The following is a 42,912-nucleotide window of genomic DNA, read 5'->3' as shown; positions in this document are numbered from 1 at the left end:
TTGCTATCGATATTTACCTAGAACCCTTTCTGCAGTACACGCGACGCAGCGAAAACGGCCGGCTGTACGCAAAGTTTCTAGCACATTTTCTACGCACCCCAGAACGCGTTGAAAAGGTGCTTAACCCTGACATTCCAATGAGCACACCGCCATCGTCTCTTGCTGAGGTACTGATCAGTATCAGCCCTGCCCTCACACCAGAAGAGCGCGACCAGCTGCTTTTCGTGTCAAACGCCATGATGATTTACTCGGTAGATAATTTAGTTCGTGCCGAGGAGCAGAATATTTTGGCGCTGGATAGCCCAATGGGACGCCATATTTTGCGGACTTTACACACATCACTTGTCTCCTTGTGGACGCTATAAAACAGTTGCTTATTAGCCACTAGCGTTTAGACTTCGGACAAACCCCAATTACGCGAGGCCTCATGTCCGTCACGACTCATACCCCGGTACAGCTTGATGTCTTAATTGTCGGCGCCGGCCTTTCTGGAATCAGCGCTGCAGTTCATTTACAACGAGAGCACCCGAACTACACATTTCACATCACAGAAAGCCGAGCGAGCATAGGTGGAACATGGGATTTGTTTAAGTACCCGGGCATTCGCTCCGATTCCGATATGCATACCCTAGGCTTTGACTTTAAGCCCTGGATCGCCAAAAAATCGATTGCAGATGGCCCATCAATCAAGGCCTATATTGAAGAGACCGTGCAAGAGTACGGCCTTGGCTCCAAGATTACTTTGAATCAAAAAGTCATTTCTGCGGCTTGGGACAGCGCAAGCGCGCTGTGGAGCGTGCAACTGCAGGCTGGTGATCATACACAAAAAATCCAGTGCCGCTTCTTGCAACTCTGCTGCGGGTACTACAACTACGACAGCGCCTACAAACCAGAATATCCCGGGGAAGCTCGCTTTGACGGGCCCGTCATTCACCCTCAGTTTTGGGACCCTAACTTCGATTATAGCGACAAGCGTATTGTCGTAATTGGCAGTGGCGCGACAGCGGTTACATTGGTACCGTCGCTTGCAGCCAAGGCGGCAAAAGTCACAATGCTTCAGCGCTCACCGACCTACATGGTATCGCGCCCATCACAAGACGGTATTGCAAATGCGCTACGTTCGTTCCTGCCTAACAGCTGGGCCTACAACCTAACGCGCATTAAAAACATTGGCTTACAACAGTTCATCTATCAACGCTGTCGCAAGTTTCCCGAGCAAGCTAAGCACCGTATCATCGACATGCTGCGTCCATTGCTCCCGGCCGGCTACGACGTCGACAAACACTTTACTCCCTCGTACACACCATGGGAACAGCGTTTATGCTTAGTCCCAGATGCCGATATGTTTGATGCGATCAAGGCAGGTAAAGCCGATATCGTTACCGATACTATCGCTCACTTTGATGAGTCAGGCATTGCCCTAAGTTCGGGTGCGCATTTAGAGGCAGACGTCATCGTGTCGGCTACCGGCTTAGAGTTGCTGTTCCTGGGTGGCATTGAAATCAGTGTCGATGGCATCGCGCTAGACGCCCCGAACCGCTTTGTCTACAAGGGCTGCATGTTATCCGGCGTACCCAATATGACGTACGCCATGGGGTACACCAATGCCAGCTGGACGCTCAAATGTGATCTCACGCATCGCTACTTTAATCGTTTAGTGACCTACATGGACGCACAAGGGTTTAAATATTTCATACCCCAAGAGCCCGCAAATAAAGACAATACCGAAGGCTTCCTCGACCTGAATTCAGGCTACATCAAGCGCCACGAACACGAACTACCCAAACAGGCTTCTGAGTCGCCTTGGAAACTGCACCAAAACTACTTCAAAGATTGGTGGATGTTTAAGCGCGATCCACGCAAAGAGCGGGGTTTGAATTTCCAGTAAGCTTAATGCCACTTAGTCATCGTAGCCGTCATCGGCTGCAACGACGGCCGATATGACGCTGGTCGGGTAGCCTCTGTAGCTCAAAAACCGCATGCGTTTTTGTAGCTCTTTACGTCTGCCCGCGTAATCAAGTGAGGCATCAATCGGCTTTGCGAACTTCTTGTTGAGCGTTTCTTGAGCACAGTCAAACCAATCGGGTGCCAAGGCCTCCAGTGCATCACTGAGCCCTTCTTTCGTAATGCCTTTTTCACGAGCCAACTGCTGCAAAGTGTTGGGACCATATCCCTTGTTGATACGATGCCGACACAAACCCTCGATAAATCGCTCGTCAGATTGCAGACCTTCGTCTGCCAAATCCACTAGCGCTTCTTCAATGTCGACTTCGGCTTGCGCACCTAGGCGTCTCAGAGCCTTGGTGCGCAACTCGTGCTGGCTGTGCTCGCGCCGTGCTAAATAGTCCATTAAGACAGCGCGAGCCGACAGCTTAGTTATAGACCCTTCTTGCATGGTTAAACGATATTACTCACCAGCTTCCTGAGCCTCTTCCACAGGTACTTCGACAGGCTTTGAAGCCGTTAGCGTTTGGGCACGAATAGCCGATTCGATTTCGTCAGCAATGTCTTTATTCTCGCTTAAAAACTTCGCCGCGTTGGCTTTGCCTTGCCCAATTTTGTCACCTTTATAGGCGTACCAAGCGCCCGATTTATCGATCAGACCGAGCTTGACACCCCAGTCGATCAACTCACCGTTGTGGTAAATACCCGATCCGTACATGATCTGAAACTCGGCCTGTTTAAAGGGTGGAGACACCTTGTTCTTGACCACCTTAACTCGGGTTTCGTTACCCACAATTTCGTCGCCCTCTTTCACCGCGCCAATACGGCGGATGTCGAGACGAACCGATGAGTAGAACTTAAGTGCGTTACCCCCAGTGGTGGTTTCTGGGCTACCGAACATCACGCCAATCTTCATGCGGATTTGGTTAATAAAAATCACCAAACAATTGGTTTGTTTAATCGAACCCGTTAACTTACGCATTGCCTGGCTTAATAGACGCGCCTGCAAACCAACGTGGGAATCACCCATGTCACCCTCAATTTCGGCTTTGGGGGTTAGCGCAGCCACTGAGTCCACAACTAACACATCGACAGCACCAGAGCGCACCAGCATTTCGGTGACTTCTAGCGCTTGCTCCCCAGTGTCGGGCTGAGACAAGATCAAGTCATCCACGTTAACGCCCAGACGCTCGGCATAAATGGGATCTAAGGCGTGTTCAGCATCAATAAACGCCGCGGTACCACCCAACTTTTGAGCCTCTGCGATCACTTGTAGCGTAAGTGTCGTTTTACCGGAGGACTCAGGTCCATAAATTTCGCAAATACGCCCCTTAGGCAAGCCACCAATACCCAAGGCAATATCCAATCCAAGCGAACCGGTAGAAATTGATGGGATTGCGACACGCTCGCTGTCACCCATGCGCATTACGGTGCCTTTACCAAACTGACGCTCGATTTGTGCTAATGCCGCCTCTAATGCTTTTTGCTTATTTGGATCCATAGCCATACATCCTTGAATAATGAATTAAACGAACCTTACCACGCCTAGATAGTACTGTACATATCCTCAGTGTTCTAAATTTCTTTTTCAACATCAGCGGCGACCAGTAATCATCGCATCAACGCATGACTCGTCCACAGTGCCCACGAAACCGATGGGGTGCCAAAGCGGCTCGCATGGCATACAATACGACCACGATAATTTCTCCAAAGGTTAGGTCAATGCGCGACCCCGCGGCCAACAACACTGGCTGGCAAACCTACAAGCGCCTGTTGAGCTATGTAAAGCACTTTTGGCCCGCCCTTATTCTGGCGATTAGCGGCTTTATTCTTTACGCGCTCACGCAGTCTGCATTTGCGAGCTTAATGCAATACGTACCCAGCGCCTTTGAGCCCGAGGCTTCAACCAATGAGTTAAGCGGCTGGGAACAACAGCTGGGATTGGCCACCCGAGAAGGTATACGCTTGTTTCTACCCATTGCGATCATCTCGGTCGTTTCAGTAAGGGGTATTGGAAGTTATTTGGGTGGCTATTACATTAGCTTTGTCGCACGCAACGTCGTAAATCGTATTCGCCGCGATGTATTCGAGCACTTAACGGCTTTGCCCTCGGGGTTTTTTGGTCGCAACAACTCGGGGCAGCTCATATCGACGCTTACATTTAATGTCGAGCAAGTCGCAGCGGCATCCTCCAACGCAATCAAAACATTGATACGCGAAGGGCTGACCGTAATGGCCTTGCTGGCTTACTTGCTGTACTTGGATTGGAAGCTGTCGCTCTTGTTTTTTCTTGCGGCACCGCTCATCGGACTGATTATTCGGATTGCGAGCAGCCGGTTCAAACGGTACAGCAAGCGTATACAGCAATCGATGGGCGGCGTAACTCATGTCGCCTCAGAAGCAATACGCGGGCAAGCTATTGTCCGGGCTTTCGGAGGTGAAGCCTACGAAAACAAGCGCTTTGAAGAACGCTGCCGTGCCAGCCTTAAGAACGAATTAAAACTCGCCCGCGTGAACGAGATAAGCACACCGATTATTCAGATCCTAACCTTCAGCGCTATCGCCTTGCTGTTTTGGTTTGGCTTAGATCCGACGCTGTTTGGAGACCTCACTGCTGGAGAATTTTTAGCCTACATCACCGCCGCCAGTTTAGTCGCCAAACCCTTGCGGCAACTGACCAACGTTAATGCGTCGATTCAGAGGGGCATTGCCGCGGCAGAAAGCATTTTCGAGATTCTAGACCAATCCTTGGAGCACGATGAGTCGGGGCGTCCCTTGACGAGTTTTACCGGTGGCTTACGCCTGAACAAATTATCGTATCAGTACCCGACCTCCGACCGCCAAGCGCTGAATGGTGTCAGCTTCGATGCTGCACCGGGGCAATTGATCGCTCTCGTGGGTCGAAGCGGCGCGGGCAAAACCACACTCATCGATATTATCGCAGGCTTTATACAAGCCCCCGGCAACTCGGTTTGGTTTGACGATAACGACGCCTCCGAGCTCACCCAGCAGTCTATTCGCCGCCACGTTGCAATTGTGACCCAAGACACAGTGCTATTTGAAGACACGATACGCGCCAACATCGCCTATGGCGAGCTCGCAAACGCATGCGAACAAGACATCATCTCCGCCGCTAAAAGTGCGCATGCTTGGGAATTTATTCAATCCCTGCCGGAAGGCTTAGATACTCAAGTCGGCGAAGGTGGCGCCTCACTGTCTGGAGGGCAAAAACAGCGAATTGCTCTCGCGCGAGCCTTTCTCAAAAATGCGCCGCTACTCATTCTCGATGAAGCCACATCGGCCCTCGACAATGAATCGGAACGTGCGATCAACGCCGCTATGCCTACCATCACTAAAAATCGTACAACCCTCGTGATCGCGCATCGTTTGGTGACCGTCGAACGAGCCGACCTGATCATCGTTATGGACCAAGGGGCAGTGGTCGAGCAAGGAACTCATCTGGAGCTCCTAGCCAAAAACGGCTTGTATGCTCATCTACACCGCTCTCAGTTTGATGACTAACTTTACGAAACATTGGCTGTATTTACATGATGGCAAACCCGGGCACTTGAATCAGCTGCGCGGACTGAGTGAGGCTATTGCCGCTAAGAGGCCGACTCACACGAGCTCCTGGCTAGATGTGACAACCCTTTCACTCCCAGAAAAGCTAGTCGCACGAGGCGACACCTTCAGATCACTCAAAACCGCAGATGTCATTGTTGCCGCAGGCCACAGCACCCATTGGCTTGCGCTGTTTCTCGGCAAGCAATTGCGAGCTCATACAGCGGTGGTCATGCGGCCATCGTGGCCTCTTACCGGGTTTGACTCAATTATTATGCCAAAGCATGATGCGCTTAAAACTGCAGTTGCCGCCAGGGTCCACCTCACTGAAGGTGCCATAAACCCCCTAGGCCAACAAAATCACGAACCCAGCAATAAAGGATTAGTGCTTTTGGGTGGTCAGTCCAAGCACTTTGAGTGGCCCAGCGCGCAGGTCACCCGCCAAGTTTGCGCCATTGTGGACTCACAACCCGAGCTGAAGTGGATCGTTGCCGATTCACGTCGCAGCCCTGAGCGACAACTTTCAGACATATACACCGCGCGTCCAAGCGTCACAATTCAACGCCATGACACCTGCCCCAAGGGCTGGCTAGTAGAACACATGCGCGAAGCAAACAGCGTGTGGGTTACTCCCGACAGTGTATCAATGGTTTACGAAGCTCTCAGCTGTGGCGCCGATGTCGGCTTAATCGAATTGCCACCAAAAGCTAAAAATAGAATCAACCGTAGCATGCAGGCGATGATCGCCGAGGGCAAAGTAAGCTCAGTAACTCAGGCTTGTACCCTGAGGCTTGCGACCGATCCGCTACCCCGATTAAACGAGGCAGAAACTGCAGCGACGTGGCTTCTGTCACGTGTGTAGAAACGATCCTAAACTCGAATATCTTGGCAAGGCCATGCTATTCTTGCGCAACCTTAACTGCAGAAACAGCCGTGTATAAACAAATTCACATTGTCGGATGCTCGCCGCGCAGTGGCACAACCTTACTGTACGAGATGATGAGTGCCTGTTGTCATTTTGACAAACTGTACGGCCACGAGACACGCTTCAATCGAACCCAAGCCAGCGACGGCCAAACTCTGCTGACGAAACGCCCAAAGGACACTCAATTTATGCCACGAGTGTTGGCCAGTGTTCCCGATTTCTGGGTGATTTATTGCCTGCGCGACCCGCGCGATGTCGTGGTGAGCAAACACCGCATTGCAGGAGACAAATACTACTCAAACTTGCGTCTGTGGCGAGAGCAGCATGGCTTTGCGCAACGAATGCAAGCACACGAGCGCTGCATTACCGTGCGCTACGAAGATCTCGTCAGAGATCCAGACGCCGTTCAAAGTATGTTGCAGAAACAAATTCCATGGTTGACCTGTACGCATCCGTTTTCGAAGTATCACCAGCATGCCAAGCTGTCGGCGCAATCTGAGCGCGCTATGCATGGATTGCGTTCGATAAATACTGATAGCATCGGACGATGGCGGGACAATCTGCCCCGCATTGTGAGCCAAATACAGCGCCACGGTGATATCAGCGCGCTGCTCATAGAATGTGGCTACGAAGCCGATACGACCTGGATAGACGAATTAGAGGGCATCCAACCTGACCACAGTCCCAGCCGTTATCCTGATCGCAAGGGTCTGTGGAACAAGATCCGTCAAGGCGGCAACATCGCTCTAAAAGTAGCGGCCTACCGCTTTAATCGATGGCGCCGAGGCCAACTCTAGGACGCACCATGATCATTAGCCATAAATACCGTTTTATTTTTATCAAAACCCATAAAACTGCTGGGAGCTCGGTCGAAACCATGCTGTCCCAACTGTGCGCCCCTAATGACATTGTGTCGACTATGGACCCGCCAGCGCAGGATCATGAGCCTCGCAATTGGATTGGCAGTTCCCCCCTCGACAAGCTTTACGCCAAATACGAGCGCATGCGCAAACTCATTCACAAGGACAGCGTGTTTTTAAACAAACACTACTACCAACACATGGGCGGCGCTCGCATTAAACAACTGTGCGGCGACGAAATTTGGAACTCGTATTACAAATTTTGTTTCGACCGCAATCCTTGGGACAAGGTCGTGTCATTCTACTGGTGGAAAATGCGTGGCAAAGCGGAGAAGACGCCTTTCAGCGAGTGGTTACGTATCAAAAAATTGCCGCTCGACCACCAGCTCTATTGCTTTGGCGATGAGGTCGCAGTGGACTTTGTGGGTTGTTATGAGACGCTCAGTCAAGATCTACAAAAGGTACTCGAGCACATTGGAATCGAAAACCCGCCCGAACTACCGCAAGTAAAAACGGGCATTCGCAAAGACAAAGCGCATTTCTCTAGCGCCTACGATGAAGCCGACCGAGAATTTGTCGCCCAGTTGTTCGCCAGAGAAATCGAGCTATTGGGCTACGATTTTGAAGGTAAAAGCCAACCAACAGCCTGGATCAAAGAACCTTAAGGTCCACCAGCACGGCACGGATCTGCCCGTGCCAAAAACGATCGAGCTCAGAGTCGGCGCATTCATTCCCATTTATGCTGACTTCGTCACCGGCAAGCCACTTGATCATCCCCTTAGACTCAAGACGGGAAATCAGTGACGCAACGCGCGACGGCAATTCGGCACGCTGAGGGCAGAATATCCATGGGGTAAAACCGGCCGAGCACACTTCTGCCATCATAGAAACCGAATCAACACTAACTAGGACCGCATCGGACGCCGCCAAATAATCCGCCATACAGCGCTCTTCGCGATGATTGAACCACACCGCTTGCCGCAAACAATGAGGGGGGATGAGCTTTTGTAGGCTCTTCTCAGTCTCTAACCCTGTGCGTCGTGACGTCGATAGTAACACCGCGTGAGACTCATCTTCGGCAAAGCCCCGAATTAACTGCGCGAGATGCTGCCAATCGGCTAAGGTGTACTCGCAACCCGCGCCGTCACCACCGATTAGGACCGCCAGCACTTTTTGGTGTTCCGCCAAACCCAAGCGCGTCCTCACCTCGCCTTTAACAACCCGACTGACCGCACCATGAGCCGAAGGCGGCAGAGGAACTTGTACACAGCGACCCCAAGACTCATCCGCATCGGCAGCAAACACCCATCCTAGTCGGTCGGGCCTGAGTCGGCGAGCCGAGCCCAAAAGAACCCCAGTGATGTTTTCTGTCGCCTGACAGGCCGCCAGAGCAAACGACGATTTCCCGCCCGCAGCCAAGACGAGATCGGGCCTAAAATCATCCAGCGACAAGCCATACAAAGACAACACCGCGCGGCGCCACAGTAAGGTCGGCAAATAATTAATAACGAGCGTCAATAGTGGGCGCATCAAAGCGGCAAGAGGAAGACGAACATTCGCCTCTGTTACCTGAATGTCAGCCTGCTGACGCAAATAACGTACGAAGCCATCGGGCTTAGTTTCATGCCCGGGCTTACCGTCTCGCAGTATTAACACACGGAGTTCTTTTTGATCCAGTTCGGCCATTGCGTTATGTTCTTAAACCCGAGGCTGGCATAGTCTTGCCAAGCTGTGAGCCATATGTTCTGATCTAGGCAGTATAAACCAGAACAGAAGCAAACCCAGCATGAGTGTCAATCTAGAACAACTTTCCCAACTGCTCGGCCCTAAGGGCATCCTGTTAGACGACGACGTCAAAGCGCGCCCAAATTACGCTTGGGGACAGGGCTCGTGCCCCGCTCGGGCTATTATACGCCCCAGCAGTACCGAAGCCTTGGCCGACGCAATGGCAATGTGTTACGACGCTCACCAAACCATGGTCCCTTGGGGCGGGTTAACAGGCCTAGTTAATGGCATGACATGCTCTGAGCAGGATATTGCGATTTCCTTAGAGCGCATGAACGGTATCGACTCGTTTGATACCGATGCCGGGATTATGGTGGTCAACGCCGGCACGCCTCTGCAAGTCGTGCAGGACGCTGCGCGCGAACAAGGCTGGCTCTTTCCCGTCGACCTGGGCGCACGGGGGACAGCTACCATCGGTGGCATGATTTCAACCAACGCTGGAGGCAATAGCGTCATACGTTACGGCATGATGCGAAATCAAGTTCTCGGGATCGAAGCGGTGCTGCCCGATGGCCGCATTATCGACGCCATGAATGAAATGCTGAAGAACAATACTGGCTATGACTTGAAACAACTACTCATTGGCGCCGAGGGCACACTAGGCATTGTGACCAAAGCGGTTTTAAAACTGCAACCGGCACCGCTTCGAACATTCACCGCGATGGTGGTGTGTGACAATTTCGATGGCGTAAAAAGCTTATTAAAGAGCGCCTCTACGCAACTGGCCAGCAGCCTGACAGCCTTTGAAGCCATGTGGGGTAACTACTACGATTTAAATGTCGCCGAAACTGGGCGTCACCAAGCGGTGCTACCCCCGCATCAAGCGTTTTACATATTGCTAGAAAGTAGTCACAGCCAAGTCACTGAAACCAATCCGCTTGAGACGTTTTTAGAAGCGCAATTGGAAAGCGCTGTCATTAGCGATGCAGTCATAGCAAACTCGGATCAACAGGCCGACCAACTTTGGGCCATTCGCGATGATGTCGAAGCTAAGATGATCTTCAGAAGTCCCGCCATCGCCTATGATATCAGTCTGCCGTTGCGCCATATGCAGGCATACACCGAGCAGCTTGAGCAGGCCTTGACCAACTTTGATCCCGATGTAAAGTGCGTGACGTTCGGTCATTTGGGTGACGGTAATATCCACCTCGGTATAGGCCCATTGTCGGATAAAAAAGCGGTGAACGATATTGTCTACAACCTACTGACCCAATTTAAAGGCTCAGTATCGGCAGAGCATGGCATTGGTCTTGACAAAAAATCCTATCTAAACTTATGCCGCACCGAAGCGGAAATACACGTCATGAAAAGCATTAAAACTGCCATTGATCCTCGCGGGCTCATGAATCCCGGCAAAATATTTGCCTAATGAAAGCGATCACTACTCTAATCCTATTGCTGGGGTTTGCTGCCGCGCAAACAGCCTCAAGCCAAGTGGTCGGACCCGAGGAAATCGGCCCAGCGCTCGTCTGGACTGTGCAAGGCGACTTTAGAGATATTAAGCAGGACATCGTTACAACGATAGAAGCCAAAGGCTTGGTCGTGTCCTATACTGCCTACGCAGCCAACATGCTAGCGCGAACATCAGAGGCGGTAGAAGATGCAAAGCCCGTATATGACCAGGGTGAATCGATACTGTTTTGCAAGGCCGATCTCAGCCACGAACTGGCACAGCAAGATCCGCATAACATCGTCTTATGCCCCTACTCCATCAGTTTATACACCCTGATTGACGCGCCTACGATCACTTACGTGAGCGTGCGTCTACCGGCCTTACAAGTACCCGCTTATATCGCCGTCCACGATCTACTCGAGCAAATCGTGGAACAGGCGCTGGAGTGGTATCGCTGAACGTCTAGGCGAACTTGCCTAGGTAACTTTCGATACCTGGATTATCGGCTTTAACGCCCTTAAGGACGGGCGTGTTAATTTTATCAACTTTCACAGTTTTGGCATCGCGCAGGTAATCGGCGACCACATCCCAAATGGGCGCGCCCGGAGATTGTGAGCCCACGGTCGCCCAACCTGCCACTTTATAATTCTTGCCAGCCTCGATTTTCTCACCGTTATCCAGTGTCATGTCGGTAATGCGCGCGCCAAACTGACCTTGGGGCTCAATCACGTAATTCAAACCACCGCAACGCACCATGTCACCGCCCTGCTGATAGTAAGGATCGCTGTTGAACAAGTTATCCGCGACATCCTCTAAAATCGCTTTTAAATTTTCGCCCGACATCTCGCGTGCGTAGGTCTCGGGGTAGGTCATACAGGTTTGATCCATCACACGATCCATGGTGATGGTTTCACCAGGCAACACCGTTGTGCCCCAGCGAAAACCCGGTGACAGCGAAATTTGCGCATCAAGTTGCGTACGCAGAGCATCGCAAATGACCTGATCGAACGTGCCATTAAAATTACCGCGGCGATACAACAAAGAGTCAGCGACTGCGAGCTCTTCATTAAGAATATCCAAATAGGGTGCCCGAACGGCGTCAATGAAGCTGGCCATTTCACGGTCTGGGGTCAACAATTCGGAAAATACTGGCAGCAATCGGTACCGGTAGTCTTTGACTCTCCCGTTACCCAAATCTAAGTCCAATACGCCAACGAACTTACCGTTGGAACCCGCATTGGTCACCACAGTGACACCGCCTGAATTTTTCACCTCGACCGGCATGGGCACACCATCGTGCGTGTGACCGCCTAAAATCACGTCAATACCCGAGACCTGACTTGCCAATTTAAGATCGACATCCATACCGTTGTGCGACAGCAAAATAACTGCATCGACCTCTTCGTTAGCACGAATCTCGTCAACCAAGTCAGCTAAATCGTTTTCTCGGATACCAAAGGTCCAGTTTGGAATAAACCGTTTTGGATTGGCAATCGGGGTATACGGGAACGCCTGACCAATAACAGCGACTCGATGTTCGCCCATCGTTTTAATATCGTAGGGCTTGAACACATGCCCGGTCATATCATCATAAACCGGCACACCATCAAACAAAGCTTCGTCGCTGGCGTAGGTGTTTTGCGCCACAAAGGTACCGTTGAATTTTTCGACGTTAGCTAAAATTTCGTCTTCTAGGTAAGTGAACTCCCAGTGACCGGTCATAATGTCCACGCCAAGCTTATTGGTCGCTTCCACCATATCCTGACCGCGAGTCCAGTAGGCGGTACCGGAACCTTGCCAGGTGTCGCCGCCATCAAGCAGCAGACTTCGACCATCTGGCACCGAGGCGCGGAGCTGATCAATCAAGGTTTTGAGGTGAGCGAACCCCCCCACTTTGCCGAAGCGGTTTGCCGCTTCTTCAAAATTTAAATAGGTTAAGGCATGCGCCTGAATCGCCGAAGCATCGCTAAGCTCAGACAGCAAGCTTTTGCCGACTTTATGCGGCCAGCGGCCATAAGTCGTTCCAAAACCTAAATTGACGTTCGGCTCGCGAAAATAAATAGGATTTAACTGAGCGTGGGTATCCGTGATGTGCAGCAAGCGAGCCGAGCCGAAGACAGGCACATCATACAAAGATGAAGCCGAGTTAGACCATGTTTTGGCACTGGCCGACAAACCTACACCGGCCATAGAGAATGCAGCGCTCGAGCGCATTAACAAATCCAAAAATTCGCGACGATTCATACCGACCTCTGCTACTTGAGCACGCGGCTTTGCCAAGCCGTCGCTTCGTTTTCGGCTTGCGCCATGGCCGCTTTTGCGGTGTCTAGGGCCCGTTGCGCATGCACCATCGCCTGCTCACAAGCACCAGATGCGTGCTCTGCTTTGGCATCTGCTAAGTAGGTCGCGGTGGGCACCCAGGCAAAACCGCGTGCATCGACCGCGTTATACGCATCTTGCGCTTTTTGTATCAGAGCACTCGCCTCAGTGCAGTCGTCCGCCAATACGGAACCACTGAACAGCGCCAAACTCAGTGCCGCCATACCCATAAATTTAGGAGTCATTGAATTCACCGTTGTCTTATTTACGAGTGGTAGGGCCATTGAGGGGCAAACCATTGCTCATGTACGTCAAAAAGTATTCGAGATTGCGATATTCTTCGCTTTGAAGTTCAAACCCTTTAGCCTTGACTTGATCGTTACACTCCTTGAAACGGCGCTGAAGCGGGCCTACTTCATCCCACTTGCCACGGTACGACGGCCAATGAGTCACATGCCCCAAAGCGGCGCTTAAACGCTCTGAGCGCAGATTATTACCGGCCATTTCTAAGTGGCAAGAGCTACAGGCGAAGTTCAATTGGCCTCGGCGCTGATAATAGAAGGCCTTACCATCCTCGTAAGCGGCCAAGGCTTGTTCGTTAGGCACATCAATATTGATCGACTCTTCACGCGACTCAAATGCCATGTAGGCTGATAGCGCTACCATATCGTAATCGAGGTAGTCCCAAACCTCCTCCCCATTTGCCTCACGACAATTGTTGATCGCAAGCTCCAAGGTCACTACGCCTTGCTTAGCGTCCCACATGGGGTAGTTTTGTTTCACGGCTGGCGTACCACCAAAGCAATCTGCGTAGGGGCCGTCTTCCCAGAGTGCCTCACCATCGAAAACAGCGTCTTCGTAGGGTGGAAAACCCGCTTCAAGGGCCTCCCACTGTTTACGTTTATCCTCGTCTAGGGCATAAGCGCCATTGATGTGCTCTGCAACCTCAATACTTGGAAACCGCTTTTCAAAGAATTGAACAAAGGCTGCACGATCTTCCTCTGGCCCTGCGGCTGCCGACAAGCTCAAGCTTGCAAGCAGCGCAACCGTAACTGGATACTTCATAGGCTACCTCTAGTACTCAGTCGCTATCGACTTATTATTTTTTCTTGCGGCTTTTAACTACCTGTTCTTCGGTATCACTGTACCCTTGGTTATCGGTCCAAGACAGTGTAAAGGTATCTCCCCCCTCAACGCCACGGATAGCGAAGTTGATAATGGGGTCTTTAGACACCGAACCACTCAAGTCAGCGGCCAAAACAACCTCACCGTTGATTTTGCACTCCCAATCAATTAGGTGGTGCGTCTTATGCGCCAGGATCGATACCTTACCGTCTTTAAGGACAGGGTTATCCTCTGCGTCGCGCTCAATACCCGGGGTCATAGGGTGCACAACCATGGTCATCACTGACAGCACATTATCGGCAGCGGTATCTCCCTCTTTCAAACGCAAACGAGTGCGAGTGCGAGGCTGATAGTTTTCAATTTCTTCTGAACGAGCGTGATCTGACATATTTCTCTCCTAATCCTGTTTAGCCGCCGCAACCGCCAAGCGTTGCCTTCACTTCTTTGCTGGCGGAATAAAGCCCCTTATCGGTCTCGACAATGGCATGCACCATGGTTGTACCGGCCAGCTTGATAAACGTTTCTAATTCTGGCTCTACTCGGGGACTAAAATAGAATTTCGCTGAAATCGGCGTTGGATTCACTTCGGCCATAAAAGTAATGCTTTTAAGGGCGCCCAATTTCGCCTCATCAACTTTAACTTTAACGTTTGTTTTTGCTGGGCTCTCGGCGATATCGGGCAATTCCAGGGTAATGCCATCCGAACCGTCGGCGATGTCTTGACCGCCAAACATCGTGCTGCGTGCTTTGGCAAAATCACCTAGGCCAAAGGCCTCAGAATTTCTAGCGAATGCGGTCAATGGCATGGCGACTAACGCGGCTGCGGCCATTAAGCCCTGTACAATACGACGTCTTGAAAATAACTTAGACATACTTTTCTCCGTTGCTGTTATAAAGAATGGACGTAGTCGACCATCCACTCCAGTTCCTGATCAGTCAAAATATGATGAGCGCCATAGGGCGGCATGTTGGTATTGGGGTTTCGAACTCTGGGATCGGCAATCTGCGCTTTGAGCTGTTCCCGATCAGGGTAGCGTAACTGCATCATAATCAAAGCAGGTCCACTATTACCCGGTTGCTCTGCTCCCTCAGCCATATGGCAGGAAAAGCAGTTGCCAGCGTTACGATCAGCGGCCAAGCCGTAGCCTTTAGCGATGCGTTCTTCTAGCGACAAATCAGATGCACTCAAGTTTGCGCATCCAAGCAATAGTGCCGCAGTAACCATTAATTTTAGCTTTGGCATTACAGGCTCTCCTGTACCATATAGTCTACGGCCGCCTTGACGTCGTCGTCAGTCAGGTTCATGAAACCACCTTTCGCTGGCATGACTCCGGCCTCGCCTTGGTAACCTTCTATGGCATGCTTGTACAGGGTGGCACTACCCGCTGCGATTCGCCCCCGCCACCCTTCGACGTCACCCACTTTGGGGGCGCCCGCTAATCCCGAGCCGTGACAAAGCATGCAGCTTTGATCGTACACACTCTTACCGACAGTCGCTACTGCAGGCTGAGATTCAGTAGCTGCCTCAGAGGCATCACCCTGCGCAGCCGCCAGCTCCTCTGCCAAAGAGGGCGATGCCTGCGACTTGATTTCGATAGCGGCAGGATCTCGGCAATCCGACATACAGCGTGTGTTCGCCGTATCGGGACGTTCGTCAGGAATAAAATTGGGCTCATTCGGCAAGCGCACGGTAGCCAAAGTGTCTTGATTAAGCTCGAAGGCCTCGTCGTCAATGATGTAATTCATAAACAACAAGTAGGCCGTCAGAGAATAGACCTCATCGGGCTCTAAAGATCTGGGCGCCGTGTAGGGCATGGCTCGGTTGATATAGTCGAATACCGTGCTCGTGTAATTCCAGTACGAGCCGATCGTTTTATGCGGACGCCCATCACCGCTCAAAGTGCCTTCACCGCCTGCGAGCGAGGGATAACCGTCAACACCCTCACCGAAACTACCATGGCAAGAGGCGCATTTTTCTTCGTAGATCCACTCGCCCTCTTCCGCAGTGCCGCGGCCCTCTGGCAATCCCAATCCGTCCGGGCGCACATCAATATCCCAACCCGCTATTTGCTCGGGGGTCGCGACTTGACCATAACCGTAGTAGCCCGAGTCCTTTTCGGCCTGGGCAGCACCTGCTCCGAGCGTCATGGCGACCGCCAGAAACCCACTCGATAATAAGCTCGTTTTTACTTGATTAGGAGATTTGAACATTGACGACACTCCCATCTGCGTTAACTTTCCATGTGTGAATGGCATTTTTGTGATAAATCGAGTTCTCACCCCTAGCGGCACGTAGCTGACCGTAGGTAGGCTGCACAAACCCGGTGTCATCTATCGCTCGACTCTGAATCATTGCAGGCTGGCCTTGCCAGTCCCATTCTAAACCGAAGCGGGTCAGTGCACGGGGGAATACCTCGCTGGTGAATTTAGCTTCACGCCAGGTCACACCGCCATCAAAGGACACGTCTACATGCTTGATTTTGCCTCGTCCAGACCAAGCCAAACCCTCGACCCAAACTTTGCCAGGCTTCATCATGGGCTTCTCTGGACACGGATTCGTTACGACCGAGTTACACTCTTGTACAAATGTAAATTCGCGTGAGCGACCGTCGGGCATCAAATCGGTATATTTCGAAGTTTCTTCGCGGTGGTACCAAGGCTGGTCGCCTATCTCTAAACGACGCAACCATTTGATACTGGTATTGCCTTCCCAGCCTGGATTCACCAGCCGCACAGGGTAACCCTGCTCGGGCCGCAGCATCTCGCCGTTTTGGGCATATACAACTAAGGTATCATCTAAAGCTTTTTCGAGCGGGATACTGCGACTCATGTGCGAGCCATCTGCTCCCTCCGCCAGAACCCATTTACCCTCGGGTTTGACGCCGACTTCTTCCAAGAGTGTGGACAGTAAAACCCCTGTCCACTCGGCACAGCCGATCATACCGTGGGAGAACTGCAGACGGTTCATCTGCGCACCACGCCATTCCATGCCACCGTTAGCGGGACATTCCACAAAATGAATTTTGCTCACCGATGGAAAGCGCATCAAGTCATCCATCGATAGGATAATTGGACGCTCGACCATGCCGTGAATCATCAGATGATGTTCCTGCGGCTTTATGTCCGGGAGACCAGCGTGGTAACGCTCAAACATAACACCACTGGGCGTAATGATCCCTTTAAGATCAGCCAAAGGAGTAAAACTGATGGACGAAATGCGGTCGGGCGTGAGCCATTCGACGGTTCGACGCTGCACATGGGATTCGTATTTGGAGGGCGAGCCATAGGGTGCAAACAACACTGGCTTGCCCAAGGTTTTGCCGTAAGCGGGCTCCTCCGGAGGAAAAGCTGCCTTAACGGAGGGCATGTGTGCCGCAGCGGCCGTGGCGGATGCAGCCCCTAGAAATGTGAGACCCTTACGTAAAAAGCCGCGGCGATCGGTACCCGTTAAATTTTCGCCCGAAACTGCGACTTGTTGTAGTAAACTATCGAGTTCTGCTTGTTTATTCATGCGCTAACCTTGATTATTTTATGAGCGACACGTAAGTTGAAGTTACAGCATATTATAAAATTCTTAACTAACGCAACCACCCTGAGGAAAAGCTGACAGTGGAACTCGACAAAATGCAAGCATCGGCGAAGAACGCGACCGATATGCTAAAGCTACTTGGGCACCCTGACCGCCTTATGGTTTTGTGCCAACTCAAAAACGGTGAAGCATCGGTGGGTGAGCTTTCCCGTATGCTTAATATTAAGCAATCTCCCTTGTCTCAGCATCTCGCGCGCATGCGCCACGAGGGCGTTGTAGAAAGTCGACGGGAGGCGCAAACCATCTACTATCGCCTATCCGGAGATAAGGTCGCGCAGATTGTGACCGTACTCTACGAGCTCTACTGCGCGACTGACGACGAGGACAGTGCGTGCGCTGCATCCGATCAGTAATCGTCAAAAAGAAAACAAATCACAGTATTTGCATATTAGAAAGTTTGAAGGTAACTTAGTTGCCAATAACGATAAAACAGAAATAAGGGATACCCTATGAAGACGAACCTCGCATTCCGCATGAGCGCCATGGCACTCGCATTTGCCACTCCAATGGCCTTTGCGACCAATGGCTACTTCACTCACGGCGTTGGCAGCCACAATAAAGCACAAGCTGGAGCCGGCTTAGCATCACCTTCGCAGGCGATTGACGCAGCGAACAATCCGGCCTCGGCCATTTTGGTAGACGATCAGACCAACGCAAGCTTGAGCATTTTCTCGCCTAGACGCAGCTACACTGCGTCTGCAAGCATGGCACAGGGAAATGGCGGTGCCTTTAGCATCATGACTCAGGGCGAGCTCGATTCAGGCAGCGAATACTTTCCTCTGCCCGCCATCTCCAAGAAATGGATGTGGGGCGATGACAGCGCCCTAGCATTTAGCTTTTACGGACGCGGTGGCATGAACACCGATTGGAAGGGTGGCGCAGCCGCCTTTGATCCAGACGGTCCAGGTCCCGCTCCTGTCATGACCATGCCCGGCACGTTCGGCATGGGTGATGCTGGCGTCGACTTAATGCAAGCATTTGTAGAGCTCGCATGGGCGAAGAAGGTGTCTGATACTTTTGCAATCGGCGTAGCACCCGTTGTGGTAATTCAAGCCTTTGAGGCGAAGGGGCTTGAAGCCTTCACTGGCTATACCAAGACATTCGCCGCCAACGCAGCACAAGGCGGTGCACCGGCTAATAGCTTGACCGGAAACGGCCACGACATGTCCACCGGCATTGGATTCAAATTCGGTGCCAACTGGCAAGTAAGCGACTCGGTCTCATTGGCGTTTGCTCATCAAACTGAGATAGGCATGTCGGAATTCGACGACTACTCTGACTTATTCGCAGAAGGTGGTGCTTTCGATATTCCGTCAAGTACGCGCGTTGGCGTAAGCTTTCAGGCAACACCCGCGCTTACCATACACCTTGATGGCGAGAGCATTGGCTACAGTGACATCGGCTCTGTTGGTAATAGCGGCCTAAACATCTACGCCTGCCCCACCGCAGCAATCCCGGTTCCGAAAGATCTAGAATCGTGTCTGGGTGGCAACAACGGCGCGGGTTTTGGCTGGGATGATATGAGCGTCGTCAAGCTAGGTTTTACCTACAACGCGGGCGACACCACCTACCGCGCGGGCTTCTCCAAGGGCGACCAGCCAATCCAGCCTTCCGAGGTTCTGTTCAATATTATGGCGCCCGGCGTCATGGAACAGCACATCTCGTTCGGCATGGGCAAAAAGTTAAGCAACGATCGCGAATGGGGCTTCAGCTTGATGTACGCGCCAGAAAAGAGCGTGAAAGGCGGATCCATGTTTGACCCAACTCAGACAATCGAGCTGAAAATGCATCAGTTTGAGCTTGAGTTTTACTACACTTGGTAAACAAATAAACGGGGTGCTTAGCACCCCTTTTTTAGGCGCTTAATATCAGAACATCATAATATTGTTAGGAAAGGAGCATGTATGAAAGATGGTATCATCTCTTGGAAAGCTGCAGGTGTTGCACTCGGTTTGCTGCTCATCGTAGCAACTTATCTCGTAAAACCGTTGGGCGTATCCACACAGTTCGTTGTTTCCGATGCAGCAATCGCGCATAAGGTTAACCCCGAATTTGCTGAGAACAACGTCTATCTCAATAAGTATGGTGAAAAGGAAGATTGGGGCGTTGGTTACGGCTGGATGCTGGTATTCGGGATGCTTGTCGGTGGCGGCATTACTGCGCGACTGTTTGCCAACAAACAGCCCGAGGTTGATAAAGGCTCAATGCCCAGCCTCTGGAAAGAACAGTTTGGCCCCTCTAAATTGAAACGCAACCTCGCCAGTTTTGGCGGCGGCATTTTATTACTTTTCGGTGCGCGACTCGCGGGAGGGTGTACGAGCGGCCACATGATCAGCGGCATTTCGCAAATGGCCATCAGCTCATTCATATTCGGCGCTGTGACTTTCGCAGTCGCAATCGCCACTGCTAAATTTTTGTACCGTAAACGAGGAGTCTAATCATGACACTAGTCATCGGATTTTTAATCGGCTGTGCCTTTGGCGCCATTCTTTACTTAGGCGGGGCCTCGAGTTACCGCCGCATCCTTGGCACCCTACTCTTAAAAGACATGTGGATCATCAAACTCATGATGACTGCGATGGGGGTAGGCACTTTGGGCATCTATCTGCTCGATTTGGGCAACCTCGCAAACTTAAGCATTAAACCTGCATACATATGGGGCGTTGTTGCTGGTGGGGCAATTTTCGGGATTGGCTGGGCCTTGTCAGGCTACTGCCCCGGGACCTGCGTGGTAGGCAGCTCTGAAGGTAAAACAGATGCGATATTTACATTAGTGGGCGCATTAGTGGGCGCTTTCCTGTTTGCCCTCGCCTATCCAGTCCTAGAGGAAACCGTATTGGCCCCTGCAAATTTAGGGTCCATTTCTTTAGAGAGCGTACTCGGAGTTCAGGGTATTTGGATCGCAGCGCCTTTTAGTGCCCTGCTGATTTTCCTGGCTTTCTTCGTACTCAAAGATCGATACGAGTAAACGGACTGAACGGCGCCTTTGGCGCCGTTTCTTTTTCTGCGGTGGACATAGCTATTCACAGCCGGCTTTGTTAAATTTCAGGTTCTCTTCACAGCCATATTAAGCCCTTTAATGTCAGCCTCATCACAAGCAGCAGCCGCTTCCATTGATCAACACACTCCCATGATGCAGCAGTTTTTACGCATCAAAGCGGAACACCCAAAACACCTGTTGTTTTATCGGATGGGCGATTTCTACGAGTTATTTTTTGATGACGCCGTCAGGGCTGCATCGCTGCTCGACATCACCCTAACAGCACGGGGAAAATCGGGCGGTGAAGACATTCCCATGTGCGGCGTCCCCTATCACGCTGCGGAGAGCTACCTAGCTCGCCTCATTCGCAAAGGCGAATCGGTCGCCATCTGCGAGCAAGTGGGCGACCCTGCCACCAGCAAAGGGCCGGTAAAACGCGAGGTGGTGCGAATTATCACCCCGGGCACGCTGAGTGATGAAGCACTTCTAGACCAGTCGCGAGATAACCTAATCCTAGCCATTCATCAAGGGAAAGACTCGATCGGAGTGGCGTATATCGAACTTAGCGCGGGCATTTTTAAAGTACTTGAGGTCGCCGATCGAGAATTGTTAGCCGCTGAGCTGTCGCGACTACAGCCGGCAGAAGTACTTTACGCCCAAAGCTCAGGCATCAGCGACTTGGTGACCAGTAAATCGGTCCGCGAGCTCCCGCCTTGGGATTTTGAACCTGAGTCCGCTGAACGAGAACTCAACCGGCACTTTGGCACGCAAGATCTCGCGGGGTTTGGATGCTCCGAACTGACCCAAGCCGTATGTGCCGCTGGCGCCCTCCTGCGCTACGTTAAAGACACACAGCGAGACGAGCTCACGCATCTCACCAGCTTAAGCCACGAACAAAACAGCGACGCCGTGCTGATGGACCCATCGACGCGGCGCAACCTAGAAATCGATATTAACTTGCAGGGTGGCGAAGACAACACCCTATATAGCGTATTAAACACCTGCAAAACGCCAATGGGAGCCCGTTTACTGCGTCGAGAGCTACTGCGCCCCATGGCGAAGCGACCCGCGATCGAGAGGAGACTCGATGCCCTCAGCGCCATAATCGACAACATGAGAGACGGCGATCTTCGCCTTGCTCTGGCTGGCGTCGGCGACATGGATCGCATTTTGACTCGCGTTGCTCTGCGTTCGGCTCGCCCCAGAGATTTAACCCGACTTCGGCAATCATTGCATTGCGTACCACCCCTACAGCAAATTCTTGAGCATATAAACGACAGCGTACTGACAGACATTTGCCTCAACTTAGGAGACTTCCAGGCACTGCGCGACTTGCTCGACCACGCCATAATCGACAACCCGCCAGTAGTGATACGCGAAGGCGGTGTCATCGCACCGGGATTTAACCCAGACCTCGATGAACTTCGCGGGCTCAGTACTCAGGCCGGAGACTACCTGCTCGAGCTTGAAACACGAGAGCGTGAACGCACCGGCATCAGTACATTAAAAGTGGCTTACAATCGCGTTCATGGTTACTACATCGAAATGTCAAAGGCACAAGCTGAACAGGCGCCTGTAGACTATCAACGTCGGCAAACACTAAAGAACGTCGAGCGTTTCATCACTCCTGAACTCAAGGCTTTTGAAGACAAGGCTTTGTCTGCCAAGAGTCGAGCGCTAGCGCTCGAAAAAGAACTGTATGAAGAAGTACTGACTACGCTGAATACTGAGCTCTTGCCCTTGCGCGCCTGCGCCGAGGCCTTAGCGCTGCTTGATCTGCTGGCTTGCCTAGCAGAGCGCGCGCAGGCGCTTCGATTAGCACGACCGACCTTCGGCGACGAGAGAATCTTTGAAGTCAATCAGGGGCGCCACCTCGTCGTCGAGCAGGTCTCCGAATCGCCTTTTATTGCGAACGATCTGTTATTGAACAATCAGCGTGAGATGCTTCTGATCACCGGCCCTAATATGGGCGGTAAATCGACCTATATGCGGCAAATTGCCTTGATTGCGTTAATGGCGCACGTGGGCAGCTATGTGCCTGCTGAGGCAGCGCATTTAAGTACGATCGACCGCATCTTTACACGCATTGGGTCATCCGATGATCTCGCGGGAGGGCGCTCAACCTTTATGGTCGAAATGACCGACACCGCAAATATCCTGAACAATGCGACATCAAACAGTTTGGTATTAATGGATGAGATTGGGCGAGGCACCTCTACGTTTGATGGGTTGAGCTTGGCATGGGCAACCGCACGACGCCTCGCCGATCACATCCATTGCTTCACCTTGTTTTCAACTCACTACTTCGAATTAACCGAGCTACCCAGCCTTTGCCCTAACATGATCAATGTGCACTTAGGAGCGCAGGAGCATAATGATGGTATCGTCTTCATGCATACCGTCAGAGAGGGTGCGGCAAGCCAAAGCTTTGGCTTGCAAGTCGCTAAATTGGCAGGTCTGCCTGCAAACGTCATCCAAGCAGCGAAAACTAAGTTGACCGAGTTAGAGCAAGGTAGCAAGCAGGCTAAAGCGGCCACACCAACGGTCTATCAAGCGGCGCTATTTGCTGATGAAGCGAGCGATGCGGTGAAAGAAGCGCTGCAACAACTCAATCCAGACCAAATGACACCCATTGAGGCCTTGGTTGCGTTAAGTCAGCTTAAGTCTAAGCTTGTTCCATAAAAGCACTTCTAAAGCGTGTGGCAAGCGGTTAGAATTGCGGCCGTTGAATTAGGGCGCTAGGAGATTACCATGACCTTTGTTGTTGGCGAAGATTGTATTAATTGTAAACACACCGACTGTGTCGAAGTGTGCCCAGTAGATTGCTTTTACGAAGGCCCCAATTTCTTAGTGATCCATCCTGACGAGTGTATTGACTGCGCTCTTTGTGAGCCTGAATGCCCGGTTGACGCAATTTTCAGTGAGGATGAGCTACCCCAAGACCAGCAAGTGTTTTTAGAGTTGAACGCCGAGCTTGCAGAGATCTGGCCCAACATCACCGAAATGAAAGACGCCCTACCCGATGCTGAAGAGTGGAAGGGCAAACCCAATAAACTCGCATTATTGCAGCGCTAAGCTCTAGCGTTTACCCAACACAGAATGGGGGTCAACTGGCTTCCCATTCTTACGAAGTTCGAAGTGCAGCTTGACAATGTCCGTACCCGAGTCTCCTTTGCGGGCGATCAACTGTCCAGCTTTAACGTCCTGCCCTTCTGCGACCTCGATACTGTCGTTGTGACCATAGGCACTTAAAAACGTATCGTCGTGCTTAACAATTAACAACAAACCGTACCCAGCGATACCGGTTCCAGCATAGACCACTCGTCCCGATGCGACCGCGACAATCGGGTCACCACGCTGACCGCCAATATCAATACCCTTGTGAACAGAACCCGAGTAATTTCTTACAACACTACCTTCAGAGGGCCAGCGCCAACGACCATTAAAGGTGGGTAAGGGCTTTTCTGGCACCGAGACACGTGGTGTTTTAACCGTATTCGTCGCGCCCGCACTACTCTGGACCACCGCTGCCTTCGGTGTACTTACCTTAGCAGAAGCCACAGAAGATGAGGGTTGGCTCGGGCGCTGATATGGGGCTTTGAACACCAGCTTCTGACCTGGGTAGATTGTGTAAGGTGCTGCAATATTGTTAATTTTGGCAAGCTCTTGGTAGTCCATACCGTAGCGCCACGCAATTTTAAACAAAGTATCGCCCGCCACCACATGATAACGTGCAGGCGGTTGGGAGTTGGGTATAACGCGATACTCGACCGGCGCACGCGATGTCGCACACGCGGTTAAAATTAAGACCAACAACAGCAACGCGCCTCGCCATCGAAGGGCACGCCAACCAATAGCGGCCTTATGACAAGCCGTGCTCATGACCCCAACGCGATTGCAGCAACGTAACCAACGCGATTCCCAATGCGGCGCAACACAGGCACAGCAAAATATTCGGTTCTCCCGCCGTATAACTCCACGGAGATACCGGGCCACCCTCAGATTCGCGCCAGGGCCATACCATCACCAACGAACCCCATAAAAAGCCGGTTAAGACCGCAACCGTAGAGGGTCGTTTGTGCTCGAGCAAATAAGTAAGCACTCGACTAAAACTGGTAATTCCCGCCGCCGCTCCTAGCATGAACAGGGCTATCGACACGAATTCGAGTTGCTTTAAAGCGCCAAGCACGGGTTGATACATACCAATCAGTAACAATAATAAGGACCCCGACACACCCGGTAATATCATGGCACAAATTGCCACAAAACCGGCGCCAAAGAACATCCAAGGAGCGGCCGCAATATCGGCTGGCACCCAAAAAACAAAGCTCGCCGCAAACACAGCGGCCAAGAACGATAGGACAAAGCTGGCCAAATTATAGCCGCCCACTTGTCGCTGTAACACCAAGGCTGACGCCGCAATTAAGCCAAAAAAGAACGACCACAGCGGCAGAGGGTGATGCACCATTGTCCACAAAATTAATTGTGCAAGGCTGATAATGCTGACACCAATACCTGCGACTAATACCGCTAAAAAACGCCCATTGATGTGTTCCCAAGCCTCTCGCAACTGGCCCCGCAACACCAACCGGGCCGCATAAATATCGATCGAGCTGATACTTCTGAGCAAGGTGTGGTAAATACCGGTGATCAAAGCCATCGTGCCACCCGACACACCCGGAACCACATCGGCCGCGCCCATCAACATGCCTCGCAAAAACACACCTAAATCACTCATCAACGCACAGCACCAGGCAGCAAAGGGACAAAATAAACGGACTCAAGCACTTCGTGAATAAACTCGCCACCCTCGCGTACAACAAGGTGTAGTGCTTGTTTTTCGGAGCCCACTGGCATCACCAAACGACCGCCATCTGCCAGCTGGTCAAGGAGCGCTTGAGGGATGGTATCGCCCGCCGCTGCGACCAAAATACCATCGTAAGGGCCCTTATCGGCCCAACCTAGCATGCCATCGCCATGCTTACACGAGGCATTCCACACCTTCAGCGATCGCAGCCGCTGCTTGGCTTTTAAGAGCAAAGGTTTGATGCGCTCGACGCTAAAGACCTGATCGACCAAGCGCGACAATACGTAAGTCTGAAACCCAGAACCGGTGCCTATTTCCAGCACATTTTTGCGCGGTCCCGCGGCAAGTAAGATTTCTGTCATACGTGCGACGGTTAAGGGTTGACTCAAGGTTTGCTGATAGCCGATCGGCAACGCCGTGTCTTCGTAGGCTCTATGCGCCATGGCTTCATCTAAAAACAAGTGTCTCGGGGCATTACGCATAACTTCTAGTACGTTTAAGTCTTTCACCCCCTGATCGCACAAACGCTGCACTAAACGCTCGCGGGTGCGTTGCGAGGTCATGCCGATGCCTGAAACATCACGCGTATTCATAAGCTCGCCTCAGAGACGATCACCACGGCATGCACAGCAACACCCTCGCCCCTTCCCATCGGGCCCAGCCCCTCTGTAGTCGTGGCCTTGACGCTAACCTGCGTTACCGCAACCTGCATACAGGTCGCCAATGTTTCGCGCATAACATCAATAAAGGGACGTAACTTTGGTGCCTGAGCGATGACGGTTATATCGGCATTGTTAAGCTCATAGCCCAACGAACGCACTTTCGACATCACATCGTGCAAAAATTCGAGGCTGTTACGGCCTTGATGCCGCGCATCAGTGTCGGGATAAAACAAACCGATATCCCCAAGGGCGAGTGATCCCAGCAGTGCATCGCACAGTGCATGAATCAGCACATCGCCATCCGAGTGAGCCTTAAAAGCCTGACTAAAAGGTATATCAACACCACCTAAACGCAGGTGCTCGCCTTCAGTGAAAGCGTGGACATCATAGCCATGCCCAATTCGAATCATTACTGCCTCTCTAACCACAGATTCGCCAAATGAAGATCATCGGGCAAGGTCACTTTAATGTTATAGGCGGGCCCCTCGACAAGACCCACTTCCAATCCCTGAGCCTCGAGCGCGGAGGCCTCATCCGTTATGCTGTGACCAGCCTGTAGACCCGCTCGAAGGGCCGAGCATAGATCTTCAACCTTGGCCATTTGAGGCGTTTGCGCGCCCCATAAACCCTCTCGAGAGACCGTTTGTTCGATCACACCAGCGCTACTCTCGCGCTTAATCGTATCACTAATTGGGCGGGCGAGTATTGCCGCTCGATAGTGCAAGCGGGCACTCCAAAGCACATCAATATCGTGCGTTTGTAACAAGGGACGAGCAGCATCGTGCACCATGACCCAATCGCTATCATCCGCCTGCGACTCAATGTACGCGAGCGCATTCAAAACCGAGTTTACGCGCTCAGAGCCGCCCTCTACCTTCAGAATCTTGGGATGAGTCGCGAAGTCGCTCTCTAAAAACTGACGATCAGAGGCAGACAATGCCACTACGATCTTATAGGTCGTGGGCCAAGACAGAAAGGTCGCCAGGCAATGATCGAGGAGTGAGCGCCCTCTGAGCTTGGTATACTGCTTCGGGAAATCGCCGCCAAAACGCTGACCCACACCTGCCGCAGGAATAACCACCCAGCAGCGTTCAGCGGCCATCGGGTTGCTCCTGATTGAGATCAATCTGGGAGGCGGAGGAATTGGGCTGACCTGCCAAATTCGACGGAGTCTCCGGAAACAGATACAAGGTCTCGCCCCGCTTTATCAAACCAAGATCTTCTCGAGCGCGTTCTTCGATGAGCTCATTAGACGTTTTTAAAGACACGATCTCTTCCAATAGCTCGTTATTTTTTTCTTCTAACCGTGCGTTTTCGCGTTCAAGTTGCGCCAACCGCTGCTTGAGCTCCGCCTGCTCTTGCAACGAACCTTCAGCAAACCATAGGCGGTACTGTAACAAGACCAACAGCAGGCTAAGAACCAGCGCCGCCCATTTCATACTTAAGCGCGAGAAAACTCCGCTCTGCCGCGATACGGAGCTTTACCACCCAACTGAGCTTCGATTCGCAGCAAGCGGTTGTATTTTGCAACGCGGTCAGAACGACAGGCCGAACCCGTTTTGATTTGACCCGCGCCAGTGGCAACGGCCAAGTCCGCAATCGTGGTGTCCTCGGTCTCACCTGAACGGTGCGATATCACTGCCGTAAATCCCGCTTTTTGAGCCATAGCGATAGCGTCAAGCGTTTCTGATAAGGAACCAATTTGGTTAAATTTAATCAAAATCGAGTTGCCGATACTCTGCTCGATACCGCGCTTCAAAATCGCAGTATTAGTCACAAACAAATCGTCACCCACCAGCTGGATTTTGTCACCCAACTGCTTGGTCAAATACGCCCAGCCTTCCCAGTCTGACTCGTCTAAACCATCTTCGATCGACAAAATGGGATGCTTAGCCGCCAAGTCAGCCAAGTAGTCCGCAAAGCCCTCACTCGAGAAGCTCTTATTTTCGCCCGACAGTACGTACTGCCCATCTTTATAAAACTCAGAGGCTGCACAGTCGAGCGCCAAGGTGATATCAGTACCTAATTCATAGCCTGCCGCACTCACTGCCTCGGCAATCACACTTAAAGCCGCTTCATTCGATGGCAGGTTCGGTGCAAAACCCCCTTCGTCACCCACGGCAGTTGATAAACCGCGTGAACTCAGTACTTTTTTCAGGTTGTGAAATACCTCAGCACCCATGCGCAAGGCCTCAGCGAACGAAGTCGCCGATACCGGTTGAATCATGAATTCTTGAATATCGACGTTGTTGTCGGCGTGCTCACCGCCGTTCAAGATATTCATCATGGGTACCGGCATCGTTAAGTTAGTGTTGCCGGCCAAATTGGCAATATGCTGGTATAAGGGCAAGCCTTGAGCTTGTGCCGCGGCTTTAGCTGCCGCTAACGAAACTGCCAAGATCGCGTTAGCGCCAAAAGTGGCTTTGTTATCGGTACCATCAGCTTGAATCATGGCATCGTCGAGCGCACGTTGATCAAGCGCCGACATGCCGACCAACAAATCTGCGATTGGGCCGTTGACGTTGTTAACGGCCGTTAAGACGCCTTTACCTAAGTACCGAGACTTGTCGCCATCTCGCAGCTCCAGTGCTTCTCTGGAACCGGTAGAGGCGCCAGAGGGCGCGCAGGCGGAACCGACCACGCCCGATTCCAAAGTCACCTCAGCCATAACCGTGGGGTTACCACGCGAATCCATAACTTCAAAGGCTTCAATTTGGGTGATTTTCATTAACAGCTCCGTTTACTCAATAATTAATTCGGCTTGCGCTTTGACAACATCATCAACCGCTTTCATTTGCGCCAAGAAAGGCTCCAAAAGCTCAAGCGGCAGGGCGCTGGGACCATCGCACTTGGCTTTGCTGGGATCGGGGTGCGACTCTAAAAACAAGCCCGCTACGCCCAAGGCCATGCCCGCGCGCCCGAGCTCGGCCACTTGATGCCGGCGACCACCCGAGGCCGCGCCACCGGGATCGCGACACTGCAAAGCGTGAGTCACATCAAAAATAAGGGGGGCGTTATTACACTCCCGTTTCATCACACCAAAGCCCAGCATATCGACCACAAGATTGTCGTAACCGAACTGACTGCCGCGCTCACACAACAACAGCTGACCGTTGCCGCATTCAACGAACTTTTCCACGATATTTCGCATCTGGGAGGGGCTGACAAACTGCGGCTTTTTGATGTTAATCACACGCCCTGTCGCAGCCATTGCCTGCACCAGATCCGTCTGACGCGCCAAGAACGCAGGCAACTGTAGGATATCCGCAACTTCCGCAACAGGTGCGGCTTGTTCTGGAGCGTGAATATCGGTGATGACCGGCACACCGAATTCCGCTTTTACCGCCGCGAGTATTCGTAAGCCTTCGTCCATTCCTGGGCCGCGAAATGAATGAATGGATGAACGGTTAGCTTTATCGAAAGAGGCTTTAAATACCACTGGGATATTCAGAGTTTCGCAAACGCGCACATACTCGGCTGCAACCGAAAGCGTAAAGTCCAAATCCTCAATCACATTAATACCGCCTAGCAAAACGAACGGCGCTTCGTTAGAGAAACGAATTTCGCCGAGTTCGACAGCGTTTTGATTCATGGCATTCTCCAGTTAATGCTTACAGCACTATGCTTCCGCGCGCTTTGAGCTCGCATTCAGAGCCGCTTTGATATAGCCCGTAAATAAGGGATGTCCGCCACGAGGTCGCGACGTAAATTCAGGATGGAACTGACACGCAACAAACCAAGGATGGTTGGGAATTTCGATAATCTCGACCAACGAGTGATCGGCCGACCAGCCAACCACTTGCAAGCCTTGTTCGGCCAAACGGTCGAGGTAGGTATTGTTAACCTCGTAGCGATGACGGTGTCGCTCTTCAATTGTTTCAGCACCGTATAGAGCTCGCACTTTAGAGCCCTCGACTAAGTGGCAGGGTTGCGCACCCAAACGCATCGTACCGCCCAAGTCGGAAGCCGCCGACCGCTGCGAGGTGCTGCCATCGGGATTCACCCATTCAGTGATAAGACCGATAACTGGATGGGGCGTACTGGGGTCCATTTCAGTTGAATTGGCATCGTCTAGACCCACAGCATTACGCGCAAACTCGATCATCGCCACATGCATGCCAAGACAAATCCCCAAGAACGGCACCTTGTGCTCGCGTGCATACTGAACGGTTTGAATTTTGCCTTCAAAGCCTCGATCCCCAAAACCACCAGGGACCAAAATGGCGTCAACGCCTTCTAATACGCTGGTGCCTTCGTCTTCAATTTGCTCGGCATCAATGTAATCAACCTCAACCCGTGCCATAGCTTGCAAGCCTGCATGTTTGAGCGCTTCGTTCAACGATTTATAGGCATCGAGTAAATCCATGTATTTGCCTACCATCGCGATACGCACGGTCGGAAGATCTTCTGCAAATTCTCGAGCCAGCACATCATCCCACTCGGACAAATCAGCTGGCGGACACTGCAAACCCAGACGCTCGACGACCACTTGGTCAAGGTGACACTCGTGCAGATGCTTGGGCACCGCGTAGATCGATTCAGCATCTAACAAAGGGATAACGGCGCGCTCTTCCACGTTGGTGAACAATGCGATTTTCTTGCGCGCGCTCTCATCGATTTCGACGGTACAACGGCACAACAGAATATCGGGCTGCAAACCAATAGACCGCAACTCCTTGACCGAGTGTTGCGTGGGTTTGGTTTTAATCTCGCCGGCGGTTGCAATATAGGGCACCAGCGTTAAGTGCATCAGCATCGCTCTGGAAGCCCCGAGCTCTACTCGCATTTGACGGGCTGCTTCCAGGAAGGGCTGGCTTTCGATGTCGCCCACCGTACCACCAATTTCGACCACCGCGACGTCAGCATCGCCTGCACCGAGCAGCACTCTGCGCTTGATCTCGTCAGTGATATGCGGAATAACCTGAACTGTGCCACCCAAATAGTCGCCGCGGCGTTCTTTACGCAAGACCTCAGAGTACACTTTACCCGTCGTAAAGTTGTTTGTTTTACGCATTGTCGTGCGCGTAAAACGCTCGTAGTGCCCCAAGTCCAAGTCCGTTTCGGCACCGTCTTCCGTCACGAAAACCTCGCCGTGCTGGAAGGGACTCATCGTGCCCGGATCGACGTTAATATAGGGATCGAGTTTCAGAAGTGTCACTTTAAGACCACGGGCCTCGAGTATGGCTGCTAACGAAGCCGCAGCAATGCCCTTACCCAAAGAAGAAACCACTCCACCTGTGACGAATACGTATCGCGTCATGACAGCCTTTTTCCTAATAAAAAAGATAGGCACGACCCTTAACGATCACTAGGAACAGGCCCTCGTTGATCTTCAAACGCCGCATCAGAATGGGAAGTCAGATTATCAGAAAGGAGGGGTTAGCTCAATCGAATCTGCTGGTGTTTATTGCGAAACTTGCTGATAGACAAACGGTGATTTTTCGATTAGCTGGTGCTGCCAATCGACCCTCAGCCCCTCAATTGTCGGGTGAATTTGCGCTAACAAGTCGCCATCAACCACCCGATTCAGAACGCTGACCACTTGGTCATCAACACACATCACAACCACTGCGCTGCGCCACCAAGGTGGAACGCGCCACTCGTGCAGCAATTTTGTCAATTTACGACTTGGCTGTTTGCTATGCGTTCGGCAAGATTCGCCTGCAAGCGGCGTACGAGCACTAAACCGCCCCTTTAACGCTGCGGGAAGATTGACCTTAAACAGACCCAAGGCAGACTCTGCGCAAAGTTCGGCACCGGCCTCATACGTTGTAATTCGGGAACCAACATTGGCTGTATCTGAGCAGCAGTAAATACTACCGGCATAGAAACGCAAAGCATAATGACCTGTTTGAAGTATCGGGCCTTGATCATTCCTTACGCCTTGGAGCTGCCGAACAAACTCATCCAACTGAGCTTTCGATGGCCGGTACAGGCTTAGCTCCGCCAACCACGAGCGAATTAAGTCCGCCAGTGCACTGGCGTTTAGCCCCAGAGATACGTCTAATATTGGCTCGCCCGTCAGCGCGCGTTTATTCGGCACCTGCAGAGTGCTTTGTCTGTCCCACAAAGCTTGCAGCAGCTCTATCGAGCGCCCCACCGAAACGGCCGCTTGTGGCCAGCGCGCACGAATCAAAGGTACGAGCTCTTGTCGCAAAAAACCACGATCATATCGTGTATCTAAATTGCTGGGATCGTGCACGTAATCGGGTGCAATCGCTGTCGCAATGTTTACCAAGTCGTTCCGAGCAACGCTTAATAAAGGACGAATGAGCAAACCGGCACCCAAAGACCGCTCGGGCAACATAGACCGCAGACCTTCCGGTCCCGCACCTCGAAAGGCGCGCATCAAAAAGGTTTCTAACTGATCGTCTTGATGATGCGCGGTCATTAGCACATCTTGCTCGCACATGAGGTCTTCAAATGCACGGTACCGAGCGGCTCGTGCAGCCTCTTCAAGACCACCACCGGACTCAATCACTGTGACCGTTCTGCCGTCGAACTCAAAGGCTAGCCGCCGAGAGACCCGCTCAACCAGAACACCCCAATCTGCGCTGTCTGGATGCAAACCATGATCGATGTAAATAACGGTTACCGGGGGTATATCGTGCGCGTCACCAAGGGCACGCACGAAAGCCATCAGGGCGACGGAATCGGCACCACCGCTGACACCCAAGAGCCAACGTGGCGCGTCAATATAGTCCAGTAAAAACTGCTCGACGTGCGGGTACTTGCCTAACACGCCCATGTCGAGCACACAGTGGCACTAATTACCAATGGACAGCAAGCGATCGTAGCGAGCTGTCAGCAAGTCGTCTAGAGACTGAGATTTCAAGCGCGCTAGCTCGGTCTCGACATGAGATTTAATTCGGCTCGCCATACCATCGATATCTCGATGCGCCCCTCCCATAGGCTCGGGAATCGTTGCATCGACAATGCCCAAATCCTGCAGAACAGAGGACGTCACCCCCATGGCCGCTGCCGCATCGGGCGCGAATTCTGAGCTTTTCCAGATGATGTTGGCGCACCCTTCAGGAGAGATCACAAAATAGGTCGAATATTGCAGCATCGCCAAGTGGTCGCCCACTCCGATTCCCAAGGCACCGCCTGAACTTCCCTCACCAATGACCACGCACACGATCGGCGTTTTTAGGCGCGACATCACGGCCAAGTTTTGCGCAATCGCCTCGCTAATGCCCCGCTCTTCAGAATCAATGCCTGGGTAGGCTCCCGGGGTATCAATCAAAGTCACGACAGGCATTTTGAACCGTTCGGCCATTTCCATGAGTCGCAACGCTTTGCGGTAGCCTTCGGGCTTGGGCATACCAAAATTTCGATAGACTTTATCTTTAACAGAACGCCCTTTTTCTTGCCCAATCACCATGACCGGTTCGTCGTTCAGGCGCGCTACGCCACCAATGATCGCCTTATCGTCACCGAAATGACGATCGCCGTGGAGCTCATCAAATTCAGTAAAAATTCTTGGGATATAATCCAGGCTGTATGGACGCTGAGGATGACGAGCAACTTTAACAATGTCCCACGGGCTCAGATTAGCGTAAATTTTCTCGGTAAGCTTGGAGCTTTTGCCACGCAGTGTTTGGATTTCTTCCGCAATATCGATCCCGTCACCGGCGCCTACCAATTGCAGCTCCTCGATCTTAGCCTCGAGCTCAGCGATAGGTTGTTCGAAATCCAAATAATTCGGGTTCATTAAGCGACTGTCCTGACAAAAAACGCTAGTTTACAAAACTTTGCCGCCCCAAGCCATCGCTGATACTGCATCCAGTGAATCGGTTAAGCACCCACCAACGCAATCATGACTCCAGCCGCTACAGCTGATCCAATAACACCCGCCACATTCGGACCCATCGCATGCATCAGCAAAAAGTTTTGCGGATCGGCCTCAAGCCCTAATTTATTCGAGACGCGCGCTGCCATAGGTACGGCGGATACGCCCGCAGATCCGATCAATGGATTCACTTTTTGCTTGGAGAACAGATTCAGACATTTAGCCATCAAAATACCGGCCGCCGTACCAATCGAAAAGGCAACAATACCCAGAGCGAGAATACCAAGCGTGTTCACATCTAAAAATTTGTCGGCCACCAGCTTGGCGCCTACCGACAAACCCAAAAAGATCGTGGTGATGTTAATCAAGGCGTTCTGGGCTGTATCTGACAACCGATCAACTACCCCGCTCTCTCGCATTAAATTACCCAAGCAGAACATACCTAACAAAGGCGCGGCGTCTGGCAACAACAGTGCAACCAAGACCAGAAGTATGATCGGGAATAGCACTTTTTCCCGGCGCGATACGTCGCGCAATTGACTCATGACAATTTTGCGCTCATCTACTGTTGTCAGTGCTCGCATAATCGGCGGCTGAATCAATGGCACAAGGGCCATATAAGAATAGGCTGCCACCGCAATAGCGCCCAACAAATCCGGCGCTAGGATACTTGAAACATAAATCGCGGTCGGACCATCAGCGCCGCCGATAATGCCAATCGCTGCAGCGTCAGCCAAACTAAAGTCCATCAGACCGAGCGCACTTAAACCCACAGCACCTAACACCGTGGCAAAAATTCCGAACTGTGCCGCAGCGCCTAAAATGAGGGTTTTAGGGTTGGCCAGCAAGGGGCCAAAATCGGTCATAGCACCCACACCCATAAAAATGACTAAGGGGGCTATACCCGAGCCAATAGCCACCGAGTAAAACTGATACAGCATGCCATCGCTAAATCCCGCGGCATGAGCATAGCTCTCGGCCAACAGGCGATCCGCGGGAGCAAGCCCTTCAAGAAGATGAAGAAGCGCCTTACCCGACAGATTATCCACACCTGCGAGCAGATTAAGCTGGTCAAGCAAGGTGGCCGATCCAAAGTGCACGGCGTTCTCAAGCACAGGTGATGCCAAACCGGCCCCGGGAATATTCGCAAGAACACCGCCGAAACCAATGGGCAAAAGCAAAAGGGGTTCAAAACCTTTGTTTATCGCGAGGTACAACAACAGTAAACAAACGGCAATCATAACGACTTGCCCCATTTCCGCTTGGGCCAACCCAGACGATGACCACAGCAATAGCAGCTTTTCCATTTAACCGATCACCATCAAATTCAAGCCGATGGCAACAAAATCGCCGGCCGTGACATCAATCGAATTAACGATACCGTCGGCCGGAGCGCGAATTTCGGTTTCCATTTTCATGGCTTCCAAAATTAACACCACATCCCCTTGTGAGACTCTGTCACCCACACGCACGGGAACACGCACAATGGTGCCCGCTAATGGCGCAACAATTGAAGCTCCCGTGGTTGGCGTGCGGACAGCACCTGCGGTAGCAGGTTCTGGGGCGGAAGCGCGCTCCACGATCGCACCGAGCTCGCCACTGGGCGCAACTTGAACGCTATATACTTTACCGTTGACGGCAACATCATAAACCTCAGTGCCACCCGCACTGGGCGCGCTAACCGCACCCGCTTTGGGCTCAGCACGATTTTTGGGGTGCGGTTCAAATGCCGACGTATCTCCGCGGTTCTGAAGAAATTTAAGACCCACCTGTGGGAACAAGGCGTAGGTCAACACATCGTCAATTGTATTGTCGGCGTTAAGCCCAATACCCTGCTCTGCTGCCAGCTGCTCGAGCTCTTTTGTAAGCGTTTGCAGTTCTGGGGCTAACAAATCTGCTGGCCGGCAGGTGATGGGTTCAGCACCTTCGAGCACGCGCGCCTGCAACTCGGCATTCACCGCAGCGGGCGTGGCACCATACTCGCCTTTAAGCACGCCTGCCGTTTCGCGCGAAATCGACTTGTAGCGCTCCCCAGACAACACATTCATAACCGCCTGTGTACCAACAATTTGCGAGGTGGGGGTCACCAGGGGAATGTAGCCTAAATCTTCTCGCACACTCGGGATTTCCTCCAGTACCTCGTCTAAACGATCGACCGCACCCTGCTCACGCAGTTGATTTTCCATATTGGTGAGCATGCCACCGGGGACTTGGGCGACCAAGATGCGTGAATCAACCCCACGCAGTGAGCCCTCAAACTCAGCATATTGCTTGCGAACTTTGCGAAAATAGGCTGCGATCGATTCTAGCAAGCCAATATCTAAACCTGTATCACGGTCCGTGCCTTGCAAAATTGACACCACTGATTCAGTAGGAGAATGACCGTAGGTCATCGACATTGAAGAAATCGCCGTATCGACGTTATCAATACCCGCCTCGACGCACTTTAAGATAGTCGCTGTCGACAAACCGGTTGTTGCGTGGCATTGCATATGAATTGGGATCTCGCAGCTAGACTTCAAGCGGGACACCAATTCGAAACCCTCGTAAGGTCGTAGCAAGCCAGCCATGTCCTTAATCGCAATCGAGTCTGCGCCCATATCCTCAAGGCGCTTACCCATATCGACCCACATATCCAATGTGTGCACAGGGCTTAGGGTATAAGACAGCGTACCTTGGGCATGCTTGCCCACCCGTTTGACCGCCGCCATGGCCGTTTGCAGGTTGCGCACATCATTCATGGCGTCAAACACTCGGAACACGTCAACACCATTAATGGCTGCACGCTCAACAAACGCGTCAACGACATCGTCTGCATAATGCCGGTAACCCAATATATTTTGACCGCGCAAGAGCATTTGTTGAGGCGTGTTGGGCATGGCTTTTTTCAGTTCTCTGATGCGTTCCCAGGGATCTTCACCCAAATAACGGATGCAGGCATCAAACGTTGCACCGCCCCAGGTCTCAACCGACCAAAAACCGACTTTATCCAACTCGCTGGCTATAGGCAGCATATCCTCCAAACGGAATCGGGTCGCCAACAGCGATTGGTGGGCGTCTCGAAGAACGACGTCGGTAATACCCAAGGGCGTTTTAGTCAATGGAAACTCTCCTCTTTGTGGTCGCTGCAGCTGATCACTTGGACGCTATGTGCGATCGCGATAACGTTTTACCGCCGCAGCGATTGCAGCGACGGTCTCTTCATTTGGGCTCGCACCAGATGCCGCCGTTGAAGTAGAGACTGCCTTAGCTGATTGAGTGGGGGATAAATTCACGAACCATGCCAATGCTCGCATAGCAAGCACCAGCAGCAATAAAAACAGCACGACCGTCGTCATGCCATACACCATCAGGGTCAGTCCTTGACTGATTAAAGGATCCATAAACTCCACCGAACGTAAGTATTGAGCTATCATAGCGCAGCACCCCGCGATTTTGCATTCATCTTTGTTCATAAGTGGTATTCAGGAAAGTTTGTCCGTGTCACCGCTAACCCTCATGCTGGCCCCCATGGAAGGTGTTATAGACCACACCATGCGAGCACTCTTAACGCGACTGGGCCCTTACCAGCGCTGCGTGACCGAGTTCTTGCGGGTCACCGACAAGCTCTTACCTGAGCGTGTTTTTTATAAGATCTGCCCAGAACTTAAACAGGCGGGCGTAACGTCAAATAACACGCCAGTGTATCTCCAACTTTTGGGCAGCAATCCGCAAATACTGGCCAAAAACGCCATACGAGCGGTTGATCTGGGAGCTAAAGGCATCGACTTAAATTTTGGTTGCCCAGCCAAAACTGTCAACAAGTCAAAGGGTGGTGCGTCGCTATTGCAAACGCCCGACCTTGTCGGTGACATCGTTGCCTGCGTGCGCGACCAAGTACCTTGCAACATACCCGTCACCGCCAAAATTCGATTGGGCTTTTCCGACGACACGCTCTTCGAGACCCTAATGCGACGACTAGATAGGGCAGCTCCCACCGAGATTACAGTGCACGCGCGGACCAAAGTGCAGGGTTACAAACCGCCAGCGCACTGGCACCGCATTAACGAAGTTAAGTCACTCACCAACATCCCGATTGTCGCTAATGGTGAAGTTTGGAGCACCGCAGACGCCCTGCAATGCGCCAGTGTCTCGGGTTGCGATCGCTTGATGTTAGCGCGTGGCGCCCTAATGCGCCCGGAGCTGGGTCGATTGATTCGACAAGAGCAAAACAATCAACAACAGGAAGTGCTGGTATGGAGCCAAATCGCGGCGCTACTGCTAGAGTTTTTTGAAGCGCAGGGCCATCACTACGACGCCAAATATACGCCAAGCCCGGTCAAGCAATGGCTGGTGTATCTCAAACACTATCACAGTCAAGCTGCGCTGCTATTCGAACAGGTCAAACGCATTAAAGACCCTACAGAATTCGGCGCAGCATTAGAAGCGCACTTACGGTCGACAGACGCGTAGCACGTGCTATATTGACGCCTTTATTAATTACTCATTACTAAAAGGGCACAGAATAATGACCAACGCAGCGTTTGCCACCGAAGACACAGCGTTTTTCGGGCATCCAAAAGGCTTATTTGTGTGTTTCGCAACTGAGTTGTGGGAACGCTTTTCGTTCTACGGCATGAAGTACCTGCTACTGCTGTACTTGACCAAATACCACTTATTTTCGGATGGCGCAGGCCTCGAAGTCCTTGGCGGATACGCTGCGCTTGTGTATGCCATGCCCGTTATCGGTGGCCTGTTGGCTGATCGCTATCTCGGCATGCGTAAGGCTGTCATTTTCGGGGGTATTTTGCTCGTGCTGGGGCACCTAGGCATGGCTTTCGAGGGCGAGCAAGCGCGTATGGTGGCCGGCGAGGTTGTTCAAGACACCCAAGCTCTTCAAATCTTTTATGCGTCCTTAGCCTTAATTGTGATTGGTGTGGGCTTTTTAAAACCGAACATCTCGACCATTGTCGGTCAGCTGTACAGCAAAGAAGACCCGCGTCGCGACGCGGGATTTACCATTTTTTATATGGGTATCAACCTCGGTTCGTTCGTCGCGACCTTGTTGTGTGGTTATCTAGGCGAGACCTACGGGTGGAGTTACGGATTCGGTGCCGCGGGTATCGGCATGTTGTTTGGCTTAGTCACATTTATTCGCGGCCAAAAATATTTACGCGGCCTAGCTGAGCCGCCCAGCGACGAATTGCTAAAAGAAAAGCTTGTGGGTGCATTGTCCCGCGAAAATACCATTTACCTGGGCTCGGTATTTGCGGTCGCCATCGTGTGGCAAATGCTGCAATTCCATGGAGCCGTTGGCACCCTATTGAATACCTTAAGCGTTATTGTGTTGGTCGGACTTTCTTGGTTTATCGCAACCCAGTGTGACGCTGAAGAACGGTCTCGCATGATTGTATTGATCGTGCTAACACTATCGAGCGTGGTATTTTGGGCCTTGTTTGAGCAGAGCGCTGCGTCCATGACCTTATATGCGGATCGCGTTATGGACCGCAGCCTTCTCGGCATGGAATTGACCGCCGCACAATTTGGCTCTTTGAATGCCTTCTTCATCTTTTTGTTCGCACCGGTCTTCGCCCTGCTTTGGGTCTTCTTGGGCAAGCGCGGCATGGAACCCAGCACGCCGGTCAAGTTCGCATTGGGAATCATGCAGGCAGGTTTAGGGTTTGGTGCTCTGGTCATTGGGGCATCCATGCCCGATGAGAGTGGTCGAGTCGCTGCAATCTGGATGGTGCTGGCCTACTTGCTGCACACAACAGGAGAGCTGTGCCTGTCGCCTGTTGGTTTATCTGCAGTCACAAAACTGGCGGTGCACCGAGTGGTCGGCGTGATGATGGGCGCTTGGTTCTTAGCAACCGCATACTCGGAGTTCGTCGCAGCACAGCTTTCGAAGCTCGCCGCAATTGACACGCATGAAGGCGAAGTACTGAGCATTAGCGAGGCTCTGGCATCGTACACAGAACTGTTTCAGTTCCTACTCTGGCTAGGTTTGGGCGCAGGTTTCGCTTTGTTAGTGATAAGTCCCTTACTAAAGAAAGGTATGCGCGGCATACACTAAGCACACCCTAAACCTATGAGCGAAGAACTGTTTGATATCGTCTTCCTTGGTCGAGCCATTGAAGGCTTTGATCAACACGATGTCGAGCAGGCTCTCGCTAAGGTTCTTAAACTAGCACCCGAGAAGGTCAAAGCCCTATTTAACGGCAAAGCGATAACGTTAAAAAAATCGGCTCCGAAGCCGCTAGCATCAAAGCTTTACGTGCAGCTACGAGGCATTGGCGCCGACATTAAGGTTCGGCGCAACGCACCAGCACCAGCACCAGCACCAGCACCAGCACCAGCACCAGCACCAGCACCAGCACCTGCTCCTGCTCCTGCTCCTGCTCCTGCTCCTGCTCCTGCTCACAAAGATTTAACCACTGACACGGAGGAGCAAGGCGGCAAGAGCTGTAAAACAGAGCCAGACGCGATCGCACCGAATCCTTATTTGCTAAAACGCACCGAGGTACAACAAGTCGCTGCCGGAAAAGCGCAACTGCGATCTACCGCAGCAGCCACTGCATTGGTGAGCTTACTACTGTGCGTATTGGGTCTTGTGCTAAGCGCTTACTGGAAACACTGGCCGGCACCTTTACCTCAATTTAATGTCAATGGCGTCGCTTTAGATAACGGCACCTTGCTGCTGACGACGCCCGAACGAGCGGTTGTGCACGACCATGCCGGACTGATACGGTATGACTTTTCACTGCGCGATTTAAACTTAAGCGAGATTCGCGGCAAACCCGCGCTGCTCTCTACCGATCGATTTGCGCTAGCTGGCTCCCGCTGGATCGACACTCCGCACAATACCCAAGAACTTATCGAGGGTACCTTTCTTTGTCAGACAGAGCCCGTAGAGTGCAGGTTCATCGAAAGTCTTAAAGTATTCCCAAAGGCCTTAGACTTGTTTTTTGAGCCCTCATCCGAGCGCTTGTACATCAACCACGGTTCCTACCTGTCGGCTTACAACCCAGATAACGAGCGTTCGCGTAGCACCACCCTTGCCTTGGGTGATGAAACCTTCGCGATGTTCGAAGGTCTGATGTACGCCTCTGACCCCGACGCGCCGGCTCTGCGTGTATTCAGCATTGACGACCGCACGTTTATGCGCGAGCTAGACCAGATTTTGTTTATTGACCCAGCCGATCCTGACCCGTTAACCAGCCGACTAAAAAGTTTTGTGGAAACTCAAAACGGGTGGTGGATCGTTTTGAGCAAACGTGGAAACGACTCCCTGCACAGATTTTCTCCTTTGGGGGAACATCTACAAACCATACCAATCGAGCCCGCTCTTGCAGGCTTGGTGAAATGGCGCGATTCGGTGTTAGCCATCCCAGAACACTCTGGCGCGTTCTTAAAATTTGCCGGTGCGGGCACAGTAGAAGCCTCGTTTAATAATCAGGCTTTACTGGCGCCGAGGCAGGCGCTAGAGGCGGCACACTTTCGTGAACGCAGCTTTCTAACCTTAAGCGCAGCGATTTTATTGGGGATCTTACCGCTGGGCCTCATGATCTTTTTTACTCACAGATGGCTAAACGAACTCGCCAGACACGATACGATGAGCCCCAGCCAAGGTCTGCTCGAACTACCGCCCAGTGCGCGTTGGTACAATCCACAATTTCATTGGCGCAGATTGCTGTACCTAACAGTTGCCGGCGCCGCAGTGTGCTTACTAGCAGTCGTAATTATCCAGCATGTCGATTTGAACTCTCTTGAAACAGCGGCGATAGCACTCATCGCAGTAAGTAGCGCGTTGAGCGGTTTATATGCTCTGACTACGCGTCACGGATTCATTGGCCAAGATGGACCCAATCTTATTTTGGTTAATACGCAAGGATTATGGGAAGCGGGCCGTGAGGCATCTATCCGCTGGTACGGCCCCTATGCTGCTACCCGTCACTTGATCACTTATTTAGGTTGGCAGTGTCATTCTCTGAGCCCGCGGGACCAAATGGGCATATTGAAAAATGCAAAAAGTGTGGGGTCAAAGATTTCTCTCACCGCATTGCTGGCACTGTTGGTTAGGGCCGGCCACCCTCACGCAAATGCAATTATTGCGTGGCTCGTTAGCTTGTATCTGAGTGGACTCTTAGTACTGGCGTCTGTTATCGCCGATAGGATTCGTTGGTAAGTCGGTAATCTGACTGAGTGCCTATCGCGTAACAAGCTTACGTAATAGGAGATCACTATGACATCAGCACTAAAAGCCCAAACTCTGAGCATACCGGCAGAGCTAAGCGCGGAAGCACAACAAGTTAGAGACGCCCTTGTTGCAGCGGGTCTTGAAACCCCAATGACTACTAATAGGCTTTCACGAGACGATAAATACCAGACCATCAAAGATGCTTTCACGCAAATTACCGAGGCTCTGGGGCTTGACCTAAACGACGACAGTCTCGCCGAAACGCCACACCGCATCGCAAAAATGTACGTCGACGAGATTTTCTCTGGCTTAGACTATTCGCAATTCCCAAAAATTTCGGTAATCGATAACAAAATGAATGTTGAAGAAATGGTATGTATTGATGACATCTCGCTCATCAGCACCTGCGAACACCACTTTGTTACGATTGATGGCGTTGCAAAGATTGCTTACATACCAAAAGAAAAAATTATTGGCTTATCGAAGATCAACCGAATTGTTAGATTCTTTGCTCAGCGCCCCCAGGTGCAGGAACGGTTAACTCAGCAGGTATTGGTTGCTCTACAGACCCTATTGCAAACCGACGACGTGGCCGTCACCATGAACGCGACCCACTACTGCGTAAAATCGCGGGGCGTCATGGATGCAAACTCACATACTCGAACAACCGCACTCGGTGGCGTGTTCAAACTTAACCAAGCAACTCGCTGCGAGTTCTTACAAGCATAGAGATCATTACGAGGGTGCTTCGCGCCCTCGCTCATAAACCCAACTAAATCACCGCCCCTCGCTAGCCGCGCACCAGCATCACAATAGCGGTTAAACCTGTTGTCGCTATAATGAACCAACGATAGTTCGTGTCACCAATGCGTTTCACCAACTGAATACCCACCCACGCGCCCAAGCCGATAATCGGAACCATCAAACCATTTACAACAAGCGTATCGACCGTGATGGTTTCCCAAGCGAACATGTGAAACGGTATCTTGAAGAG

Annotated in this window: 43 protein-coding genes and 1 pseudogene; 18 read left to right on the top strand and 26 right to left on the bottom strand. The window is 51.9% G+C overall.

Features of this window, described 5'->3' with window-relative positions:
• Both ACTF5Z_RS03790 and ACTF5Z_RS03785 read left to right on the top strand, forming a co-directional pair.
• A partial coding sequence (locus ACTF5Z_RS03790) for a hypothetical protein (RefSeq protein ID WP_438984553.1) occupies positions 1-365 on the top strand: 365 nt, incomplete at its 5' end.
• 62 nt (positions 366-427) lie between these two features.
• On the top strand, positions 428-1,888 hold the full coding sequence (locus ACTF5Z_RS03785) for a flavin-containing monooxygenase (protein WP_438984552.1): 1,461 nt from the start codon (positions 428-430) through the stop codon (positions 1,886-1,888).
• Positions 1,889-1,900: 12 nt separating this feature from the next.
• Here ACTF5Z_RS03785 and ACTF5Z_RS03780 read toward each other — a convergent pair whose 3' ends face one another.
• Together ACTF5Z_RS03780 and recA are read right to left on the bottom strand one after the other, a co-directional pair.
• The gene (locus ACTF5Z_RS03780) at positions 1,901-2,350 is read right to left on the bottom strand and encodes a regulatory protein RecX (RefSeq protein ID WP_438984551.1); all 450 of its coding nucleotides are present in this window, start codon (positions 2,348-2,350) and stop codon (positions 1,901-1,903) included.
• A 57-nt stretch (positions 2,351-2,407) separates the two neighbouring features.
• Positions 2,408-3,445 (bottom strand): recombinase RecA, encoded by a 1,038-nt coding sequence (gene recA / locus ACTF5Z_RS03775; RefSeq protein WP_438984550.1) that lies wholly within the window; start codon positions 3,443-3,445, stop codon positions 2,408-2,410.
• A 221-nt stretch (positions 3,446-3,666) separates the two neighbouring features.
• Here recA and msbA point away from each other — a divergent pair, with 221 nt between their 5' ends.
• From msbA to ACTF5Z_RS03755, 4 genes are all read left to right on the top strand, one after another.
• Positions 3,667-5,466, top strand: a complete 1,800-nt coding sequence (gene msbA / locus ACTF5Z_RS03770) for a lipid A export permease/ATP-binding protein MsbA (protein ID WP_438984549.1) — start codon at positions 3,667-3,669, stop codon at positions 5,464-5,466.
• Positions 5,432-6,367: an ELM1/GtrOC1 family putative glycosyltransferase gene (locus ACTF5Z_RS03765; RefSeq protein ID WP_438984548.1), complete on the top strand. Its 936-nt coding sequence runs from the start codon at positions 5,432-5,434 to the stop codon at positions 6,365-6,367. Before msbA ends, ACTF5Z_RS03765 begins: the two co-directional genes overlap by 35 nt.
• A 71-nt stretch (positions 6,368-6,438) precedes the next feature.
• Positions 6,439-7,227, top strand: a complete 789-nt coding sequence (locus ACTF5Z_RS03760; protein WP_438984547.1) for a sulfotransferase family protein — start codon at positions 6,439-6,441, stop codon at positions 7,225-7,227.
• A gap of 8 nt (positions 7,228-7,235) precedes the next feature.
• Complete coding sequence (locus ACTF5Z_RS03755) at positions 7,236-7,955, top strand: sulfotransferase family 2 domain-containing protein (protein ID WP_438984546.1); 720 nt, start codon at positions 7,236-7,238, stop codon at positions 7,953-7,955.
• Here ACTF5Z_RS03755 and ACTF5Z_RS03750 read toward each other — a convergent pair.
• Positions 7,942-8,976 (bottom strand): ELM1/GtrOC1 family putative glycosyltransferase, encoded by a 1,035-nt coding sequence (locus ACTF5Z_RS03750; protein WP_438984545.1) that lies wholly within the window; start codon positions 8,974-8,976, stop codon positions 7,942-7,944. The genes ACTF5Z_RS03755 and ACTF5Z_RS03750 overlap by 14 nt on opposite strands.
• 100 nt (positions 8,977-9,076) lie before the next feature.
• Between ACTF5Z_RS03750 and ACTF5Z_RS03745 the strand changes: the two genes are divergently transcribed.
• Together ACTF5Z_RS03745 and ACTF5Z_RS03740 are read left to right on the top strand one after the other, a co-directional pair.
• Positions 9,077-10,444: an FAD-binding oxidoreductase gene (locus ACTF5Z_RS03745; protein WP_438984544.1), complete on the top strand. Its 1,368-nt coding sequence runs from the start codon at positions 9,077-9,079 to the stop codon at positions 10,442-10,444.
• Positions 10,444-10,926, top strand: a complete 483-nt coding sequence (locus tag ACTF5Z_RS03740; RefSeq protein WP_438984543.1) for a hypothetical protein — start codon at positions 10,444-10,446, stop codon at positions 10,924-10,926. Before ACTF5Z_RS03745 ends, ACTF5Z_RS03740 begins: the two co-directional genes overlap by 1 nt.
• 4 nt (positions 10,927-10,930) lie before the next feature.
• On the opposite strand, the gene soxB is transcribed toward ACTF5Z_RS03740, so the two are convergent.
• From soxB to soxC, 8 genes are read right to left on the bottom strand one after another with little or no spacing between them, the layout of a single operon-like run.
• Positions 10,931-12,712, bottom strand: a complete 1,782-nt coding sequence (gene soxB / locus ACTF5Z_RS03735) for a thiosulfohydrolase SoxB (RefSeq protein WP_438984542.1) — start codon at positions 12,710-12,712, stop codon at positions 10,931-10,933.
• Between the two features lie 11 nt (positions 12,713-12,723).
• Positions 12,724-13,032 carry a hypothetical protein gene (locus ACTF5Z_RS03730; protein WP_438984541.1) on the bottom strand — a complete coding sequence of 103 codons (309 nt, stop codon included), beginning with the start codon at positions 13,030-13,032 and terminating at the stop codon, positions 12,724-12,726.
• 16 nt (positions 13,033-13,048) lie between these two features.
• On the bottom strand, positions 13,049-13,852 hold the full coding sequence (gene soxA, locus ACTF5Z_RS03725) for a sulfur oxidation c-type cytochrome SoxA (RefSeq protein WP_009576272.1): 804 nt from the start codon (positions 13,850-13,852) through the stop codon (positions 13,049-13,051).
• 34 nt (positions 13,853-13,886) lie between these two features.
• Positions 13,887-14,300 carry a thiosulfate oxidation carrier complex protein SoxZ gene (locus ACTF5Z_RS03720; protein WP_438984540.1) on the bottom strand — a complete coding sequence of 138 codons (414 nt, stop codon included), beginning with the start codon at positions 14,298-14,300 and terminating at the stop codon, positions 13,887-13,889.
• 19 nt (positions 14,301-14,319) lie between these two features.
• Positions 14,320-14,784, bottom strand: coding sequence for a thiosulfate oxidation carrier protein SoxY (gene soxY, locus ACTF5Z_RS03715; RefSeq protein WP_009576270.1), 465 nt, complete (start codon positions 14,782-14,784; stop codon positions 14,320-14,322).
• A gap of 17 nt (positions 14,785-14,801) precedes the next feature.
• Entirely contained in the window at positions 14,802-15,155 is a 354-nt protein-coding gene (gene soxX / locus ACTF5Z_RS03710; protein WP_009576269.1) for a sulfur oxidation c-type cytochrome SoxX, read from the bottom strand.
• The gene (locus ACTF5Z_RS03705) at positions 15,155-16,123 is read right to left on the bottom strand and encodes a c-type cytochrome (RefSeq protein ID WP_438984539.1); all 969 of its coding nucleotides are present in this window, start codon (positions 16,121-16,123) and stop codon (positions 15,155-15,157) included. The genes soxX and ACTF5Z_RS03705 overlap by 1 nt, the downstream gene beginning before the upstream one ends.
• Complete coding sequence (gene soxC / locus ACTF5Z_RS03700) at positions 16,107-17,423, bottom strand: sulfite dehydrogenase (protein ID WP_009576267.1); 1,317 nt, start codon at positions 17,421-17,423, stop codon at positions 16,107-16,109. Before soxC ends, ACTF5Z_RS03705 begins: the two co-directional genes overlap by 17 nt.
• A 98-nt stretch (positions 17,424-17,521) precedes the next feature.
• On the opposite strand from soxC, the gene ACTF5Z_RS03695 reads away from it, so the two are divergent.
• The 6 genes from ACTF5Z_RS03695 (at position 17,522) to fdxA (ending at position 23,556) form a co-directional block, all read left to right on the top strand.
• Positions 17,522-17,854 carry an ArsR/SmtB family transcription factor gene (locus ACTF5Z_RS03695; protein ID WP_009576266.1) on the top strand — a complete coding sequence of 111 codons (333 nt, stop codon included), beginning with the start codon at positions 17,522-17,524 and terminating at the stop codon, positions 17,852-17,854.
• A gap of 96 nt (positions 17,855-17,950) precedes the next feature.
• Positions 17,951-19,324 carry an OmpP1/FadL family transporter gene (locus ACTF5Z_RS03690; RefSeq protein ID WP_438984538.1) on the top strand — a complete coding sequence of 458 codons (1,374 nt, stop codon included), beginning with the start codon at positions 17,951-17,953 and terminating at the stop codon, positions 19,322-19,324.
• A gap of 81 nt (positions 19,325-19,405) precedes the next feature.
• Entirely contained in the window at positions 19,406-19,939 is a 534-nt protein-coding gene (locus ACTF5Z_RS03685; RefSeq protein ID WP_438984537.1) for a YeeE/YedE thiosulfate transporter family protein, read from the top strand.
• A gap of 2 nt (positions 19,940-19,941) precedes the next feature.
• Positions 19,942-20,469, top strand: a complete 528-nt coding sequence (locus ACTF5Z_RS03680; protein ID WP_438984536.1) for a YeeE/YedE thiosulfate transporter family protein — start codon at positions 19,942-19,944, stop codon at positions 20,467-20,469.
• 111 nt (positions 20,470-20,580) lie between these two features.
• Positions 20,581-23,163, top strand: coding sequence for a DNA mismatch repair protein MutS (gene mutS / locus ACTF5Z_RS03675; RefSeq protein WP_438984535.1), 2,583 nt, complete (start codon positions 20,581-20,583; stop codon positions 23,161-23,163).
• Between the two features lie 69 nt (positions 23,164-23,232).
• Entirely contained in the window at positions 23,233-23,556 is a 324-nt protein-coding gene (gene fdxA / locus ACTF5Z_RS03670) for a ferredoxin FdxA (RefSeq protein WP_438984534.1), read from the top strand.
• 3 nt (positions 23,557-23,559) lie between these two features.
• On the opposite strand, the gene ACTF5Z_RS03665 is transcribed toward fdxA, so the two are convergent.
• The 14 genes from ACTF5Z_RS03665 to ACTF5Z_RS03600 form a co-directional block, all read right to left on the bottom strand.
• Complete coding sequence (locus ACTF5Z_RS03665) at positions 23,560-24,363, bottom strand: peptidoglycan DD-metalloendopeptidase family protein (RefSeq protein ID WP_438984533.1); 804 nt, start codon at positions 24,361-24,363, stop codon at positions 23,560-23,562.
• On the bottom strand, positions 24,344-25,219 hold the full coding sequence (locus tag ACTF5Z_RS03660) for a DUF368 domain-containing protein (RefSeq protein WP_438984532.1): 876 nt from the start codon (positions 25,217-25,219) through the stop codon (positions 24,344-24,346). The genes ACTF5Z_RS03665 and ACTF5Z_RS03660 overlap by 20 nt, the downstream gene beginning before the upstream one ends.
• Complete coding sequence (locus tag ACTF5Z_RS03655) at positions 25,219-25,881, bottom strand: protein-L-isoaspartate(D-aspartate) O-methyltransferase (protein ID WP_423849619.1); 663 nt, start codon at positions 25,879-25,881, stop codon at positions 25,219-25,221. The genes ACTF5Z_RS03660 and ACTF5Z_RS03655 overlap by 1 nt, the downstream gene beginning before the upstream one ends.
• Complete coding sequence (ispF, locus tag ACTF5Z_RS03650; RefSeq protein ID WP_423849620.1) at positions 25,878-26,360, bottom strand: 2-C-methyl-D-erythritol 2,4-cyclodiphosphate synthase; 483 nt, start codon at positions 26,358-26,360, stop codon at positions 25,878-25,880. Before ispF ends, ACTF5Z_RS03655 begins: the two co-directional genes overlap by 4 nt.
• Entirely contained in the window at positions 26,360-27,052 is a 693-nt protein-coding gene (ispD, locus tag ACTF5Z_RS03645) for a 2-C-methyl-D-erythritol 4-phosphate cytidylyltransferase (protein WP_438984531.1), read from the bottom strand. The genes ispF and ispD overlap by 1 nt, the downstream gene beginning before the upstream one ends.
• Entirely contained in the window at positions 27,042-27,389 is a 348-nt protein-coding gene (locus ACTF5Z_RS03640; protein WP_438984530.1) for an FtsB family cell division protein, read from the bottom strand. The genes ispD and ACTF5Z_RS03640 overlap by 11 nt, the downstream gene beginning before the upstream one ends.
• A 2-nt stretch (positions 27,390-27,391) precedes the next feature.
• Entirely contained in the window at positions 27,392-28,678 is a 1,287-nt protein-coding gene (gene eno, locus ACTF5Z_RS03635) for a phosphopyruvate hydratase (protein WP_423849622.1), read from the bottom strand.
• 12 nt (positions 28,679-28,690) lie between these two features.
• Positions 28,691-29,542 (bottom strand): 3-deoxy-8-phosphooctulonate synthase, encoded by an 852-nt coding sequence (kdsA, locus tag ACTF5Z_RS03630; protein ID WP_438984529.1) that lies wholly within the window; start codon positions 29,540-29,542, stop codon positions 28,691-28,693.
• A gap of 27 nt (positions 29,543-29,569) precedes the next feature.
• A complete protein-coding gene (locus tag ACTF5Z_RS03625) occupies positions 29,570-31,210 on the bottom strand; it encodes a CTP synthase (protein ID WP_438984528.1) in 1,641 nt (546 codons plus the stop codon).
• 144 nt (positions 31,211-31,354) lie between these two features.
• A complete protein-coding gene (tilS, locus tag ACTF5Z_RS03620) occupies positions 31,355-32,692 on the bottom strand; it encodes a tRNA lysidine(34) synthetase TilS (protein ID WP_438984527.1) in 1,338 nt (445 codons plus the stop codon).
• 24 nt (positions 32,693-32,716) lie between these two features.
• The gene (locus ACTF5Z_RS03615; protein ID WP_438984526.1) at positions 32,717-33,664 is read right to left on the bottom strand and encodes an acetyl-CoA carboxylase carboxyltransferase subunit alpha; all 948 of its coding nucleotides are present in this window, start codon (positions 33,662-33,664) and stop codon (positions 32,717-32,719) included.
• An 83-nt stretch (positions 33,665-33,747) separates the two neighbouring features.
• Complete coding sequence (locus ACTF5Z_RS03610; RefSeq protein WP_438984525.1) at positions 33,748-35,049, bottom strand: sodium ion-translocating decarboxylase subunit beta; 1,302 nt, start codon at positions 35,047-35,049, stop codon at positions 33,748-33,750.
• Entirely contained in the window at positions 35,050-36,843 is a 1,794-nt protein-coding gene (oadA, locus tag ACTF5Z_RS03605; RefSeq protein ID WP_438984524.1) for a sodium-extruding oxaloacetate decarboxylase subunit alpha, read from the bottom strand.
• A 45-nt stretch (positions 36,844-36,888) separates the two neighbouring features.
• Positions 36,889-37,158: an OadG family protein gene (locus tag ACTF5Z_RS03600; protein ID WP_423849629.1), complete on the bottom strand. Its 270-nt coding sequence runs from the start codon at positions 37,156-37,158 to the stop codon at positions 36,889-36,891.
• Positions 37,159-37,222: 64 nt separating this feature from the next.
• On the opposite strand from ACTF5Z_RS03600, the gene ACTF5Z_RS03595 reads away from it, so the two are divergent.
• The 4 genes from ACTF5Z_RS03595 to folE are packed head-to-tail and all read left to right on the top strand — an operon-like array spanning position 37,223 to position 42,647.
• Positions 37,223-38,194 (top strand): tRNA dihydrouridine synthase, encoded by a 972-nt coding sequence (locus tag ACTF5Z_RS03595; RefSeq protein ID WP_438984523.1) that lies wholly within the window; start codon positions 37,223-37,225, stop codon positions 38,192-38,194.
• A 55-nt stretch (positions 38,195-38,249) separates the two neighbouring features.
• Positions 38,250-39,794 carry a peptide MFS transporter gene (locus ACTF5Z_RS03590; protein WP_438984522.1) on the top strand — a complete coding sequence of 515 codons (1,545 nt, stop codon included), beginning with the start codon at positions 38,250-38,252 and terminating at the stop codon, positions 39,792-39,794.
• 15 nt (positions 39,795-39,809) lie between these two features.
• The gene (locus ACTF5Z_RS03585) at positions 39,810-41,906 is read left to right on the top strand and encodes a hypothetical protein (RefSeq protein WP_438984521.1); all 2,097 of its coding nucleotides are present in this window, start codon (positions 39,810-39,812) and stop codon (positions 41,904-41,906) included.
• A gap of 57 nt (positions 41,907-41,963) precedes the next feature.
• Positions 41,964-42,647 (top strand): GTP cyclohydrolase I FolE, encoded by a 684-nt coding sequence (folE, locus tag ACTF5Z_RS03580; protein WP_438984520.1) that lies wholly within the window; start codon positions 41,964-41,966, stop codon positions 42,645-42,647.
• Between the two features lie 61 nt (positions 42,648-42,708).
• Here folE and ACTF5Z_RS03575 read toward each other — a convergent pair.
• A pseudogene (locus tag ACTF5Z_RS03575) lies at positions 42,709-42,912 on the bottom strand (sulfite exporter TauE/SafE family protein); the annotation flags it as partial.

The organism is Aequoribacter sp. (assembly GCF_965659035.1).
Classification (GTDB): Bacteria; Pseudomonadota; Gammaproteobacteria; order Pseudomonadales; family Halieaceae; genus Aequoribacter.
The sequence above is the reverse complement of the archived record's forward strand: the minus strand, read 5'-3'. Positions and strand labels throughout refer to the sequence as shown.

Excerpts from the sequence above, each read along its gene's own strand:
- msbA (WP_438984549.1), top strand. The coding sequence starts at position 3,667 with ATGCGCGACCCCGCGGCCAACAACACTGGCTGGCAAACCTACAAGCGC.
- ACTF5Z_RS03750 (WP_438984545.1), bottom strand. The coding sequence starts at position 8,976 with ATGGCCGAACTGGATCAAAAAGAACTCCGTGTGTTAATACTGCGAGAC.
- soxX (WP_009576269.1), bottom strand. The coding sequence starts at position 15,155 with ATGCCAAAGCTAAAATTAATGGTTACTGCGGCACTATTGCTTGGATGC.
- ACTF5Z_RS03660 (WP_438984532.1), bottom strand. The coding sequence starts at position 25,219 with ATGAGTGATTTAGGTGTGTTTTTGCGAGGCATGTTGATGGGCGCGGCC.
- ACTF5Z_RS03780 (WP_438984551.1), bottom strand. The coding sequence starts at position 2,350 with ATGGACTATTTAGCACGGCGCGAGCACAGCCAGCACGAGTTGCGCACC.
- ACTF5Z_RS03680 (WP_438984536.1), top strand. The coding sequence starts at position 19,942 with ATGACACTAGTCATCGGATTTTTAATCGGCTGTGCCTTTGGCGCCATT.
- ispF (WP_423849620.1), bottom strand. The coding sequence starts at position 26,360 with ATGATTCGAATTGGGCATGGCTATGATGTCCACGCTTTCACTGAAGGC.
- ACTF5Z_RS03610 (WP_438984525.1), bottom strand. The coding sequence starts at position 35,049 with ATGGAAAAGCTGCTATTGCTGTGGTCATCGTCTGGGTTGGCCCAAGCG.
- fdxA (WP_438984534.1), top strand. The coding sequence starts at position 23,233 with ATGACCTTTGTTGTTGGCGAAGATTGTATTAATTGTAAACACACCGAC.
- ACTF5Z_RS03785 (WP_438984552.1), top strand. The coding sequence starts at position 428 with ATGTCCGTCACGACTCATACCCCGGTACAGCTTGATGTCTTAATTGTC.
- ACTF5Z_RS03615 (WP_438984526.1), bottom strand. The coding sequence starts at position 33,664 with ATGAACCCGAATTATTTGGATTTCGAACAACCTATCGCTGAGCTCGAG.
- ACTF5Z_RS03730 (WP_438984541.1), bottom strand. The coding sequence starts at position 13,032 with ATGACTCCTAAATTTATGGGTATGGCGGCACTGAGTTTGGCGCTGTTC.
- ACTF5Z_RS03685 (WP_438984537.1), top strand. The coding sequence starts at position 19,406 with ATGAAAGATGGTATCATCTCTTGGAAAGCTGCAGGTGTTGCACTCGGT.
- ispD (WP_438984531.1), bottom strand. The coding sequence starts at position 27,052 with ATGGCCGCTGAACGCTGCTGGGTGGTTATTCCTGCGGCAGGTGTGGGT.
- ACTF5Z_RS03665 (WP_438984533.1), bottom strand. The coding sequence starts at position 24,363 with ATGAGCACGGCTTGTCATAAGGCCGCTATTGGTTGGCGTGCCCTTCGA.
- folE (WP_438984520.1), top strand. The coding sequence starts at position 41,964 with ATGACATCAGCACTAAAAGCCCAAACTCTGAGCATACCGGCAGAGCTA.
- ACTF5Z_RS03720 (WP_438984540.1), bottom strand. The coding sequence starts at position 14,300 with ATGTCAGATCACGCTCGTTCAGAAGAAATTGAAAACTATCAGCCTCGC.
- ACTF5Z_RS03755 (WP_438984546.1), top strand. The coding sequence starts at position 7,236 with ATGATCATTAGCCATAAATACCGTTTTATTTTTATCAAAACCCATAAA.
- ACTF5Z_RS03740 (WP_438984543.1), top strand. The coding sequence starts at position 10,444 with ATGAAAGCGATCACTACTCTAATCCTATTGCTGGGGTTTGCTGCCGCG.
- ACTF5Z_RS03600 (WP_423849629.1), bottom strand. The coding sequence starts at position 37,158 with ATGATAGCTCAATACTTACGTTCGGTGGAGTTTATGGATCCTTTAATC.
- soxY (WP_009576270.1), bottom strand. The coding sequence starts at position 14,784 with ATGTCTAAGTTATTTTCAAGACGTCGTATTGTACAGGGCTTAATGGCC.
- ACTF5Z_RS03690 (WP_438984538.1), top strand. The coding sequence starts at position 17,951 with ATGAAGACGAACCTCGCATTCCGCATGAGCGCCATGGCACTCGCATTT.
- ACTF5Z_RS03765 (WP_438984548.1), top strand. The coding sequence starts at position 5,432 with ATGCTCATCTACACCGCTCTCAGTTTGATGACTAACTTTACGAAACAT.
- soxB (WP_438984542.1), bottom strand. The coding sequence starts at position 12,712 with ATGAATCGTCGCGAATTTTTGGATTTGTTAATGCGCTCGAGCGCTGCA.
- soxC (WP_009576267.1), bottom strand. The coding sequence starts at position 17,423 with ATGAATAAACAAGCAGAACTCGATAGTTTACTACAACAAGTCGCAGTT.
- ACTF5Z_RS03585 (WP_438984521.1), top strand. The coding sequence starts at position 39,810 with ATGAGCGAAGAACTGTTTGATATCGTCTTCCTTGGTCGAGCCATTGAA.
- ACTF5Z_RS03590 (WP_438984522.1), top strand. The coding sequence starts at position 38,250 with ATGACCAACGCAGCGTTTGCCACCGAAGACACAGCGTTTTTCGGGCAT.
- eno (WP_423849622.1), bottom strand. The coding sequence starts at position 28,678 with ATGAAAATCACCCAAATTGAAGCCTTTGAAGTTATGGATTCGCGTGGT.
- ACTF5Z_RS03745 (WP_438984544.1), top strand. The coding sequence starts at position 9,077 with ATGAGTGTCAATCTAGAACAACTTTCCCAACTGCTCGGCCCTAAGGGC.
- ACTF5Z_RS03705 (WP_438984539.1), bottom strand. The coding sequence starts at position 16,123 with ATGTTCAAATCTCCTAATCAAGTAAAAACGAGCTTATTATCGAGTGGG.
- mutS (WP_438984535.1), top strand. The coding sequence starts at position 20,581 with ATGTCAGCCTCATCACAAGCAGCAGCCGCTTCCATTGATCAACACACT.
- ACTF5Z_RS03655 (WP_423849619.1), bottom strand. The coding sequence starts at position 25,881 with ATGAATACGCGTGATGTTTCAGGCATCGGCATGACCTCGCAACGCACC.
- recA (WP_438984550.1), bottom strand. The coding sequence starts at position 3,445 with ATGGATCCAAATAAGCAAAAAGCATTAGAGGCGGCATTAGCACAAATC.
- ACTF5Z_RS03640 (WP_438984530.1), bottom strand. The coding sequence starts at position 27,389 with ATGAAATGGGCGGCGCTGGTTCTTAGCCTGCTGTTGGTCTTGTTACAG.
- kdsA (WP_438984529.1), bottom strand. The coding sequence starts at position 29,542 with ATGAATCAAAACGCTGTCGAACTCGGCGAAATTCGTTTCTCTAACGAA.
- ACTF5Z_RS03625 (WP_438984528.1), bottom strand. The coding sequence starts at position 31,210 with ATGACGCGATACGTATTCGTCACAGGTGGAGTGGTTTCTTCTTTGGGT.
- soxA (WP_009576272.1), bottom strand. The coding sequence starts at position 13,852 with ATGAAGTATCCAGTTACGGTTGCGCTGCTTGCAAGCTTGAGCTTGTCG.